Origin of the sequence: Aeromonas sp. S8(2024), from assembly GCF_041403085.1 — a bacterium.
Lineage (GTDB): Bacteria > Pseudomonadota > Gammaproteobacteria > Enterobacterales > Aeromonadaceae > Aeromonas > Aeromonas dhakensis.
On sequence record NZ_JBGLRF010000016.1, the window covers coordinates 1 to 46,108 of the forward strand.

Here is a 46,108-nt window from a genome sequence, read left to right on the forward strand (position 1 = left end):
GGGAGTGAATTCGTTCTGGCAACCCCTCCCCTGCAATAAAATTGCAAAAAACTGCACTTTTTTAGTTATTCATATCCAAGCACAGCTTTTATACAAACTTATCCACAGAAACCGGTGCCGAATTGCTAGAATGGCCGAAAACAAGGAGGCCAAGATGGACTTGCGACTGAGACCTTACAAGGGAAAACGCCCGCAACTGGGCAAACGGGTATATGTAGACCCCTGCGCCACCCTGGTGGGCGATATCCAGCTGGGTGACGATGCCAGCATCTGGCCCATGGTGGCCGCCAGAGGGGACGTCAACCATATCCGCATCGGTGCCCGCAGCAACATTCAGGACGGCACAGTGCTGCACCTGACCCGCAAGAGTGCCAGCAACCCGGCCGGCTATCCGTTGTTGATCGGGGAAGATGTCACGGTCGGCCACAAGGCGATGCTGCATGGCTGCACCATTGGCAACCGGGTGCTGGTCGGCATGGGTGCCATCCTGCTGGACGGGGCCGTGGTCGAAGATGATGTGATGATCGGTGCCGGCAGTCTGGTGCCACCGGGCAAGCGACTCGAGGCCGGCTTTCTTTATATGGGTAATCCCATCAAGCAGGCACGCCCTCTCAAGCCGGCCGAGATCGCCTTCCTCAAGACCTCGGCCGACAACTATGTCCTGCTCAAGGACGAATACCTGCAAGAGGTCTGAATCCAGATAGCCACAAACAGGAAGCCCGGCATGATGCCGGGCTTCGCGTCTTATATAGCTATATAGGTGTCGATGACGACTGCCAGCGATCAGTGGGCCTGATCCCAGTTGTCACCGGTGCCCGCTTCGACCACCAGCGGCACATGCAATTCGGCAGCGGCTGACATCTTCTCCTTGATGATGCCGATGTATTCCTCCAGCTTCTCTTCGCGGATCTCGAACACCAGTTCATCGTGCACCTGCATCAACATGCGGATCGACTGGTCTTCAATGCCCCGGATCCAGCCATCAACGTTGATCATGGCACGCTTGATGATGTCGGCGGCCGTGCCTTGCATGGGGGCGTTGATGGCGGCCCGTTCAGCAGCTTTACGCAGACCGGCATTGCGGGACTTGATGTCCGGCAGATAGAGACGGCGACCAAACAGGGTTTCGACATAGCCCTGGGCTTCCGCCTGCTGGCGGGTGCGCTCCATGTACTCCAGCACGCCTGGGTAGCGCTCGAAGTAGAGATCCATGTACTTCTGCGCCTCGGCACGGCCGATCCCCAGCTGCTTGGCCAGACCGAAGGCGCTCATGCCGTAGATGAGGCCGAAGTTGATCGCCTTGGCACTGCGACGCATGTCGCTGGTCACCGCATCAAGTTCAACCCCGAATACCTCGGCAGCGGTCGCCTTGTGGATGTCCTTGCCCTCGGCAAAGGCGGTCAGCAGCCCCTTGTCACCGGAGAGGTGGGCCATGATGCGCAGCTCGATCTGGGAGTAATCCGCCGCCACCAGCTTGTAACCGGCGCACGGAATGAAGGCCTGCCGAATACGGCGCCCCTGTTCGTTGCGTACCGGGATGTTCTGCAGGTTGGGATCGGTTGACGACAGTCGACCGGTCGCCGCCACCGCCTGATGATAGGAGGTGTGCACCCGCCCGGTCTGCGGCTTGATCATCAGCGGCAGCTTGTCGGTGTAGGTGGACTTGAGCTTGGCCAGCCCACGGTGCTCCATCAGCAGACGCGGCAGCTCATAGGTCTCCGCCAGCTCGGCCAGCACCTCTTCCGCAGTGGATGGCGCTCCCTTGGGGGTCTTTTTGATGATCGGCAGCCCCAGCTTGGTGAAGAGGATCTCCCCCAGCTGCTTGGGCGAGGAGAGGTTGAACTCCTGCCCGGCCAGCTCGTGGGCCTGCTTCTCCAGCTCTGCCAGACGTACTTCAATCTCCTGGCTCTGCTGATGCAGCAGCTTGGGCTCGATGGTGGTACCGAGCCGCTCCATCCGCGCCAGCACTGGCAGCAGCGGCAGTTCGATCTCGCTGAACACCTTGGCGAGACCCGGCTCCGCAGAGAGCTTGCCCCACAGCGCCTGATGCAGACGCAGGGTGATGTCGGCATCTTCCGCCGCGTAAGGGGCCGCCTGCTCCAGTTCGATCTGGTTGAAGGTGAGCTGCTTGACCCCCTTGCCAGCAATGTCCTCGAACGAGATGGTCTCGACGTTCAGATACCTGCGGGCCAGCGAGTCCATGTCGTGGCGGCTGGCAGTGGAGTTGAGCACATAGGACTCGAGCATGGTGTCGTAGGCTATACCCTGCAGCTCGATGCCGTGGTTGAGCAGCACGTTGCGATCGTACTTGAGGTTCTGCCCCACCTTGAGGCGGGCCGGATCTTCCAGCAGCGGCTTGAGCTTGCCGAGTACCACGGCCTCGGTCAGCTGTATCGGCGCCCCCAGATAGTCGTGGCCGAAGGGCACATAGGCCGCCTTGCCCGGTTCGATGGCAAAGGAGACGCCAACGATGCGCGCCTCCATATAGTCGAGACTGGTGGTCTCGGTGTCGAAGGCAAACAGCGGCACCGCCTGCAAACGGGCCAGCCACTCATCGAATTCGGCCTCGTCCAGAATGCAGCGGTAGTCGGTCTCGATGGCGGCTGCCGGGGCGGAGCCTTCCTCATCACCCTCGGCGCCGCTCTCCTCGCCACCGGACTCCAGCTCTTTGATCAGGTTGCGCAGCTCATACTCGCGATAGACCGCCAGCAGGGCTTCCTTGTCGATGGGGCCGAGCTCCAGCTCTTCCAGGCTCTGCTCCAGCGCCACATCGGTCTTGATGGTGGCCAGCACATAGGAGAGGCGCACCTGCTCCTCCTGCTCGCGAAACTTGTCGGCGAACGCCTTGGAGCCACGGAAACCGAGCGCAGCCACCTTGTCCAGGTTGGCTGCGATCTCGTCGATGCTGCCGATCCCCTGCAACAGTGCCAGTGCAGTCTTCTCGCCGACACCGGTCATGCCGGGAATGTTGTCCACCTTGTCCCCCATCAGGGCCAGGTAATCGATGATGAGCTCGGGCGGTACGCCGAACTTCTCGATCACCCCTTCCCGATCGGTCTTCACGTCCTTCATGGTGTCGATCAGGGTGACATGGTCGGAGACCAGCTGCGCCATGTCCTTGTCGCCGGTACTGATCAGCACCGGCAGCTGTTTCTCGGTCGCCTGACGGGCCAGGGTGCCGATCACGTCGTCGGCCTCGACCCCTTCGACCATCAGAAAGGGGAAGCCCATCGCCTTGATCATCTGGTGGATGGGGGCGACCTGGCTGCGCAGATCGTCCGGCATGCTGGCCCGGTTGGCCTTGTATTCGGGATAGATGTCGTCGCGGAAGGTCTTGCCCTTGGCATCGAACACCACGGCCACATGGCAGTCGGGGTACTGCTTGCGCAGGCTGCGCATCATGTTGGCCATGACACGGACGGCGCCGCTCGGCAAACCGGTCGAGGTGCGCAGATCGGCCTGCTGAGAGGCAAAGAAGGCGCGGTAAAGATAAGAGGAGCCGTCGACCAGAATAAGGGGATTGCTAGGGGCCATGAAATCGTCCTGCCAGAGATAAACAGCCGCTAGGATGCCACAGGGCCCCCCTCACACCAAGAGGGGGGGCGACCCGGCCGAGGGATCCTCATCAACCACCACGCTGTGGATAACTCTGTGCTCAAAAATGGAGTGATTGATGAAGCCCAGTGAAACCACTGTGGATAAAAAATGAAAAACGAATATATAACAATTATTTGAGATCATTAAAACCGATCGCCAGACCGTTGAAATGATCTCGATCAATGTGGAAAAAGATTTAAGGGAGTAAACGCGGCAGGATCCGAAACGAAACAATCCTAGCACAGCAAGATGACTTGACCAGCGGAGGACGAACGATAACCATACAAAAGTACAACAATCCATCCTGGCTCACATTTTCAACAACGAGGAGTCTGTCATGAAAAAAGTGGCCGTGATCTTGAGTGGCTGTGGCGTCTTAGACGGGGCCGAAATCCACGAGGCCGTGATCAGTTTGCTGGCGCTGGCCAGGCAGGGCGCCGCCGTGCAGTGCTTCGCGCCCAATGTTCCGCAGCTCCATGTCGTCAACCACCTGAGCGGGGAAGTGAGCGAGGGAGAGAGCCGCAACGTGCTGGTCGAAGCAGCCCGCATCTGCCGCGGCCAGATCAAGGACGTGGCCGAGCTGGATGCAGCCAACTACGATGCCCTGCTGGTGCCCGGGGGCTTCGGCGCCGCCAAGAACCTGTGCGACTTCGCCATCAAGGGAGCCGAGTGCCAAATCCAGCCGGACGTGTTGAAGGCTTGCCAGAGCTTTGCCAAGGCCAACAAGCCGGCGGCCTATATCTGCATCGCACCAGCCATGATCCCGCTCATCTACGGCGCCGGCACCTTGGCTACCATAGGCCATGACGAGGGCACCGCCAACGCCATCGAGGCGATGGGGGGCAGCCATCTCAACTGCCCGGTCAACGAGTTCGTGGTGGATCAGGAGCGCAAGGTGATCTCCACCCCCGCCTATATGCTGGCCAGCAATATAGTGGAGGCCGCGGACGGCATCGAGAAGACCGTCAAGCAGCTGCTGGCGCTCTGACTGCCAGATTGACCCAAACAAACGGGCCGCTCATGGAGCGGCCCGTTTTCAATGCTCGCGGATAGCGACGGATTAGATGCTTTCGCCCATCTGATCCATCTTGCCCAGCAGGGCACGCAGACGCTCTTGCCAGGCAACGTGCTCGTTGCGCAGCTGATGGTTCTCGTCTTGCAGCTTGCTGTTCTGCTCTTTCAGCTCGTCCAGCTCCATCTTCAGCAGGGAGATGTTGTCGACGGCGGATTGTACTTTGGATTCGAGTTGCTCAAGGACTTCTAGTGACATATGCATACCTGTATGTTCAATTGCGATGCCCCACAGAGGGCGATTCAAGCGCGTGAAGCCAGCATACCCTGATGGCATCGGCACAAACAAGCCGGTGCGCTGTAAAATGCGCCTTCCATGGATGTATTGACTAAATATGCGTCTATTTTTCTCGCATCCTGCGCCGGGGCCACGGCAGGGCCCGCACAAGCCGCCATTGCGCCCGATCTGCTCCCTCTTTCACATCAACCGGACGCCTCAGCTGTGCAGGGCGATATAGGCCCCCAGCAGCAGACAGGCAACCCCGTACATCAGCAGGCCGTAGAGCAGGTTGCCGCGCAAAATGGCCCCGGCACTCAGGTTGTAACGGGAGGCCAGCGCCAGGTTGGAGCCGGAGAGCGGGCTGGTGCCGGTGGCCAGCCCCCACCCCAGCAAAAAGGTCATGCCAAGCAGGCTGGGATCCGGCGCCAGTGGCCACAGCAGCGGCGCCAGCCCGGAGATGCTGATGAGCGGGTGCACCCCGACGATGGCCACCAGCAGGATCAGCAGCAGGGTGAGCGAGGCCTCCAGCCAGCCGAAGTGATGGAAGAAGGGCAAGCCGTGGCCACCGCCCAGCTCGAGCACCGACAAGGCGCTGTTGATGCCGGCAGCCAGCAGACCGGCCCCCAGAAACAGCACAATCTGACCGCCGATGGCGGGAAAGCGCTCCACCACCTGCCGCTTGAGGGCAGGCCCTCGCCCCGTGCTCGGCATAAAGGCAAACGCCAGCAGCGGCGCCACCAGGGCGATCACCGCCAGGATGCCGAGATCCGGCCAGATCTGCTTGATCAGCAGCACCAGCCCGGCCAGGGCCACCGGCAGCCCCAGGGTCTGCAGCCGCAGCGGGTAGCCGGCAAAATCCACCACCCCCAGCCGCTCCACCTGCCAGGCGGTCAATCCCATCGCCAGCAGGGTCGCCACCAGCCCGAACGGCAGGATCTGCGACAGTTGCAGACCGGGGGCATAGGTAAGCGCCACCGCCATGGCGACGAAGAAGGGGGACCAGAAGGCCGCGGCGCAGAAGATCCGGCTCAGCACCAGTACCTGACGCCGCTCCAGGGTGCCGCTCCGTTCCAGCCGATCGCCGATGATGAACAGCACCGAGAGGTTGATGACCGCCCCCAGCAGGTTGAGGCTGGCCATGGTGCTCCACAGCCCCTTGCGCCCTTGCCATGAGGTGGTGCCGGTCAGCAGGCCCGAGGTGGCGAGATTGAGGGTGCTTACCGCCGCAAACATGGTGAGCATGTTGATGTTGGGCAGCAGCCAGTCCGCCGGCTGGAGGCTAGCGCCTTGCCAGCAGGAGAAGATCAGCAGGGCCAGTGCCGCCCCGTACAGGGCCAGCGCCTGACGGCGCGCCGCCCCAACCAGCCAGGGCCAGGTGAGCAGGGAGGCTCCCCAGGCGGCGATGGCCGCCGGCCAGGGGGAGAACCCCAGATAGAGGTGCAGCAGGTTGAGCAGCCACATCCCCAGGATCAGATAACCCGACCAGCGCTTGGCCATCGACTCGCCTCGGTCAGGGGATCAGAGACACTGATCCATGTCCAGCGACGGCTTCTCGCACTCCGGACGGCCCACGATCTTGGCGGGCACGCCCGCCACGGTGGTGTGCGGCGGCACCGGGTTGATCACCACGCTGCCGGCGCCGATCTTGGCGCCCATGCCCACTTCGATGTTGCCGAGCACCTTGGCGCCCGCCCCTATCATCACCCCTTCCCGGATCTTGGGATGACGATCGCCGCTCTCCTTGCCGGTACCACCCAGGGTGACGCTCTGCAGGATGGAGACATCGTCCTCGATCACCGCCGTCTCGCCGACCACTATGCCGGTGGCGTGGTCAAACATGATGCCCTTGCCAATGCGGGCGGCCGGGTGCACGTCCACCCCGAATACCACGGAGATCTGGTTCTGCAGGTAGAGCGCCAGCGAACGACGCCCCTGGCGCCACAGCCAGTTGGCGACCCGGTAGCCCTGCAGGGCGTGGAACCCCTTGAGGTAGAGCAGCGGGGTGGAGAAGAGATCGACCGCCGGGTCGCGCTCCTGCACCGCGCAGATGTCGGCGGCGACCATGGTCAGCAGCTCGGGCTCGCTGCGCAGGGCCAGCTCGATCACTTCGCGCAGGGCGATGGCGGGCATGGTGGCGCTGTCGAGCTTGTTGGCCAGCTGGAAGCTGAGGGCCGAACGCAGGTTCTTGTGATTGAGAATGGTGGAGTGGAAGAAGCTGGCCAGCATGGGCTCTTCGGTCGCCATGCTCGCCGCTTCTTGCTGAATTTTTTGCCAGGTTCTGGCAACCAGATCATCCATGTTGCAGCCTACTGTTGTTCTGAGGGAGTGCCTTGCTGTTCCTTGTGCACCACGGAGATGGGGTCCATGTGGATGATGACATCCATGCGCTCGAATGCCTGACGAACCGCCAGTTCGGCTTCATCGGCAATCTGATGGGCCTTGACCAGAGGGAGCTGATCGTCCAGTTCCAGATGCAACTGCACGAAGCGGGTCGGACCGGACTGGCGGGTGCGCAGATCATGCACCCCGTGTACACCTTCGACGGCACAGCAGAGGGCCATTATTCTCGCTTGTTCCTCGGCTGGCAACTGACGATCGAGCAGCGCCTGTACCGATTCATAACCGATGTGCAGCGCCCCCCACAGCAGGAACAGCCCGATCAGGATGGCAAACAGGCCGTCGGCCCAGTACCAGCCCTGCCCCGCCAGCACCAGTGCCAGCAGCACACCGCCGTTGAGCAGCAGATCGGAGCGGTAGTGCAGCATGTCGGCCTTGATGGCCACGCTGTTGGTCTTGCGGATGACGAAACTCTGGAAACTGACCAGCAGCAGGGTCAGCACGATGGAGCCGCCACTGACCCACAAACCCGCCTCGAGCCGCTCCAGCGGTGCCTGCTTGAGCAGGGAGGAGATGCCGTGCATCACCAGCAGCAGCGCGGAGCCCGAGATGAAGGCTGACTGGATCAGCCCGGCCAGCGACTCCGCCTTGCCATGGCCGAAGCGATGCTCGTCGTCGGCCGGTGAGAGGGCGTAGCGAATGGCCAGCAGGTTGATGATGGAGGCGCTCACGTCCATGAAGGAGTCGGTGAGGGAGGCCAGCAGGCTCGAGGAGTCGGTCATCAGCCAGGCGATCAGCTTGCCGGTGATCAGCAGGGTAGCGGTGGTGACGGCGGCCATGCTGGCCAGCGTCACCCAGCGGGAATATTGTTGATGGCTCAAAACCGGCTTTCCTCTTGCGGTTAAAAATCTATTATACCCTGACCCCTGCGCCAGTCTGGCGCGAAAAATCAGCGGAATGACTTCAGATGCACAAAATACTCCTGGTCGATGACGATCTCGAGCTGACCCAGTTGCTCACCGAAATTCTGACCCTGGAAGGCTTCCAGGTGACCGTCGCCGAGGATGGCGAAGAGGGGTTGCAGCGGCTGGCCGAACAGCACTTCAACCTGGTCCTGCTGGACGTGATGATGCCCAAGCTCAATGGCTTCGCCATGCTGACCCGGCTGCGCAAGACCCACGACACCCCGGTGCTGATGCTGACCGCCCGCGGCGACAGTCAGGATCGGGTCAACGGTCTGGAGGCGGGGGCCGACGACTACCTGGCCAAGCCGTTCGATGACAGGGAGCTGCTGGCCCGGGTGCGCGCCATCCTGCGCCGCACCCAGGGCAGCCAGCCCCAGCGCGGCGGCAGTTCGGACGAGGTGCGCTTCATGGATCTGGTGCTGCAGCCCGGCCTGCAGCAGGCCAGCTGCCACGGCGATCTGCTGGAGCTGACCGCCACCGAATTCGGCCTGCTGGAGTGCCTGTTGCGCAATCCAGGCCAGATCGTCAGCAAGAGCCAGCTCTCCGAGCTGGTGCTGGGCAAGAAGCTGGAGCCCTTCGATCGCGCCATCGACATGCACCTGAGCAACCTGCGCAAGAAGCTGCCTGAGCGCACCGACGGCCAGCCCCGCTTCAAGACGGTGCGCGGCCGTGGCTACCTGTGGCTGGAACAGGCATGAGAACGGCCCGCACCTTCAACGGTCTCTCCACCCAGATCTTCCTCTGGTTCTGGTTCATGCTGTTGCTGGTGGTGGCCGCCGTGGTGATCCTGCCGACCCTGGATCCCCGCAACATCATCCCGCTGCCGGCCCACGAGATCGCCCGTCTCAACAACAATCTGAAGGCGCTGCAGAAAGGGGCGGATCCTACTCAGGATTTCGATCTGGCCCAGGCCATCGACGCCGCCGGCCTGCTGCCGGTGGACAACATCTACCTGCGCGATGCCAAGGGACAGATGCAGTCCAGCACCCGCCTGAGCAAGTTCGTGGTCCGTTTCATGCTCGATTCGGACAACCCGGCCAAGCCCATGCTGGGCAGCGAGCACAAGCGGGCCATCGCCGGCCCCTTCCAGATGGAGCATCGCGGCCAGATCTACCACGTCTACTTCGGCCTCAACGTCGAGAACTCCTATCTGTTCCTGTTCATCCAGATCCTGGATCACCCGATCCAGATCCTCGGCATCGCCATGCTGGTCAGCACCCCGCTCTGCCTGCTGCTGGCCTGGCGGCTGACCCGCCCCATCCTGCAACTGCAGCAGTCGGTCTCCCAGCTGGCGGAGGGCAATCTGGAGGCGCAGATCCCCAACCTGGGGCGGCGGGACGAGATAGGCCAGCTGGCGGATCACGTCAGCCACATGGTCGATACCCTCAAGAACATGATCCAGAAGCAGAAACAGCTGCTCTCCGACATCTCCCACGAGCTGCGCAGCCCGCTCACCCGCATCCAGCTGGCGCAGGCGCTGATCCGCCGCAAGCAGGGTGACAGCAACGAGCTGGCCCGGATCGAATCGGAGATCGGCCGGCTCGACAAGCTGATCGGTGACCTGCTCGATCTGTCGCGGGTGCAGCAACATGTGGAGGCGCCGGTGGTGATGCCGCTGGCCGATCTGCTGGAGCCCATCCTGGACGACGCCATGTTCGAGGCAAACCAGAGCGGCAAGCAGCTCAGGTTGCCGCCGCTGCCCACCGACTCCCTGCGGATGTGGCCCGATCTGCTGGCCCGGGCGCTGGAAAACCCGCTGCGCAACGCGCTCAAATATGCCCGCGAGTTCATCAAGGTGGACTGGTATCGGGAGGGACGGGAGTGGGTGATGACCATCCGCGACGACGGCCCCGGCGTACCGGTGGAGCAGCAACCGCAGCTGTTCCTGCCCTTCTTCCGGGTGGATGACGCCCGCAACGCCAAGACCGGCGGCACCGGGCTGGGGCTGGCCATCGCCGCGGAGGCCATCCTGCGCCACGGCGGCACCATCCGCGCCAGCAGCAACCACCCGGCCGGGCTGACCATCACCATCCGCCTGCCCATCGGCTGAGCAGGCCCTTTTCATCCGCCCGGGCGCTGGGTATGCTGGCGCCCTTTTCGCCCCATCAGGACGCCGTCATGCTCGACATCGTGCTCTACCAACCGGAAATTCCGCCCAACACCGGCAACATCATCCGCCTCTGTGCCAACACCGGCTATCGGCTGCACCTGATAGAGCCGCTGGGGTTCGAGTGGGATGACAAGCGGGTGAAACGGGCGGGGCTCGACTATCACGAGTTCGCCGAGGTGAAGCGCTGGCCGAACTTCGAGGCCTTCCTGGCGGCGGTAGCGCCGACGCGGGTATTTGCCTGTACCACCAAGGGGCGCACCGCCCATTCGGCAGTGCAGTTTGCCGCCGGGGACGCCCTGTTGTTCGGGCCCGAGAGCCGCGGCCTGCCCATCGAGATCATCGAGAGCCTGCCGTTCGAGCAGCGGCTGCGCATTCCCATGCTGCCCCAGAGCCGCAGCATCAATCTCTCCAACGCGGTGGCGGTATTCGTCTACGAAAGCTGGCGCCAGCTGGGCTACCCGGGCTCGCTGCAGGTCTGAACCGGATCAGCCTGGCTAGATAGCGGGCTCAGGAGGAGGCCTGCTGCGCCTCCCCCGCCCCATGGGGTGAGTGGAGCAGCCGACCATCGCGCTCCAGCTGCCAGCAGAGCCAGCCCAGCGTCAGTCCCCGCCCCGCCATCAGGGCCGCCATCGCGGCCCACAAGGCCGCCACGCCCCAGCCCTGACAGAGCCACCAGACCGGGAAGAAGCCGCCGAGGGCCGCCACCAGCATGCTGTTGCGCATCTCCCGGGCCCGGGTCGCCCCGATGAAGACCCCATCCAGCAGGAAACACCAGACCGCCAGCAACGGCATGGCGATGAGCCAGGGCAGCTGCGCGTTGGCCGCGGTGATCACCGCCGGCAGATCAGTGATGTACCCAATCAGCCGGCTACCTCCCAGCGCAAACAGCAGGCTGAAGCCCAGCGCAATCAGCAGCGCCCAGCCGAGGTTGAGGCCGATGGCCTCCCGCAGTCCCTGCCGATCCCGCCGTCCGATGGCGCGGCCCACCATGGCCTCCACCGCATAGGCAAAGCCGTCCAGCCCGTAGGAGATGAGCATCAGGAAATTGAGCAGCACCGCATTGGCGGCCACCGCCACGTCTCCCAGCCTGGCCCCCTGCAGGGTCATGAAGGCGAAACAGAGCTGCAGACAGAGAGAGCGGATGAAGATGTCCCGGTTCAGGGCCAACAGTCGCAGCAACGCGGGCCACTGGCGCCAGCGCTGCCAGGCCCCCTGCCACGCCACCGGCGCCAGCCTGCGCAGGTGACGGCTCACCAGCCAGAGCCCCAACCCGAGCGCGCTGTAGTCCGCCAGCAGCGAGGCGCCAGCGACCCCCTTCACCTGCCAGCCCAGCCCCAGCACGAACCAGGCATCGAGCCCCATGTTGACCAGGTTGGTGAAGATCAGCAGCAGCATGGGGCTGCGCGCATCCTGCATGCCCAGCAACCAGCCCATGATCACCAGGTTGCAGAGCGCCGCCGGGGCGCTCCAGATCCGTACCGAAACGTACTCGGCGGCATAGTGCTGCACCTCGGCGGAGCCGCCGCTAAGGGCGATGAGAGTGGGGAGCAACGGCAGCAACAGCAGCAACAACGCCAGCCCCAGTGCGATGGCGAGCCCCAGCGCCCTTGTCAGGGTGTCGAGCTGGCCGGCCGGGCTGCTCGCGCCATGGGCCTGGGCGGTCAGGCCGGTGGTGGACATCCGCAAAAAGCCGAGCAGCCAGAACAGCAGGTTGATGAGGGTGGCCCCAACCGACACGCCGCCGAGGAACCAGGCCTGGCCGAGATGACCGATCACCCAGGTGTCCACCAGCCCCAGCAGCGGAGTGGTGACATTGGAGAAGACCATGGGCAGGGCCAGGGCAAACACGGCGCGATGGCGGCGCCCGTCTCGCCACCAGGCGGGGGTCAGCATGCCGGAGGACGTCCGTTGCTCATCACTATTCGCCATCCAGCCGCACTATCCTGGCAAAGTCCGACACCATGCTCGCCATCACCACCCTGGGCACCCCGTCCTCGCTCAGACGGGGGCGAAACACGGCCTCCAGCTTGCCGGCCGGATTGATGAGCACGATGGAGGCGGAGTGGTCGATCAGGTAATCCTTCTCCCCCTGATCGGCGATGGAGTAGATGAGCCCCAGATTGCGCACGAAGGGAAACAGCTTGTCGTGAGGGCCGGTTGCCGCCTTGAACTCCGGGTTGAAGAAGGCGGTGTAGGTCTTGAGGCGGGCCACGTCGTCCCGCTGGGGATCCGCCGAGATGAACACCACCTGGCTGCTCGGAGCTATCTTTTTCAGCTCGGGATAGACGGAACGCAGATCCGCCAGGGTGGTCGGGCAGATGTCGGGGCAGAAGGTGTAGCCGACGAACAGGAAGGTCCAGTGGCCGGTCAGGCTGGCCGGCACGAAGGGCTGACCATCCTGATCGGTGAAGGCAAACGGATTGATGTCCCGCCCCGCCGGGTAGTAGTCGGCATGCTCGGGCAGGGAGGGCTGGCTCCAGTAAAAACCGCCCATCATGCCCCCGACCAGCAGCAGAAACAGCAAGGGGTAACGTGGTTTCACCATAAAAAACAAACCCTTTACGTCGACACGCCCGCCAGCCGGGCCAGAATGAAAGGGCTATTGTAACCCAGTGAGCACCGGGCCGGTCACTCCCTTGTCACGGTTGCCCGTTCGCTGGCCAACTTTGGTCAGAAGATGACGCCAGGGTCTGCAAAGCGACGCCGAATCGCCCAAAACGACAGCCCCACCGAGAGGTGGGGCTGTTGCAACGGGGTCAGGGTTGTTGTCGGCGCCGCTCGTGCAGGCGGCGGCTCGAGGCGCGCAGCGGAATGACAGGGGCGGTCCAGAGATCATCGGCCAACCCCTGCTCGTGATGGCTGTGAAACAGGCGCACCAGGCGGACGATCTTGTCCTTCGGGCATCCCAGCCAGATGGTCCAGCAGGCGCCCTTGTGGTGCACCCAGAGCGCGTAGAAACGGGTCATCCGGTTACCCTTGATGAAACGGGTGATGGAAGAAACGGGCGATGCCAGACCCGGATCCCATGGCGAGCTTGAAGCCATACCTGTCCTCCTTGATCAACAGGTCACGTCGACCGGCACCGTCCACCACCGCAAGGGGCGACCCGATGACTGCCGCGTGTCGACTGCGCGAGTGTGCCGCTGTTGTGCCGACTGCCGGCGCCCTGCTGGCCACTCTCCCTTCTATCCCGCTGACGCCTCTGCCCCCGGGCGAGGCACACATGCTGCCTGCACCGGGCGCGAAGCGCTTGTTATTCCCTGCTGCCCTCGGGGTTCCTGCCACCAGCGACGCGAAGCTGCGCGTCTTGCCGAGCATCGGGGGGCGGCTCACGCCAGTGAGCCAGCCTTACCAAATGATATATCTGAAATGAATCGCCTGCGGCGAGCGCCCGCAGACAAAAGTGCCGGGTATCAGGATCTGATTGAAATCACGGGGAAAGGAGCGCAGAAACAACAGGGCCTCCCATGGGAGGCCCTGTTGGCACGGATTACATCCAGTCGGCGTTGCGAATGACACCGACCGCCAGCCCTTCTATGGTAAGGTGCTGGCTGGCGAGATCCACCTCGATGGGGGAGAGCTCTTCATTCTCCGGCAGCAGCCACACCTGGCTGCCCTTGCGCTGGAAGCGTTTGACGGTGACATCTTCGTCGAGCCGCGCCACCACCACCTGACCGTTGCGTACCTCCTGAGTCTTGTGCACCGCCAGCAGGTCGCCATCCAGAATGCCGATGTTCTTCATGCTCATGCCCTGTACCCGCAGCAGGAAGTCTGCCCGCGGGTGGAACAGGGCGGGATCCACCTGGTAGTGGCTCTCGATGTGTTCCTGGGCCAGGATGGGCTCGCCGGCAGCCACCTTGCCGATCAGCGGCAGACCGCTCTCTTCCAGCTGCTCTTCCTCTTCAAGCAGCAGGCGGATGCCGCGGGACGTGCCCGGCATGATCTCGATGACCCCCTTTTTGGCCAGGGCCTTCAGATGTTCCTCGGCCGCGTTGGCCGACTTGAAACCAAGCTTCTGGGCAATCTCGGCGCGAGTCGGCGGCATGCCGGTCTCGTTCATGTTCGCCTTGATCAACTCCAGCACTTCGGCCTGGCGGGGAGTAAGGGGTTTCATAGCATGGGCACCTGTCTTTTTATACAGCACACTGGCAGTATATACAGTACAGTGGCCAAGGCAAGCCGCAGCTGACATTTGTCGCGGCCCTCTGTTCATTTGCCATGGTTTTGATCCCGCGCAGCCGACTCATCGTACCTCTCGGCGACAAGCAGTCGGTGATTTGCTATGCTCACGCCGCATTTTTTTGGAGAGCAGACGCACATGTCCCTTGGACAGAAGATTTCCAGAGCCATCTTGCAATGGCCGGTCAGCGGCTTGGTCAATCACAAGAGCCTGCCGGAAAACCCCATCACGGAACTCAAGCTGGATCCGGCCAGACCCATCGTCTATGCCCTGAAGACCAGCTCGATCACCGACCTGATGACCCTGCAGCAGTGCTGCGAGGATCTCGGTCTGCCCGGCCCCTTCACGCCGCTGGAGCTGAACGGCCAGCTGCTGCCGCGCTATGTCTGTCTGGATCGTCCGCCTCCCCTGTTCGGCAAACGCAGCAAGCCGCTCCCCTTCCTGCAGGAGTTCCACCAGTTGCTGGATTTGCACAAGCAGGATCCGGCGCTGGACATCCAGGTGGTGCCCGTCACCCTGTTCTGGGGCCGTGCCCCGGGTCGGGAAGGCGAGGAGGCCTCCGGCTGGAACATCATCAGCAGCCTGGCACCGAACCGCCTCAAGAAGGCGCTGATCGTGATCCTGAAAGGGCGCGAGAACCTGGTGCGCTTCTCTCCGCCGCTCTCCCTGCGCTACATGGCGGACAAGCACGGCACCGACGAGGCCATCGCCCACAAGCTGGCGCGGGTGGCCCGCACCCACTTCAGCCGCCAGCAGCTGGCCGCCACCGGGCCCAAGCTGCCCAACCGCAACCTGCTGTTCAAGCAGTTGCTCGACTCTGGCGTGATCCAGCAGGCCATCGAGGAGGAGGCCCAGCGCGAGGGTATCAGCCTCGATAAAGCCCAGAAACGGGCTCATGGCTACATGGACGAGATCGCCTCCAACTTCTCCTACCGGTTGATCCGGCTCGGCGAGAGCTTCCTCGGCTGGCTGTGGAACAAGCTCTATCGCGGCCTGTCGGTCAACGGCGCCGAGAAGGTGCGCCAGCTGGCCCAGGAGGGCCACGAGATCGTCTACGTGCCCTGCCATCGCAGCCACATGGACTACCTGCTGCTCTCCTACGTCATCTATCACCAAGGCATGGTGCCGCCCCACATCGCGGCCGGCATCAACCTCAACTTCTGGCCGGCGGGCCCGATCTTCCGCCACGGCGGCGCCTTCTTCATCCGCCGCACCTTCAAGGGCAACCCGCTCTACAGCACGGTATTTCGGGAATACCTGAACCTGCTGTTTGCCAAAGGCTACTCGGTGGAGTTCTTCACCGAGGGCGGTCGTTCCCGTACCGGTCGCCTGCTGCCACCCAAGACCGGCATGCTGGCGATGACCCTGCAGGCCATGATGCGCGGACTGGATCGGCCGCTCACCTTCGTCCCCGTCTACCTGGGTTATGAGCACGTGATGGAGGTGAACACCTACCACAACGAGCTCAAGGGCAGCCGCAAGGAGAAGGAGAGCTTCCTGCAGGTGCTCGGCATCCTGCGCAAGCTGCGCAACTACGGCCGCGGCTTCGTCAACTTCGGCGAGCCGCTGACCCTCAACAGCTACCTCAACGAACACGTGCCGACCTGGAAGGAGCACATCGGCGAGGAGGAGCGCCCCGAGTGGATGGCGGGCACCGTCAACCAGCTGGCCGAGCTGCTGATGACCCGCATCAACGGCGCCGCCGCCGTCAACGGCCTGACCCTGAGCGCGCTGGCGCTGCTGGCCGCCGAACGCCACGCCCTCACCCGCGACGAACTGCAGGCCCAGCTCAACACCTATCTGGACCTGCTCAAGCAGGTGCCCTACAGCCCGCACAGCACCATGCCGGCCGAGGATGCCAAGACCCTGCTGGATCAGGCGATGGAGCTCAACAAGTTCGAGGTGAGCGAGGACAAGCTGGGGCAGATCATCAGCCTGGACCGCTATCAGGCGATCCTGCTGACCTACTACCGCAACAACATACTGCACCTGTTCGCCATGCCCTCGCTGGTGGCGGCCCTGATCGAGCGTTGCGAGGGGATCTCCCGCAGCGAGATCGTCGCCCGCTGCATCGACATCTACCCGCTGCTCAAGACCGAGCTGTTCCTGCGCTACGAAGAGGATGAGCTGCCAGAGCTGATCGATGCCCTGCTGGCCGAACTGCAGCGCCAGCAGCTGATCGAGGCCCGCGACGGCGGCTTCTGGGTCAATCCGGTCAACCAGACCCGCCTGTTGCTCCTGGCCGAGAGCATCCAGGAGACCCTGCAGCGCTACGCCATCGTGCTGACCCGGGTGCTGGCCCAGCCCCGTATCGAGGCGGAGCAGCTGGAAGCGGACGGCCTGATGATGGCGGAGCGCCTCGGCACCCTGCACGGCATCAACGCCCCCGAGTTCTTCGACCAGAAGCTGTTCAGCACCCTGATCCACACCCTGCGCAGCGAAGGCTATCTGGATCCGGGCTGCAAGCCGGATCTAGGCCGCTTCCAGGCGCTGGCCGACAACATAGTGCCACTGCTCAGCACCAAGATCCGCCGTACCATTCAGGCGGGCAACCGGACCTGAGCAGGTACACACCAATGAAAAAGGCCGCATGTCGCGGCCTTTTTCATTGGGGAAAACGAGTTCACAGGTAGCTGATCACCACCCCGGCGAAGATCAGCGCCCCCACGTAGTTGTTGTTGAGGAACGCCTGGAAGCATCCTTCCCGCGCCCGCTCCCGGATCAGCCGCTGCTGATAGACGAACAGCGCCGCCGCCGCCAGCAGCGACCAGTAGTAGCTGGATCCCAGCTCGCTCAGCTGGCCCACCAGCAGCAGGATCAGCAGGGTCAGCAGCTGAAGCGCGCCGATGATCCGCTTGTCGTGGCGGCCGAACAGGATGGCACTCGACTTGAGACCGAGCTTGAGGTCGTCGTCCCGGTCCACCATGGCGTACTCGGTGTCGTAGGCGATGGTCCACAGCAGGTTGGCGAGAAACACCAGCCAGGCCACGGCCGGCAGGGCGTTGGCCTGGGCCGCGTAGGCCATGGGAATGGACCAGGAGAAGGCCATGCCGAGCACCAGCTGGGGGATCTGGATGTAGCGCTTCATAAAGGGGTAGCAGACCGCCAGCAGCAGGGCCGCAAACGACAGGCCTATGGTGAGCGGGTTCATGGTCAGCACCAGGGCGAACGAGATGAGCGCCAGCACGGCGAACAGCGCCAGTACCTCCCGTGGCTTGACCTTGCCCATGGGCAGCGGTCGGCCGGCGGTACGCTTCACGTGACCGTCGAAGTTGCGATCCGCATAGTCATTGATGACGCAACCGGCGGAGCGCATCAGAAACACCCCCACCACGAACACCAGCAGGGTCCAGAGATCCGGCAGGCCATCGGCCGCCAGCCAGAGCGCCCACAGGGTCGGCCACAGCAGCAGCAGGGTACCGATGGGCTTGTCGATGCGAGCCAACTGCACGTAGGCGAGTCCCCGCTCCTTGGTTAACAGATTCACTCCAGCTCCTTGTTGCATGACAGAGAGGGCAAGAAGAGTTCATGGACCAGCAGTGGCCATTGCCCCAGAAACAGACGGGAACGGCGTCCCCAGACGATGCCGGCCGGGCACCAGGGATTGCTCGCAATCTCGAAACAGGCCAGTTGCAGGTGATCGCGCCGGGCAGGCTCGTCACCGAAGATACGCTCACCCAGAGGCTGCTCGCCCAGCTCGCGCAAGCCGCTGTCAGGCAAGGCGGCCTCGGCGAACAGGGTCCAGCCCAGCAGGGCCGGCCCCCGATCACCGTGCAGGATCACCTCGCGGCACAGACCTGCCGGGTGATCGGCGGCCACCAGCTGCTGCTCGTCGGCATCGAGGGGGACGCTGCGGTTGCCGAGCAGTTGCACCGAAAAGTGGTGATTGTGGCGGCGCAGGCGCCGGGTCATGGAGTCCGCCTCCAGCAACCAGGGCAGCAAGGCCTCGGGCGGCTCGCACTGCGCGGGAGTCCGCCAGGGCTCCAGCCGGACAAGGGGAACAGTCAACTCGGACTTCACAGCTTCACCATCCGGAGATTTCCGTTATCAGGTTAAAATCCGGTTTATTATCCGTAAATCAATCGAGAATTGTAAGAACATCCGTGCTTGACGGCCCCGATGGCAACATCAAAAATGGGGTATCTCTTGCTGATGAGCCATCCATATGAAGCTATTCAAATTTCTGCTGGTGTTGTTGCTGAGCTGCGGTGCACTCCAGGCCTATGCCTCCGAAGGGGGGGAAGCACCCGCAGAAGGAGAAGCGGCGGCGGCCAAGCCGGGATTCCTCTACCACCTGCTGGATCCCGACATCATCACCAACTACCTGAGCGACGGTAAAACCCTCGGCTACGTCCGGGTGACGGTGGAGCTGATGGCCGAGAACGAGGCCGACCTCAAGCTGCTGGAGCAGCATGACCCCCTGATCCGTGACGCCATCATCCGCCTGATGGGCAGCAAGACCGCCGATCAGATCAAGTCCCTGGTCAGCCGTGAAGACCTGCGCAAGGAGTGCGAGACCCGGGCCAACGAGCTGCTGGTGAAAGAGAGCGGCAAGAAGGCGATACGCGAGCTCATCTTCACCAAATTCCTCTATCAGTAATGTCCCCTCATCACGAGCGGGCCATGCGATCATCCGGGCCCGCTCGCTGTTTTAGAAATGAAAATTGATTACACTAGGGCCCACTGAGTTGTCGAGGTAGTCGGAATGGGCAACAAGACCCTGTGTGAATGGCGTCGCAGCGAGATCCCGGCCGATCTCAAGACCCTGCGCAAAATCGTGCGCAAACCCAAGTTCGTCTGTGGCAAGTGTGCCCGCAGCGCCAACGACAAGAGCTATCTGTGTCAGCCGCTGCGGTTGAAAGAGAAAGAAGCCTGACCGGCTATTGATCGGTCCAGCCCTGGCGCCCCTGCTCGAACAGCCGGCGCGCCTGGACGTCGTTGGGGCAGACCCCGCGGTACTCCTCGCCGGAACGGCCGGCCAGATAGAGATGTTCCGGCCGGCAGTACCAGGCCAGCCCCTTCTGGTGTCCCTGTTTCCACAGCTCGGCATTCACCTTCTCGCCGCACTGGGCCTGATGGAACTCGACCCGCTCGGCGGTCAGGCCCAGCTTGCCATCCGCCTCCCCCACCTCGCTCCACACCTTCTCGCACGGATCATCCGAGTGGGAGGCACAGCCCCCAAGCAGGGCGGCAAACACTATCACCGAGAGTCGCATAATCATCCTTGAGTGTCGTTTGGGCAGTTCATTCTAGCCAGCCCGCCGCCGGCCTCCAAGTGCCCGTCCCCATTCCTGTGAGCCGCCCAAAAAAACAGGCGGGCCCGAGGCCCGCCTGTGTATTCAATACGCGGATTACTGGTCGTCGAGAGGGTCATCGTCCTGCCAGCTCTCGTCTTCCCATTCATCCAGCTCGTCCTCCCAGGATTCCGGTTCCCACTCGTCGTCGAGGTCGTAATCCGGCTTGTGTCCACCCATGCTCATTCTCCTTGGATAGTGCACCCGCACTCAAAGTCTATCCAGAAAAATGGGGCTCGCCAGTCAGCGGAAGTTCAAAGTTTGACCAGGGTGCGGCCAGCAATCTTGCCCTGGGTGATGGCCTCGGCGGCCTCCACCACCTGCTCCAGTCCAATCTCGGTCACCGCCTGCGCGAAGAAGCTGGCGGGCAGATCCCGGGCCAGTCGCTGCCAGGCCAGCTGGCGACGTGCCAGCGGGCACATCACCGAGTCGACCCCTTGCAACCGCACGTTGCGCAGGATGAAAGGCATCACGCTGGTGGGCAGATCGAAACCGCCCGCCAGACCGCAGGCCGCTACGGCGCCGCCGTAGTTCATCTGGGCCAGCAGCTTGGCCAGCACCTGACTGCCGACACTGTCGATCGCCCCGGCCCACAGCTGCTTCTCGAGCGGCTTGGCAGGCTCCAGCAGCTCGCTGCGCGGCACGATGCGGCTGGCACCGAGCGCGGTCAGCAGCTCGCCCTGCTCCTCGGGACGACCGGTCAGCGCCGCCACCTGATAACCCAGCGCGGACAGCAGTGCGACGGCAGTGGAGCCTACCCCGCCGGCGGCGCCGGTCACCAGGATCTCGCCGCTGTGCGGGGTCACTCCCGCCTCTTCCAGCGCCAGCACGCAGAGCATGGCGGTCAGGCCGGCGGTGCCGATGCACATGGCCTGGCGCTCATCCAGCCCGGCCGGCAGCGGCACCAGCCAGTCGGCCTTGACCCGCGCCTGTTCGGCCATGCCGCCCCAGTGCCCTTCCCCCACACCCCAGCCGGTCAACACTACCTTGTCGCCCGGCTGATAACGCTCGTCGGCAGACTCGAGCACGGTACCGGCGAAGTCGATGCCGGGCACCAGCGGCCACTGGCGCACTATCTTGCCCTTGCCGGTGATGGCCAGCCCGTCCTTGTAGTTGATGGAGCTGTAACTCACCGCCACCCGCACTTCGCCTTCCGGCAGCTGGCTCTCGCCCAGCCGGGTGAGGGTCGGTACCGTCTTGCCTTCTTGGTTTTCCAGTAACAGAGCCTTGAACATGGTTGCCTCTTTGATGAGTGTGAAAAGGATCAGCTGCTTTGCCGCTTCTGCAGCTGGAAGTCGAGGGTCAGCGCCGAGCCCATGACGGGTTCACCGGCCAGCTGACGCAAGATGAGATCGGCTGCCTCCTGCCCCATCCGCTGATAGGGGATGCGGACCGAGGTGAGGGCCGGGTAGCAGGCGCGCGCCACGTCCAGATCGTCGAAACCGGCGATGGCGAGCTTGCCCGGCACGTTCAGATGGCGACGCTGGCATTCGAACAGTACCCCGGCCGCCAGCTCGTCGTTGACGCAGACCAGCGCATCCAGCTCGGGCCAGCGCAGCAGGAACTCCCCCAGCATGGCCGCCCCGGTACTGAAGCTGGGTCGCTCCGAGGTGTTGATGATGGCGTCGGGGGAGAGGTAGTTGTCCAGCAGTGCCTTCTGCCAGCCCTGCATGCGCTGCTGCAGCATCCACTGCTCCTGGCGGGCGCAGAGAAAGCCGATGTTGCGGTAGCCGCGCTCGATGAGGTGGCGGGTCAGCTGATAGCCGGCATCGAAGTTGGAGACCCCGACGTTCATGTCGATGGGGCTGCGGGCCATGGCCCCCACCTCCACCACCGGCAGGCGAGCCGCCTTCAGCCGCTGGCGGATGGTCTCGCCGGGATCGCTGCCAAACAGCACCACGGCCGCCGGATTATGCTGCAGAAAGCTGGTCAGCAGGCTCTCCTCCTGCTGCTTAAGGTGCTGGGCATCCCCCAGCATGATCTGGTAACCCTCCCGGCGCAGGCTCTGCTGCAGTCCGGCAATTACCTCGCCGCAGCCGCAGTCGGTCAGGCTGGGCACGATCACCACTATGGTCTGGGAGGTGGCGGAAGCCAGCGCCCCCGCCGCCCGGTTGGGGATATAGCCGAGTTCGTCCACCGCCGCCTCGATGCGCTCGCGCATCTTGTCGGATACCAGCTCGGGGGTGCGCAGGGCGCGCGACACCGTCATGGCCCCCACGCCGGCCAGCTGGGCCACATCGTTGAGGGTCACCCGACCCGTGCTACGGCGTTTCTTCGCTTCTGACATCCTTTCCCTTCCTCGGCATACGGGTACTCACTTTAAGGCAAAAGTGGGGCACTGACTATTTGCTCAAACCGGATTTTACCCCCTTTGAGGCCGACAAGGGGCAGGATGAATCCCTTCTGTGAGAGAAATGATAGCGCTATCACAATTCGATGTTAGCGCTACCTGGTAGCGCTAACTTTCGCGATCAGGCTCACAGTTATCAGCTGGCAAGATCGCTAGATTGGCGCCATCTTATCCAGCCCGGACACTGCCATGCTGACCCAATTGCTGACCGAAGAGGTCATTTCCATCGAAGCGGGCGCCCGCGACTGGCGCCACGCCATCGAGCTGTCCACCGCCCCCCTGCTGGCCAACGGCACCATAGAACCCTCCTATGTGGCGGCGCTCTACCGCTCCCACGAGGAGCTCGGCCCCTACTACGTGCTGGGCCCGGGCCTGGCCATGCCTCACGCCCGCCCGGAAGACGGCGTCAACCGGCTGGGACTGGCGCTGACCGTGCTGAAGGAGGGGGTCAACTTCGGCTCCGAGGGCAACGACCCGGTCCGGCTGCTGGTCACCCTGGCCGCCAGCGACAGCAACTCCCACGTGGAGACCATCGCCCAGCTGGCCGAGCTGTTCATGAATGAAGAAGACGTGGCGGCCATCATGGCGGCCACCAGCAAAGACGACATCCTGCGCATCCTGGCGCGTTATTGAGTGGCGCCCTGCGCCCGACAGAGGAAGAGCACATGAAGATTCTGGTTGTATGCGGACACGGCCTGGGCACCAGCCTGATGATGGAGATGAGCATCAAGAGCATTCTCAAGGAGCTGGCCGTGACGGCCGAGGTGGATCACCGGGATCTCGCTTCCGCCGGCAGCGAGAGCGCCGAGATCTTTGTCGCCACCCGCGACATCGCCGAACAGCTGGTCAGCATGGGCGTCGACGGCCGGCTGGTGTCCTTGGACAACATGGTCGACAAGGCCGCCATGAAAGAAAAACTCGCCATCGCCCTGCGCGAGCTGGGCGCACTCTAACCCCTTTGCGACTGTCTGGGCGGCCCATGAGCCGCCACTTCCATCTGCTTGGAGCTGACCATGGAATTTTTCAATTTTCTGATGTTTGACGTGCTGTCGGAGCCAGCCGTGCTGGTTGGCCTGATCGCCCTCATCGGCCTGATCGCCCAGAAGAAACCGGTGACCGAGTGCATCAAGGGCACGGTCAAGACCATCATGGGCTTCGTCATCCTGGGGGCCGGCGCCACCCTGGTGGTGAACTCGCTGGGCGACTTCGCCACCATCTTCCAGCACGCCTTCGGCATCAAGGGGGTGGTGCCCAACAACGAGGCTATCGTCTCCATCGCCCAGCAGTCGTTCGGCAAGGAGATGGCGATGATCATGTTCTTCGCCATGCTGGTGAACATCCTGATCGCCCGGCTCACCCCGTGGAAGTTCATCTTCCTGACCGGTCACCACACCCTGTTCATGTCGATGATGGTGGCGGCCATCCTCTCCGCCGGCGGCATGAGCGGCATCCCGCTCATCGCGGTGGGCAGCCTGGTGGTCGGCGTGACCATGGTGCTGTTCCCGGCCCTCGCCCACCCCTACATGAAGCAGATCACCGGCTCAGACGACGTGGCGCTCGGCCACTTCTCCACCTGCTCCTACGTGCTGGCCGGCTGGATCGGCGCCAAGTTCGGCAACAAGGCCCACAGCAGCGAAGAGGTGCAGGTGCCCAAGAGCCTGCTGTTCCTGCGCGATACCCCGGTGGCCATCTCCTTCACCATGGGGATCATCTTCCTTATCACCTCTCTGTTTGCCGGTGCGGATTACGTATCGGAAGTCGCCAAGGGCAAGCACTGGTTCATGTTCTCCCTGATGCAGTCCATCACCTTCGCCGCCGGGGTCTACGTGATCCTGCAGGGGGTACGGATGGTCATCGCCGAAATCGTGCCGGCCTTCAAGGGGATCTCCGACAAGCTGGTACCCAACGCCAAGCCGGCGCTGGACTGCCCCATCGTCTTCCCCTATGCCCCCAATGCGGTGTTGATCGGCTTCCTGTCGAGCTTTGCCGCCGGGCTGGTGGGCATGGTGCTGCTCTACCTGCTGGGGCTCACCGTCATCATTCCGGGCGTCGTGCCACACTTCTTCGTCGGCGCGGCGGCCGGGGTGTTCGGCAATGCCACCGGCGGCCGTCGCGGCGCCATGCTCGGGGCCTTCGCCAATGGCCTGCTGATCACCTTCCTGCCGGTGTTCCTGCTGCCGGTGCTGGGGGATCTCGGCTTTGCCAACACCACCTTCAGCGATGCCGATTTCGGCGTGGTGGGGATCCTGCTTGGCCTGATCATGCGCTGAGCCGGTCTCTGAAATGCAAAACGGAGCGCGAAGCGCTCCGTTTTTTTATGCCCACCACTCCCGACTCAGTCGTTCTCCAGGCTGGCGAGGCAGTGAGACAGGGTGCGCGCCAGCGCTCCCTGGTTGCGCAGCACCACGGCGCGAGCCTGCTCGCCCATCTCCCGGCGCCGGCCCTCGTCGGCCAGCAGCGCGCTCACCTGCTCCCCCAGCTCGGCGGCATCGGCCACCACGGCCGCGCCACCCTGAGCCACCAGCTGGCGGGTGATGTCGCTGAAGTTGAAGTAGGCGGGGCCGCTCAGGCAGGGTTTGCCGAGCGCAGCAGGCTCCAGCAGGTTGTGGCCGCCCACCTTGACCAGGCTGCCGCCGACGAAGGCCACATCGGCCGCCGCCAGCATCAGCGGCAGCTCGCCCATGGTATCCCCCAGGTAGACCTTGTCGCGCTCGCCCACCGCACTGCCCGCCGTGCGCCGCACGCAGCCGTAGGGGGCGCACAGCGCTGCCACCCGCTCGAACCGCTCGGGGTGGCGCGGCACCAGAATGAGCAGCGCAGCGGGATGACGTTTGAGCAACAGATCAAAGGCGGCCAGCACCTGTTCGTCCTCTCCCTGATGGGTGCTGGCGGCAATCCAGACCGGCCGCTCCGCCCCCAGCAGCTGGCGCAGGGCACGACCTTTGGTCTGTACCTGCTCATCGAGCTGGATGTCGAACTTGATGGAGCCGGTCACCGCCAGCCGCTCGCGTCCCACTCCCAGCCGATGAAAGCGGTCCGCGTCGTCCTGGTGCTGGCAGAGCAGGTGGGTCAGCGGCCGGCTGAGAGCATCGAAGGCGCCCTGAAAACGGGCGTAACGCCGGCAGGATCGCTCCGAGAGGCGGGCATTGATGATGGTTACCGGCAGGTGACGCGCCTCGCAGGCCGCCAGCCAGTTTGGCCACAGTTCGGTTTCCATCACCCAGAGCGCGCGCGGTTTGATGGCCTTGAGGAACGCCGCCACCGCCCAGGGGTAATCGAGCGGCGCGTAGCGGTGCTCCACCAGATCCCCCAGCCTGGCAGCCTGTTCGGCGCCGGTGCGGGTGGTGGTGGTGAGCAGGATCGGCAAGAAGGGCCGCTCGGCCTTGAGGGCGCGGATAAAGGGGCTGATGGCCAGCGTCTCCCCCACGCTCACCGCATGGATCCAGAGCGGCGCCTCCTGCCCGGTGGCGGGCGTTAGCCCCAGGTGCTCGCTCCAGCGCTTGCCAAAACCGGGTTTGCCCCTCTTCGGCTTGTAGAGCGCCAGCAATGCCAGCGGCAACCCCAGGTGGATCAGCAGGTTGTAGAGCAGCCGATAGCCCATGCTAGTGCGGCTCCCCGCGCTTGCCCGGCTCGGCGACAAAACGGGGAGGTTCGCCGGGCGCCAGCGGCGGGGCCGGCGTCTCGCTGCACTCCAGCCGGCGGCCGGCCTCGATGACCTGCTCCGGCATCAGCTCGATCAGGCACTTGAGGTGACCGAACTTGCAGGTGCGCTTGAAGCAGGGGCGGCACTCTATGTCGGTGTGGACGATCTCGACCCGGTCCGCCAGCGGTGGGGTGTAGAGCGGAGAGGTGGAGCCATAGACCCCGATCAGCGGCCGGTTGAGAGCGGCGGCGACGTGCATCAGGCCGGAGTCGTTGGCGATCACCCGCCCGGCCAGCGCCATCAGGTCGATCGCCTCGTACAGGCTGGTCTTGCCCGCCAGCACGTGGCAGTTGGGGCGCGACAGCGGATTGATCCGGTCGCGGATGGTATTGGCCACCGCCGCGTCCTTGCCGGAGCCGAAGATCCACACCTGCCAGCCCTCGTCGAGGTGCTTTTGCGCCACCACGGCGTAGTGGCCCTCCGGCCAGCGCTTGGCCGGGCCGAACTCGGCCCCCGGGCAGAGCACCAGCACCGGGCGGGCGCGATCCAGCCCGAGTCGCGCCAGCGCCTTCTCCTGGTTGACGAGATCGACGTTGAGGGCCGGCTGGGGGATGGTCGGGATGTCGGCCCGGCTCTTCATCTGCGCCTTGGGATAGGCCAGTGCCAGGTAGGCCTCCACCATCAGCGGAAAGGCGGACTTGTTGCTGCGCATGTCGTTGAGCAGGCCGAAGCGATGCTCGCCTTTCCAGCCGGTGCGCACCGGGATGCGGGCAAACCAGGGGATCAGCGCCGACTTCATGGAGTTGGGCTGGATGATGGCCTGATCGTACTTTTCGGCCGCCAGCTGCTTGCCGAGCCGACGGCGGGCTCCCAGCTTGAAGTCGCCGTGACCGAGCGGCATCGGGATGGCCTTGTCCACCTCCGGCATCCGCTCCAGCAGGGCACCACACCAGGCGGGCGCCATCACGTGCAGCTCGCTGTCGGGGTGGTTGGCCTTGATCGCCTTGTAGAGGCTCTGGGACATCACCATGTCGCCGACCCAGGAGGGGCCGATCACCAATATTTTCATCTCGCACTTCTCCAGGGCCACGCCCTGCGGTTAATCGTTGCTGGCCGAGATTATGCCCGAAGAATGGCCCGAGAAATAACAGAAGATCCCGCTGCCATGCATCCTGGCGCCAAAAAACAACTCATTTGAAACCAACACTCATCCCGCCGCCGGAACCATGCTCCGCCTGCCGTTTTAGGCTAGAATGGGCGCCAATTTGAGCATGGCCCGCCAGTCGGGCGCCAACAAGAGCCTTTAATCCGTGAACAAACCGACTCTGGCGGCTGTCCTTATCGTCAAGAATGAAGCCGAAAACCTGCGCCCCTGCCTCGCCTCCCTCGACGGACTGGTCGACGAGATCGTCATCATGGACTCCGGCAGCCAGGACGAGACCCCGGCCATCGCCGCCGAATTCGGCGCCCGCTTCTTCGTCAACCCGGTGTGGCCGGGCTTCGGCCGCCAGCGCCGGCTCGCCCAGTCCCACGTGCAATCCGACTGGGTGCTGTGGCTGGATGCGGACGAGCGGCTCACCCCCGAGCTGAAAGCCGCCATCGCCGCCGTCATGGCCAACCCGGCCAGCGACACCATCTACTCGATCCCGCGCCTCTCCTGGGTGTTCGGCCGCTTCATCCGCCACAGCGGCTGGTACCCGGACCGGGTGCTGCGCCTCTATCCCAAGGATCTCACCAGCTACAACGAGGTGCTGGTGCACGAGAAGGTGGAGGTGCGCGCCAACATGAAGATCGTCAACCTGCACGGCGACCTGCTCCACTTCACCTATCGGGATCTGGAGCACTACCTGGTCAAATCCGCCGGCTATGCCCGCGCCTGGGCCGATCAGCGCACCGCCCGCGGCAAGAAGGGCTCCCTCGGCCAGGGGCTGGTGCACGCGCTGGGTTGCTTCCTCAAGATGTACCTGCTCAAGGCCGGCTTCCTCGACGGCAAGCAGGGGCTCCTGCTGGCCATACTGTCGGCCCACTCCACCTTTGTGAAGTACGCCGACCTCTGGATCCGCCAGCAGCCGCAGGCACCGGATCAGGCGAACAAGTAAGCCGCAGCACTCCCTCTCATACGAGACAGGGCCCTTGAAGGGCCCTGTCTGCATTTGCGCTATCCGCTATCACTGCTCGCTGCGCCAGAACGGCGGTGCCCAGCGGGCGATCGCCGCCGCCATGGTCTTGGGATCGAGCTGGCTCATGTCTTCCGGGTGATCGCTGTCTTCCGGCGGGCTGAACGCCAGGTGGCGCCCCTCGCTGTTGAGCGGACGCCAGCGCAGCGGCGTCGCCGAGCGGTGCGCCGGGAAGAAGCCGATGGTGGGCACATCCAGCGCCGCGGCGATGTGCAGCGGCCCGGTACTGCCCGCCACGAACAGGGCGGCGTTGGCCATCACCTGGCAGAACTTGGGCAGCCCCTCCTCGGAGCGGTAGATCCAGCCGTTGCCGCCGTGGGCCAGCAGCTCGGCCGCCAGCTGTTCGGCGATCTTCTCCTCCCCCGGCCCTGCAGTCAGGATGCACTGCAGCTCGGGACAGGCCTGGTTGAGCTTGATGATGAGGCGGGCGTACTGCTCGATGGAGAGGTTGTTGGCCGAGCCGCCGCTGCCGGCATGCACCATCAGCCAGGGGCGACCGGCATCGAGCCGCAGGCGGGCGGCAACCTGCTCGCGCACCTGTTGCAGGCTCTCGGCATCGAAGCTGAGGTAGGGGCCCTGCGGCTCCACCGCGCTCACCTGCTGGTCGGCAAGGAAACGGCGCACCAGATCCAGGTTGTATTCGTACTCCGGCTTCTGGGAGCGGGAGCGGCGCTGGATCAGGCGCTGGTTGTAGAGCACCTGGGCCAGCTTGGTGGCCGGCGCCAGCCGGTAGGGAATGTGCGCCTTCCACACCAGCATGGCGTTGCGGGAGTTGGAGAAGAGGCAGATGGAGGCATCGAAGGCGGCCGCCTTGATGCGTGCCTGCAAGGCACGTTGTTGTTCCTTGTCGGCCCGCGAACCCGGATCCAGAATGATCTCGTCAATCCAGGGGCAGAGGCGGGCCAGCGGCGCCGTGTAGGCGGGAACCAGGGCAGTCACATGACACTCCATGGAACGCTTGAGCATGGCAAAACTCGGCCAGGCCAGCATGAAGTCACCAATCTTGTCATTGCGGACTACCAGAATACGTTTCATAAAAAATCCCTTTGCTCCCTGTCACCAACGCAAGGAGGCTTGATGCGCGATGCGGTATTCTTGCCTGATGTATCGCTATTCTCAAGCGAAGACGCCCGTCGGTGCTGATTTGACGCGGCAAAGCCACCATCGGGGCGCCAAAACTCGCCCCATTGCGGTCGCGCCAATCCCCCAACAGACCCTATAATGCGACCAAATTTCCCGGTTGCAGGAATCAACAGCATGACCAACAAGGTAATCTATCCCGGCACCTTCGATCCCGTCACCAACGGCCACACCGACCTCATCGGCCGGGCCGCCAGACTGTTTGACCAGGTGGTGGTCGGGGTGGCCAACAGCCCGAGCAAGCGGCCGCTGTTCGATCTGGACGAGCGGGTTCAGCTGGCCCGCCAGGTAACCGCCCACCTGCCCAACGTCAAGGTGGTCGGCTTCTCCGGCCTGCTGGTGGACTTTGCCAAGGAGCAGCAGGCCAACGTGCTGATCCGCGGTCTGCGCGCCGTCTCCGACTTCGAATACGAGTTTCAGCTGGCCAACATGAACCGCCGCCTGATGCCGGAGCTGGAGAGCGTGTTCCTCACCCCGGCCGAGGAGAACTCCTTCATCTCCTCCACCCTGGTGAAGGAGGTCGCCCTGCACGGCGGCGACATTCGTCAATTCGTCGACCCCATAGTGGCGGCCGCCATCAAGGCCAAACAGACCAGATAACAACGAAACAGGCTACCCGAGGGTAGCCTGTTTGCTGTTGGCAGCTGCCTCAGCCCGCCAGACGCGGGCCCAGCAGCTGCTGGCCTGCCAGGGTCAGCTGATCGAGCCACTCGTAGCGGCGCCGGTACATGGCCCGCTTCTTGGAGGCGATCTCCTCCAGCGGTTTGCGCTGGGCGGGCTGCAGCCGCACGAAGTTGGCGTCCAGATCGGTGGCGCCGAACTCCTGCCACAGCTCGTCATAGTCCGCCTGCAGACAGGCCTTCTTCTTCTTGCTGTAGCGCCGGGCCTGATAGATGTGGGCCTTCATCCGCACCGCCGAGATATGCTCGGCCTGCATCGCCTCGGCCAGCTGCATCACCAGCATCACCACCAGCGACTTGGGCCGCACACCGTGGCCCTCCTTGGTCAGCGCACGCACCTTGTCCTGTGCCTGCTCGATGCAGGGCTCCGGGCCCTGTACCGAACCGATCACCACCGCCAGCTGGTTGGGGGTGCCGGCCAGCGAGAAGGCGCAGCTGTAGAGCCGCTTGCCCTGCGGGTCGACGATGGAGAGGGCCAGCTCAGCCTCGCGGCGGAAGGTGCCGTCGTGGCGCAGCACGATGCGGCAGCCGCTCTCGGGATAACGGCCAAGCTCGATGCCATCCCCCAGATAGAGCGGGTCGATCAGATCCGGGTAGCGAGCCAGCATCAGCCGATAGTGGTTTTCCAGCATCTCGGCCCGCTCGGTCGCGGTGGAGCCGGCGAAGCGATAGGGTCGCATCGGCTTGTCGAGCAGCTCGGGATAGTGGGCAGGCAGGGCCTTGAGCGGTTCGGCCTGGAACAGCTCGAACACCCGGCTCAGCTGTTGCCGATAGAGCAGGCTGCGCAGCACAAACTTGGCGCGATTGAAGGTCTTGCGGGCGCTGTCATCGGGATAGAGGAAGCGCGCCATTTTTTGGGCACAATAGTGCCCCTGCCGGGACAAATGGTCCCAGTCTATTGATTTAGCTGTCATTTTATTGTCTCAAACCGCCTGAACGGCCGAGATAGTAGTGACGGGCGAGCAAATATTCAACAGACTGGAAATACTCTCTTACAACTTGGCCGTTTCAGGCCGAAAAAACCGCAATTCAGCGCTGGCAGTGGGAGCAGAACACGGTCGTACGCTGCCCCAGCCGGATTTCGCTGAGCAGGGTGTGGCAGTGAAAACAGGGCTGGCCACCCCGCCCGTACACCTGCAGCTGCTGCACGAAATAACCCGGTTTGCCGTCCGCACTGGTGAAATCCTTGAGGGTGGTGCCCCCCTGCCGAATCGCCTCGGCCAGCACCCGCTTTATCTCCCCTACCAGGGTGCCCAGCCGCTCGGCGCTGATATTGCCCGCCGCCCGCTTGGGGTGAATGCCGGCGGCATAGAGCGCCTCGTTGGCGTAGATGTTGCCCACCCCGACCACCACCTGGTTGTCCATCAGGAAGGTCTTGATGGCGGTGCTGCGCCCCTTGGCGCGCTCACGCAGGTAATCGGCGTTGAAGGCGTCGGTGAGCGGCTCAGGCCCCAGCTTGGCCAGCAGCGCATGCGCCTCGGCCGGCTCGCGGGTCCACAGCAGGGCGCCGAAGCGGCGCGGATCGTTGAGCCGCAGCAGCTTGCCGTTCTCGAGCTCGATATCCACGTGATCGTGCTTCTCGGCCGGGGTGCCGATGTCCAGCACCCGCAGGCTGCCCGACATGCCCAGATGGAGGATGGCGGTACCGAAGTCGGTCTCCAGCAGCAGGTACTTGGCGCGGCGGCCGACCCGGTGGATGGTGAGGTCCACCAGCTCCTGGATCTCCCCCGGCACCGGCCAGCGCAGACGGCCGTCCCGCACCACCACCCTAGTGACCTTGATGCCGGTAAGCCAGGGCGATATGCCCTGGCGGCTGACTTCGACTTCCGGTAATTCAGGCATGGGATCCTCGTGCTGACGCTGAAAAATGGGTTAGGGAGCGGGACGCAGCAGGCTGCGATACTGCTCCTGGCTCAGGCTGAGCCAGGTCGAGGGGGGCAGCAGGGCGGCAAACTTGCCGTCATCCTGATAGAGCCCCACCTCGATGGGGTCGCTCTGGCCAGCGACCCAGATCTTGAGGGTAACCGGATTGCCGCGCACGGCTTCGCCGGGCGGCAGCAACCAGCCCTGCCAGGCCTCGATGTGCGCCGCCAGCTGGGCACTGCTGAGCCCCAGATCCGGCCCGCTGCGCCAGCCCTGTCCGATGCGCTCTATCTGCCAGCTCGGCCCCTGCCAGGTGAGCACCACGGCGCTCTCTGGCAACAGTGGACGCGCCCGCTTGGCGCTGTTTTCCTGCTGGGCGATCTCCAGCCGGTGCAACAGGGTGATCACGATCAGCACCACCACTATGATCACGTTGTTCCAGCCTCTGCGGCTCAATTTGAACATGACAAGCCTCCCTTCGAACCGGCAGTGTACTGAATTCCAGCCATAAAAAAACCCGGCACTAGGCCGGGTTTTTGGGAATGCAGCATCAAGCAATTACTTGATTTTGCCTTCCTTGTAGATCACATGCTGACGAACAACGGGATCAAACTTTTTGATTTCCATTTTTTCGGGCATGGTGCGCTTGTTTTTGGTAGTGGTATAGAAGTGACCAGTACCGGCGCTGGAGTTCAGGCGAATCTTCTCGCGAATACCTTTAGCCATGATCTAATTCCTTATACCTTAACACCGCTGGCGCGCAGTTCAGCCAGAACCACTTCAACGCCACGCTTGTCGATGATACGCATGCCTTTTGCGGATACGCGCAGGCTTACGAAGCGTTTTTCACTCTCAACCCAGAAACGGTGAGTGTGCAGGTTCGGCAGGAAACGACGCTTGGTAGCGTTGTTAGCGTGCGAACGGTTGTTACCAACTGCCGGGCGCTTGCCGGTTACTTGGCATACTCTAGACATGTCAGTCTCTCCAAATCTTACTTCATTGCTCGAGCAAATATCTGCCCCGCTGGCCTTCGATTGCGGGGCAAACAGAAGGCGGCATTTTATACAGCATCCGTGATCAAAGATCAACTAATACGGAGCCAGAGCACAGTCATAACCAACCGCGCTCGGCGAAAGAAACCGTGATGCCATCACCGATCACCAAGTGATCCAGCACTCTGATATCGATCAGGGCCAGGGCGGCCGTGATCCGATCCGTGATCTGGCGGTCGGCCCTACTGGGCTCGGCGACGCCGGACGGGTGATTATGCGCCAGAATCACGGCGGCTGCATTATGTTTGAGTGCGATCTGCACGATTTCTCTGGGCCAGACGCTCGCCGAGTCGAGGGTGCCGTAAAAAAGTTCAACGAATTGAATCACTCTGTGCTGATTGTCGAGCAGCAGCAGGGCAAACACCTCTCGCGGTCGATCCCGCAGCTGGGCCTGCAGATAGTCCCGGGTCAGCTGGGGCGAGGTGAGCGCATCCCCCCGTTGCAGCTGCTGCGCCAGATGGCGTTTACCCATCTCCAGCACCGCCTGCAGCTGGGCATATTTGGCCGGGCCCAGGCCATGCGCCTCGCAGAAGGCACGCCGGTCCGCCCCCAGCAGATTGCGCAGCGATCCGAACTGATTCAACAGGTTGCGGGAGAGATCGACCGCACTCAAGCCACTGACCCCGGTGCGCAGGAAGATCGCCAGCAGCTCGGCATCGGACAAGCCGCCCGGGCCGTGACGCAGCAGCTTCTCACGGGGTCGTTCATCCTCTGGCCACTCCTTGATGCTCATTTGTCTCTCCTTCGCGCTATTGAGAGAAAACATAGCAAAGAAATCACGGGAGCCCGGCCACAAGACCCCCATGTCAGCCTCTGTCGTCGACTGCTGCCTGTGGTATCTTAGCCGACCAGTCAGAGTGAGCCGGAAGAGAAACAGCAGATGAGATTGGCCGATAAACGCATCCTGTTGGGTGTCAGTGGCGGGATCGCCGCCTACAAGAGTGCCGAGCTGGTACGCCGCCTGAAAGATCAGGGCGCCGAGGTACGGGTGGTGATGACCCGCTCCGCCAAGGAGTTCATCACCCCGCTGACCCTGCAGGCCGTCTCCGGTCACCCGGTGGCCGACAGTCTGCTGGACCCGGCCGCCGAGGCGGGCATGGGCCACATCGAGCTGGCCAAATGGGCCGATCTGGTGCTGATCGCCCCCGCCAGCGCCAATCTGATGGCCCGCATGGCCGCCGGCATGGCCGACGAGCTGCTCACCACCCTCTGCCTGGCCACCCCGGCACCGGTGGCGCTGGCGCCGGCCATGAATCAGCAGATGTATCTCAACGCCGCCACTCAGGCCAACCTCAAGACCCTCGCCAGCCGCGGCATCCTGCTATGGGGGCCGGATTCCGGTAGCCAGGCATGCGGTGACGTGGGCCCGGGCCGGATGCTGGATCCCCTCGAGCTGGTTGAACGCTGCTGCCAGCAGCTCGCCGCCGAGCCGCTGCTGGCCGGCGTCAGGCTGCTGCTGACTGCCGGGCCGACCCGTGAAGCGCTCGATCCGGTGCGCTATATCAGCAACCACAGCTCAGGCAAGATGGGCTATGCCATCGCCCGCGCCGCCCGTGAAGCGGGTGCCGAGGTGACACTGGTGAGCGGCCCGGTGGCACTGGCCACCCCGGCCGGCGTCACCCGCGTCGACGTCGAGAGCGCCGAGCAGATGCACCAGGCGGTCATGAGCCGGGTCGGCGAGAGCGACCTCTTCATCGGCTGCGCCGCCGTCGCCGATTACCGCCCCGCCCAGGTGGCCGAGCAGAAGATCAAGAAGACCGGCGACAACGACCAGATGCAGCTGATCCTGGTCAAAAACCCCGACATCATCGCCGCCGTGGGGGCCTTGTCAGACAAACCCTTCACCGTCGGATTTGCCGCAGAAACCGTGGATGTGGAACAATACGCTCTCGACAAACTGCAGCGTAAGCGGCTGGACATGATCGCCGCCAACGACGTATCCCGTGCGGGCCAGGGCTTCAACGCCGATGACAACGCCCTGACCGTGTTCTGGCAAGGGGGTCAAGCACCCCTGCCACTGGCCGATAAGCTGACGCTGGCTCGTCATCTCATCGCCCTGATTGCAGACCACTACCGGCACTGAGCCAGTCAATCGACCACCTCCACTCCATTAAAAACGATTTATGACAACACAAATTGAACTGAAGATTCTGGATGCCCGCATCGGCACCGAGTACCCGCTGCCTGCCTACGCCACACCGGGCTCCGCCGGCATGGATCTGCGCGCCCTGCTGGATGCCCCGCTGACCCTGGCCCCGGGTGATACCACCCTGGTACCAACCGGGCTGGCCATCCACATTCAGGATCCGGGCCTGTGCGCCACCATCCTGCCCCGCTCCGGCCTCGGTCATAAGCACGGCATCGTGCTGGGCAACCTGGTCGGCCTCATCGATTCCGACTACCAGGGCCAGCTGATGGTCTCGGTGTGGAACCGTGGCAATGACAGCTTCACCATGCAGCCCGGCGAGCGCATCGCCCAGCTGGTGATCATGCCGGTAGTTCAGGCCAGCTTCCAACTGGTCGATGAGTTCAATCAGAGCGAACGGGGTGAAGGCGGTTTTGGTTCTTCTGGTCGCCAATAACAGACCACACCAGCCCGAGTGGCGGTGCCTAATAACAGAATCAGGCCATTGTTTTTTTAGGGGAATCCATGGCAAGCAGTAATCAGAAACAGAGTCGGCGCGATCAGATCCTGCAGGCGCTCGCCCACATGCTGGAGACCAGCCCAGGCCAGCGCATCACCACGGCCCGTCTGGCGGCCGAGGTGGGGGTCTCCGAGGCAGCCCTCTATCGACATTTTCCCAGCAAGGCGCGGATGTTCGAGGGGCTGATCGACTTTATCGAAGATTCCCTGCTGTCACGGGTCAACCTGATCATGGCCGAAGAGAAGGACACCATGAGCCGCTGTCACCACATACTGCAGCTGCTGCTGGTGTTCGCCGAGCGCAATCCCGGTATCACCCGCATCCTCAACGGCGACGCCCTGCTGGGCGAGCACGACCGGCTGCGGGATCGCATCAGCATCCTGTTTGACAAGCTGGAGACCCAGATCAAGCAGGTGCTGCGGGAAAAACGGCTGCGCGAAGGCCAGGGCTTCCAGCTCGACGAAACCATGCTGGCCAACCTGCTGCTGGCCTATACCGAGGGGCGGATCAGCCAGTTCGTGCGCTCCGAGTTCAAAATCAAACCCACCGCTGGCTTTGAAGATCAGTGGCAGTTTATCCGCAGCCAGCTGCTGCAGAGCTGAGCAGTACGCCCGGCGACAATGCATTCGCAATCAGCCGCGGCCACGCCGCTCCAGATGGATTGCAGTAAAGAGGGAGGCCTTGGCCTCCCTTGTTTTTTGTGGCACAAAAGAGGCGGTGAGCACCAGATGCGACCCGGACTGTCGCATGCCAATGTTAGATTCATGCGTCATAAACCTTTTATCGCCTGACAGGACACCCTATGGAACCCGAAATCATTACCGAAGCGCAGACCTGGCTGGTCAACAACCAAGGCCTGCTGATCGAGTATGCCGTCAACATCGCGGCCGCCCTGCTCACCCTGCTGGTCGGCTACATCGCCGCCAACCTCATCAGCGGCGCCGTGGTCAAGGTGATGCAGTCCCGCAAGCTGGACACCACTGTCACCCACTTCGTCGGCAGCATCCTCAAGTACGCCATCCTGGTGTTCGTGGTGATCGCCGCGTTGGGCCGGGTCGGGGTGCAGACCGCCTCCTTCGTCGCCATTATCGGTGCCGCCGGTCTGGCCATCGGTCTGGCGCTGCAGGGCTCGCTCTCCAACTTCGCCGCCGGCTTCCTGCTGATCATCTTCCGCCCCATCAAGGCAGGCGAGTTCATCGAGGTGGCAGGCACCAATGGCGTGGTGCAATCCGTTCAGCTGTTCACCACCACCCTCACCTCAGGTGACAACAAGATGGTGGTGGTGCCCAACTCCGCCATCCTCAACGGCACTATCGTCAACTACTCGCGCATGGATACCCGCCGCGTCGACATGACCTTCGGCATCGGCTACGGCTCGGATCTCCGCAAGGCCAAGCAGATCCTGGAGCGGCTGGTGAACGAAGAGCCGCGCATCCTCAAGGAGCCGGCCACCACCATCGCCGTCGCCGCGCTGGCCGACTCCTCGGTCAACATAGTCGTGCGCCCCTGGGTCAAGACCGGCGACTACTGGGGAGTCTGGTTCGACTTCCACGAGAAGGTGAAGCTCACCTTCGATGCCGAAGGCATCGAGATCCCCTTCCCGCAGATGGTCATGCACATGCAAAAGCCGCAGGCGTAAATGCGGTTTTGCAGCCACCCACAATGCCAGCCTTCGGGCTGGCATTGTCGTCTCTGGCCTCGACAGGGGTGAACACGGCCATAAAAAAAGCCGGCCACAATGGGCCGGACTTTGTTTTCAGCATTCCGGGGCGTCGGCTTACACCAGCCGACGTGCCACCCGGTTGAGCAGCGGTTGCACCAGCACATATCCCCCCAGCACGGCACCGATCACCGCCAGTACCCGCAGCGGCAAGGTAGGGGCTGCACTGGTCAGCACCAGGGTCAACAGGCCGATGAGGCCGGTGGCGATCAGGCTAAGGGCAAACAGGGACAACACAGCTTTCATAGCGATCTCCTCATTCCAGACAGTAGCCATCCCTGGGAGATCTCGTCCATGCGACACCCATGCTAGCCATCTTGGGCCACCGACAATTTGCGCCTGCGCATGAAATGAGCGAAAAGGCGCCTATCGAATACTCTTTTGGCTGCCATGCCAGGTTGCCACCCCGTCCACAGCATGCCTCGCCCTGAAAGCCCTTTCAACGGCGGCAAGCCCGACCAAGTATGCGCAAACGCAAGATCCGGCAGCCATGAGTGACTCATAATCGCAGCGTTTTGGTTGTAAACTCGGTCGATGGCAGACAATTGGTAAAGCTCTGTTACACGGGCCGCACCATGGGCTCGGTATAATGGGCCCGGTATAGTGCTCGAATAATAAGGTTTGGCGGGAGCCTTGCCTGCAAGGTTCATACACAACTTGGAAGACTGATAATCCTATGAAAAACATCAATCCAACCCAGACCCAGGCCTGGCAGGCACTGGAAGCCCACTTTGCAGCGAACAAAGAGACCCGGCTCAAGGATCTGTTCGCCCAGGATCCCCAGCGTTTCGACAAATTCTCCCTCACCTTCGGCGGCGACATCCTGGTCGATTACTCCAAGAACCTGATCACCGAGGAAACCCTCAAGTTGCTGGTTGATCTGGCCAAAGAGACCGATCTTCGCAGCGCGATCGATGCCATGTTCAATGGCGACAAGATCAACATGACCGAAGGCCGCTCCGTACTGCACGTGGCCCTGCGCAACCGCTCCGACCGCCCCATCGAGTGTGACGGCAAGGATGTGATGCCGGAAGTGAACGCCGTACTGGCCAAGATGAAAGGCTTCTGCGAGAAGATCATCAGCGGCGAATGGAAAGGCTACACCGGCAAGGCGATCCAGCACGTGGTCAACATCGGCATCGGTGGCTCCGATCTGGGCCCCGTGATGATCACCGAGGCGCTGCGTCCCTACAAAAACCACCTGCAGATGCACTTCGTCTCCAACGTCGATGGCACCCACATCGCCGAGACCCTGAAGAAGATCGATCCGGAAACCACCCTGTTCCTGGTGGCCTCCAAGACCTTCACTACCCAGGAGACCATGACCAACGCCCTGACCGCCCGCGACTGGTTCATCAAGATCGCCGGTGACAAGGCCCACGTTGCCAAGCACTTCGCTGCGCTCTCCACCAACGGCAAGGCCGTGGCCGAGTTCGGCATCGACACCAACAACATGTTCGAGTTCTGGGACTGGGTTGGCGGCCGCTACTCCTCCTGGTCTGCCATCGGCATGCCCATCGCCCTGTCCGTCGGTTTCGAGAACTTCGAAGCCCTGCTGCAAGGCGCCTTCGAGATGGACATGCACTTTGCCACTGCCTCCTATGAGCAGAACGTGCCGGTGCTGCTGGCGCTGATCGGCCTGTGGTACAACAACTTCCATGGTGCCGAGTCCGAAGCCATTCTGCCGTACGATCAGTACATGCACCGCTTCCCTGCCTACTTCCAGCAGGGCAACATGGAGTCCAACGGCAAGTACGTGGATCGCAACGGCAAGCCGGTTGACTACCAGACTGGCCCCATTATCTGGGGTGAGCCGGGTACCAATGGCCAGCACGCCTTCTACCAGCTGATCCATCAGGGCACCAAGCTGATCCCCTGTGACTTCCTGGCACCGGCCATCAGCCACAATCCGATCGGTGACCACCACCCGAAACTGCTGGCCAACTTCTTCGCCCAGACCGAGGCGCTGGCCTTCGGCAAGAGCAAGGAAGAGGTTGAAGCCGAGTTCCTGGCGGCTGGCAAAACCCTGGAGCAGGTCAAGGATCTGGTGCCGTTCAAGGTGTTCGAAGGCAACCGCCCGACCAACTCCATCCTGTTCAAGAGCCTGACCCCGAAAACCCTGGGTGCCCTGATCGCCATGTACGAGCACAAGATTTTCGTACAGGGCGCAATCTGGAACATCTTCTCCTTCGACCAGTGGGGCGTGGAGCTGGGCAAACAGCTGGCCAACAAGATCCTGCCTGAGCTGGGCAACAACGAGGCTGTCACCAGCCACGACTGCTCCACCAACGGTCTGATCAACACCTGGAAAGCGTGGAAAGCCTGATTTAGCCGGCCTTTCTGAATGCAAAAGCCCCGCTCGATGAGCGGGGCTTTTTTGTGGCCGGGTTTTCTGGCGGGCCGGTCGGGTGTCCAGCCCGACCGGCGACGGGGATCGTCATCCCCGCCCCTTCATCATCCTGCCCGATGCCGGCTTAACCGCCGACGGCGATGCGTTTCATGTCCTTCATGTAACCGCGCAGTACCTGACCGATCGCTTCGATGGGGTGGTTGCGAGTGGCCTCGTTGGCCGCCAGCAGTGCCAGGTTGTCGACGCTCTGCCCTTCCGCCTTGCTGGCACCCAGGTCGCCCGCTTTCAAGGTCGGCATGAAGTGCTCGCGCAGCAAGGGCACGGCGGCGTTGGCGAACAGGTAGTTACCGTACTCGGCGGTGTCGGAGATGACCACGTTCATCTCGTACAGACGCTTGCGGGCAACTGTGTTGGCGATCAGCGGCAGCTCGTGCAGGGATTCGTAGTAGGCAGACTCCTCGTAGATACCGGAAGCCACCATGGTCTCGAACGCCAGCTCGACACCCGCCTTGACCATGGCCACCATCACCACGCCATTGTCGAAGTACTCCTGCTCGGCAATCTTGCCTGCAAAGGCCGGGGCGTTTTCGAAGGCGGACTTGCCGGTCTCTTCGCGCCAGCCGAACAGCTTGGCGTCGTCTTCGGCCCAGTCGGCCATCATGCCGCGGGAGAACTCGCCGGCGATGATGTCGTCCATGTGCTTCTCGAACAGCGGACGCATCAGGGTCTTGAGCTGCTCGGAGAGCTCAAAGGCGCGCAGCTTGGCCGGGTTGGACAGACGGTCCATCATCAGGCTGATGCCGCCCTGCTTGAGGGCTTCGGTAATGGTCTCCCAGCCGAACTGGATCAGCTTGCCGGCGTAGGCCGGGTCTGTGCCCTCGGCAACCAGCTTGTCGTAGCAGAGCAGGGAACCGGCCTGCAGCATGCCGCAGAGGATGGTCTGCTCGCCCATCAGGTCGGATTTCACTTCCGCCACGAAGGAGGATTCCAGCACGCCCGCACGGTCACCGCCGGTGGCAGAGGCCCACGCCTTGGCGATGGCCATGCCTTCACCCTTGGGATCGTTCTCCGGGTGAACGGCGATCAGGGTCGGTACGCCGAAACCGCGCTTGTACTCTTCACGCACTTCGGTACCCGGGCACTTGGGCGCCACCATCACGACCGTGATGTCGGAGCGGATCTGCTGACCCTCTTCCACCACGTTGAAGCCGTGGGAGTAGCCCAGTGCGGCGCCCTGCTTCATCAGCGGCATCACGGTTTTGACGACGTCGGAGTGTTGCTTGTCCGGAGTCAGGTTCAGTACCAGATCGGCGGTCGGGATCAGCTCTTCATAGGTGCCAACCGCGAAGCCGTTGTCGGTGGCCTTCTGCCAGGAGGCACGCTTCTCGGTGATGGCGGCCTTGCGCAGGGCATAGGAGATATCCAGCCCGGAGTCGCGCATGTTCAGGCCCTGGTTCAGACCCTGGGCACCACAGCCCACAATCACCACCTTCTTGCCCTTCAGCACGTTGCAGCCGTCCGCGAACTCTTCGCGCTGCATGAAACGACACTTGCCCAACTGGGCCAACTGCTGACGCAGGTTCAAGGTGTTGAAATAGTTAGCCATGGTGATTGCTCCGTTCGATTGATTCCATGCCGGATGGCGGCGTTGTCGAAACCACTATAGCGCGGGACACTTATTGCCTGAACTGATATATTCGAAACAGTACGTTGCAATAATTGAAACGTTAACCCTTCATGATCACATGGCGGGGCTAACTATCCACAGCTGGATATCGGGCAGACATCCAGCGCCAGGAGCTGAAAGATGGACCTTCGCAATCTCGAACTGTTTCTCCACCTCGCCGACTCCCTCCACTTCGGCAAGAGCGCCGACGCCATGGCGGTCAGTCCCTCCACCCTGAGCCGCGCCATCCAGCGGCTGGAGCAGGAGACCGGCTGCGTGCTGTTCGAACGGGACAACCGCTCGGTGCGGCTCACTGTGGCGGGCGAGAAGCTGCGCGAGTTTGGTGGAGAGCTGCTGCAGGAGTGGCGCCAGCTCAAGCAGGAGCTCAAGCGCAGCGACGAACCGCTACAGGGCCGACTGCGGGTGTTCTGCTCGGTCACCGCCAGCTATTTTCTGCTGCCCGAGGTGCTGGAACGCTTTCGCCGCCGCTATCCCCAGCTGGAGATCAAGCTGGAGACCGGCGACCCGGCGCTGGCGGTGGACAAGATCCTGGCCGACGAGGCCGATCTCGCCATCGCCGCCCGCCCGGATGCCCTCTCGTCCAAGCTGGAGTTTGCCAGCCTGCAGCAGGTGCCGCTGGTGTTCATCGCCCCTCGCACCGCACCGCAGCAGAGCCAGTGGTTCTGCCAGGGGGAGCCTGACTGGGAACAACTGCCGCTGATCCTCTCGGAGCAGGGGCTGGCCCGCAAACGCTGCGATCAGTGGCTACGCAACAAGGGGATCGCCCCCAACATCTATGCGGAGGTGGCGGGCAACGAGGGGATTGTCGCCATGGTGGCACTCGGCTTCGGCGTGGGACTGGTGCCGGCGGCGGTGATCGACCACAGCCCCATGGGTGAGAAGGTACGCATCGTCGAGCCCAAGCCGGCGCTCAAACCATTCGATGTCGGCATCGCGGTGCTCAAGAAGCGGCTGGAGGAGCCGCTGATCCGCGCCTTCTGGGATACGGCGCGGGGACAGGGATCACTGCGCTGACAAGGCGGGCAACACTGGTGCATAGATGAGCGAGGGATCCTGCATCATGGCGCGGCTGCCGGTCGGCAGATCCGGATTGCTCAGCTCCAGCATCACCCGCCGATCGAGCTGCAGCCGCCGGATGGTGCTGCCAAAACCCGCCTCGAATATCCGCTCATAGTCACCGGACTCACGGGCTCGCTGCAGACCCAGCTCGATGCGCTTGGCCAGTTCCGGATACCTGGGTGAGACGAAAAACAGCAGCGCCAGCGGATAGCGAAACACCAGGTGGGGTTCGATGGCCAGATCCGGATGCTGTGTGAGCTCATCCTCGATCTCGATGACCGAGCGCAGGAAGCAATCGAAGCGCCGTTTGCGCAGCATGTTGAACAGGGCCTCATAGAGACCGCCAACCACCACGTCGAGGCCGTTCTCCTTGAGCAGACGGGTATCAGGCCAGGATCTGTGCTGGCCGATGCGAAGCCCGGCCTGCTGCCAGTCGGCCAGCGATCGTATGTTGGCGAACCGCCCCTCGTCCCCTTGCCGAATGAGGCACACCCGCCAGCCCAGCAACCCTTTTGCCAGCGGAACATGGATGGCCAGCAGGGTACGCTCGCGCTCCTCGTCGGGGGCAAACACCCCGATCTGCACCAGCTCGCCGCTTTGCAACTCCTTGACCGCCCGTCCCTGCTCCATCGGCGGGCTGGCAATCAGCCGATAGGGACCGTATTCGGGCACGGTCAGATCGAGCGAGAGTCGCAGCAGACCAGCCACGGCGGGATTGGGGTGATCAAGCAGCAGATTCCAGGCCCTGATGGGAGTCTCGGCCGCCTGCACGCTGCCAGCCAGCAGAATGACGCACCACAGCCAGCTCCTGATCATTGCACTCCTCCCCTTGTCACTTCCTCACTATAACCTCTCCTCCTCTACCGCCGGGCGCATGGCAGCACGGATATGTGAGCGACTCGATGTCAAATATGACAGTAGCTACGGCAAAGGGCAGATCAGAGACTAGACTGAACGTTCAACCTGAATGGAAGAGGGAGTCCCGCCATGATGTCCAATCTGATCGAAATCAACAGCTCGCTGCTGTTCGACGAGTACCTGCAAAGCCTGGGGGTACCCTCAACCTTGCTGGATCAGGAACAGGACATCTATCTGCAGGAGCACCACCTGGCAGCGGTACGCCAGATCCAGGGTGAACTGAGGTTTTACCTCCGCGCCAACGCCCTCACCAAGCAGTGATCCGCAGCCGGTCACAGAACCGGCGCTGAATGCATATTACACTGGCACCATCCGCCACCCACGGGAGTGCCCATGAAACCAAGCGGCCTGGATCGGCTCTTCAAACCCCAGTCAATCGCCGTCATCGGCGCCTCGACCGACCCGCAGAAGGCCGGTCACGTGGTCATAAGGCACCTGCTCGCCGGCCAGTTCAAGGGCCCCATCCTGCCGGTCAGCCCGCATAGCAAGGCCATTGCCGGCGTGCTGGCCTATCCTGACATCGACAGCCTCCCCCTTGCCCCGGACCTCGCCATCGTCTGTACCCGGCGGGAACGGGTACTGACCCTCATCGAGGCGCTCGGCAAGCGTGGAGCGGGTGCCGCCATCATACTGGCGGCCGATTTCACCCCACCTGAGCGCGAACAACTACAGCGACTGAGCCGGCAATACGACATCCGCCTGCTCGGCCCCAACAGCATGGGGATGTTGTTGCCGGGTCAGGGCATCAATGCCAGCTTCTCACCGATTGCCGCCAAGCCCGGTCAGGTCGCCTTTCTCTCCCAGTCGGCCGCCGTCAGCACCACCATTCTGGATTGGGCCAAACAGCATGAGCTCGGCTTCTCGGCCTTCATCTCCCTTGGCGATCACTGCGACATCAACTTCGGCCAGCTGCTGGATCAGCTCTCCCGCGACAGCGTGACCCGCGCCATCCTGCTCTACATGGACAAGCTGCAGGATGCCCGCCATTTTCTCTCGGCCGCCCGTGCCGCCGCGCGCAACAAGCCCATCCTGGTGCTCAAGAGCGGCCGCCATGAACCGGACAACGGGCTCGACAACGTCTATGACGCCGCCATCCGTCGCGCCGGCATGCTGCGGGTACGGGATACCCACGAACTGTTTGCCGCCGTCGAGACCCTGAGTCACTCCCTGACCCTCAAGGGGGAGCGGCTCGCCATCATCTCCAACGGCCGTGGCTTGGCCAACATGGCGATCGACAAGTTGCTGGAGCGTGGCGGCAAGCTGGCGATGCCACCCCGCGACATCGGCAGCGATGCCGACATCAATGACTATCAGCAGACTCTCGACGACCTGCTGCAAGGGGACGAGGCTGACGCCATCCTGCTCATCCATGCCCCTTCGCTCACCGCTCGCGGTGCCGCACTGGCCCGCAGCCTGATCGACTACGTCAAGCAGCATCCCAGGGCCAGACGCTTCAATATCCTGACCAACTGGGCGGGGGAATATTCAGCCCAGGAGGGGCGCAGGCTGTTCAGCGAGGCAGGATTCCCCACCTACCGCACCCCGGAGAGCGCGGTCACCGCCTTCATGCACATGGTGGAGTATCGCCGTAACCAGAAGCAACTGATGGAAACCCCTGCATCGCTGCAAGGTGACAGGCTCAACGTTGACCAGTGCCAACTGCTGATCCGGCAGGCGCTGGAACGCAAACAGCTCACCCTCGACACCCATCTGGCACACCCCATTTTGCAGGCAGCTGGGCTCTCCACCCTGCCGACCTGGATCGTCTCCGATGCCATTGAGGCCACCCTGACTGCGGAGCAGATCGGCTATCCGGTCGCGGTCAAGCTGCGCTCGCCAGACATACTCCACAAGTCGGCCGTGCACGGCGTCATGCTCAACCTGCGCACCTCGGCCGAAGTCGCCCAGGCTGCGGACGCCATTCTGGATCGAGTCAGGCAGCACGACCCCGGTGCCCGCATCGAAGGCCTGCTGGTACAGCGGATGGCACGGCGCAGCGGTGGCCTGGAGCTGCGGATCCGGCTGCAACAAGACCCGGTGTTCGGCCCCGTCATCCTGCTCGGGGAATCAGGTGCCGAGCCGCAGGAGATGATGGCTGCCCTGCCGCCACTCAACCAGGCGCTGGCACGCTACCAGATCATAGGGGCGCTCAAGAGTCGCAAGATCCGCGAACAAGCCAGTCCGGAACGACTCGATATCGATGCCCTCGGCCAGGTGCTGTGCCAGCTGTCGGAGCTGCTGCTCGCCTTCCCCGAGATCCAGCAGCTGGATCTGCACCCGCTGCAGGCCTGCGGCGCCGAGATGGTGGTGCTGGACGCCAGCCTGACCCTGCAACCCCATGAAGAAGGCAGCTGCAGGCTGGCTATCCGTCCCTATCCCACCGAGCTGGAAGAGGGGGCCTGGCTCAAGGATCAGAGCCATGTGCTGCTGCGCCCCATCCGACCGGAGGATGAACCTGCCCACAAGCAATTTGTCCTCAAGGTATCGGATGAAGACAGGTACAAACGCTTCTTCGCCGATGTGGGGGAGCTGGGGCACGAAGAGCTGGCCCGCATGACCCAGATCGATTACGACCGGGAGATGGCCTTTGTCGCCGTGGGACAGGATGGGGAACTAAAAGATCAGATTTTAGGGGTGGTTCGCGCCATTTCGACGCCGGACCTGAGCGATGCCGAGTTTGCCATTCTGGTACGGTCCGACCTGAAAGGGTTGGGGCTTGGCAAACTGATGATGGAGAAGATTGTGCGTTATGCCAGGGAGCGCGGCATTGGCCAGCTGTCGGGCATGACCATGCCCAGCAACCGCGGCATGATCAACCTGGCCAAACGGCTTGGCTTCAAGATCGATATCCAGCTGGAAGATGGGGTAGTCAACATGGAGCTGCCCTGTGCGGAGCGAGCAGAGGGGGAATAGCACGGGAAACTGTGCAGAAATGGCTGAATTTCAGGCAATAAAAAAGCCCGCTCAAATGAGCGGGCTTCTTCAATTGGGTGCCTGGCAGTGTCCTACTCTCGCATGGCGAATGCCACACTACCATCGGCGCTACAGCG

At 63.0% G+C, this 46,108-nt stretch carries 48 protein-coding genes; 21 read left to right on the forward strand and 27 right to left on the reverse strand.

Annotated elements, in window-relative coordinates; genetic code table 11:
- The first annotated feature begins 154 nt into the window (after nt 1-154).
- Nucleotides 155-694: a gamma carbonic anhydrase family protein gene (locus tag ACB031_RS22160; protein WP_010635500.1), complete on the forward strand. Its 540-nt coding sequence runs from the start codon at nt 155-157 to the stop codon at nt 692-694.
- 89 nt (nt 695-783) lie between these two features.
- On the opposite strand, the gene polA is transcribed toward ACB031_RS22160, so the two are convergent.
- On the reverse strand, nt 784-3,534 hold the full coding sequence (gene polA, locus ACB031_RS22165) for a DNA polymerase I (RefSeq protein WP_017766525.1): 2,751 nt from the start codon (nt 3,532-3,534) through the stop codon (nt 784-786).
- Nucleotides 3,535-3,934: 400 nt separating this feature from the next.
- On the opposite strand from polA, the gene elbB reads away from it, so the two are divergent.
- Nucleotides 3,935-4,585: an isoprenoid biosynthesis glyoxalase ElbB gene (gene elbB / locus ACB031_RS22170; protein WP_371140248.1), complete on the forward strand. Its 651-nt coding sequence runs from the start codon at nt 3,935-3,937 to the stop codon at nt 4,583-4,585.
- Nucleotides 4,586-4,657: 72 nt separating this feature from the next.
- On the opposite strand, the gene ACB031_RS22175 is transcribed toward elbB, so the two are convergent.
- The 4 genes from ACB031_RS22175 to ACB031_RS22190 all read right to left on the reverse strand — a co-directional run bounded on the left by ACB031_RS22175 (nt 4,658) and on the right by ACB031_RS22190 (nt 8,106).
- The gene (locus tag ACB031_RS22175) at nt 4,658-4,867 is read right to left on the reverse strand and encodes a cell division protein ZapB (RefSeq protein WP_005307594.1); all 210 of its coding nucleotides are present in this window, start codon (nt 4,865-4,867) and stop codon (nt 4,658-4,660) included.
- A 237-nt stretch (nt 4,868-5,104) separates the two neighbouring features.
- Nucleotides 5,105-6,385, reverse strand: a complete 1,281-nt coding sequence (locus ACB031_RS22180) for a hypothetical protein (RefSeq protein WP_005307590.1) — start codon at nt 6,383-6,385, stop codon at nt 5,105-5,107.
- A 21-nt stretch (nt 6,386-6,406) separates the two neighbouring features.
- Nucleotides 6,407-7,186: a serine O-acetyltransferase gene (gene cysE / locus ACB031_RS22185; protein ID WP_005307587.1), complete on the reverse strand. Its 780-nt coding sequence runs from the start codon at nt 7,184-7,186 to the stop codon at nt 6,407-6,409.
- Nucleotides 7,187-7,194: 8 nt separating this feature from the next.
- The gene (locus tag ACB031_RS22190) at nt 7,195-8,106 is read right to left on the reverse strand and encodes a cation diffusion facilitator family transporter (RefSeq protein ID WP_010635505.1); all 912 of its coding nucleotides are present in this window, start codon (nt 8,104-8,106) and stop codon (nt 7,195-7,197) included.
- Nucleotides 8,107-8,192: 86 nt separating this feature from the next.
- Between ACB031_RS22190 and ACB031_RS22195 the strand changes: the two genes are divergently transcribed.
- The 3 genes from ACB031_RS22195 to trmL all read left to right on the forward strand — a co-directional run bounded on the left by ACB031_RS22195 (nt 8,193) and on the right by trmL (nt 10,779).
- Nucleotides 8,193-8,888 carry a response regulator gene (locus ACB031_RS22195; RefSeq protein WP_010635506.1) on the forward strand — a complete coding sequence of 232 codons (696 nt, stop codon included), beginning with the start codon at nt 8,193-8,195 and terminating at the stop codon, nt 8,886-8,888.
- A complete protein-coding gene (locus ACB031_RS22200) occupies nt 8,885-10,240 on the forward strand; it encodes an ATP-binding protein (protein WP_005307577.1) in 1,356 nt (451 codons plus the stop codon). The genes ACB031_RS22195 and ACB031_RS22200 overlap by 4 nt, the downstream gene beginning before the upstream one ends.
- Nucleotides 10,241-10,308: 68 nt before the next feature.
- Complete coding sequence (trmL, locus tag ACB031_RS22205) at nt 10,309-10,779, forward strand: tRNA (uridine(34)/cytosine(34)/5-carboxymethylaminomethyluridine(34)-2'-O)-methyltransferase TrmL (protein ID WP_005307574.1); 471 nt, start codon at nt 10,309-10,311, stop codon at nt 10,777-10,779.
- Nucleotides 10,780-10,807: 28 nt separating this feature from the next.
- Here the strand turns inward: trmL and dinF are convergent, their stop codons facing one another.
- The 4 genes from dinF to lexA all read right to left on the reverse strand — a co-directional run bounded on the left by dinF (nt 10,808) and on the right by lexA (nt 14,414).
- Nucleotides 10,808-12,229: an MATE family efflux transporter DinF gene (dinF, locus tag ACB031_RS22210; protein ID WP_371140249.1), complete on the reverse strand. Its 1,422-nt coding sequence runs from the start codon at nt 12,227-12,229 to the stop codon at nt 10,808-10,810.
- Nucleotides 12,219-12,845 carry an SCO family protein gene (locus ACB031_RS22215; RefSeq protein ID WP_005307570.1) on the reverse strand — a complete coding sequence of 209 codons (627 nt, stop codon included), beginning with the start codon at nt 12,843-12,845 and terminating at the stop codon, nt 12,219-12,221. The genes dinF and ACB031_RS22215 overlap by 11 nt, the downstream gene beginning before the upstream one ends.
- 211 nt (nt 12,846-13,056) lie before the next feature.
- Nucleotides 13,057-13,344, reverse strand: coding sequence for a hypothetical protein (locus ACB031_RS22220; protein WP_005307567.1), 288 nt, complete (start codon nt 13,342-13,344; stop codon nt 13,057-13,059).
- 446 nt (nt 13,345-13,790) lie between these two features.
- Entirely contained in the window at nt 13,791-14,414 is a 624-nt protein-coding gene (gene lexA, locus ACB031_RS22225; RefSeq protein ID WP_005307564.1) for a transcriptional repressor LexA, read from the reverse strand.
- Nucleotides 14,415-14,618: 204 nt separating this feature from the next.
- Between lexA and plsB the strand changes: the two genes are divergently transcribed.
- Nucleotides 14,619-17,042: a glycerol-3-phosphate 1-O-acyltransferase PlsB gene (gene plsB / locus ACB031_RS22230; RefSeq protein ID WP_017766517.1), complete on the forward strand. Its 2,424-nt coding sequence runs from the start codon at nt 14,619-14,621 to the stop codon at nt 17,040-17,042.
- 61 nt (nt 17,043-17,103) lie between these two features.
- Here plsB and ubiA read toward each other — a convergent pair whose 3' ends face one another.
- Both ubiA and ACB031_RS22240 read right to left on the reverse strand, forming a co-directional pair.
- A complete protein-coding gene (gene ubiA / locus ACB031_RS22235) occupies nt 17,104-17,967 on the reverse strand; it encodes a 4-hydroxybenzoate octaprenyltransferase (RefSeq protein ID WP_017780823.1) in 864 nt (287 codons plus the stop codon).
- Nucleotides 17,964-18,500 (reverse strand): chorismate lyase, encoded by a 537-nt coding sequence (locus ACB031_RS22240; RefSeq protein WP_005307556.1) that lies wholly within the window; start codon nt 18,498-18,500, stop codon nt 17,964-17,966. The genes ubiA and ACB031_RS22240 overlap by 4 nt, the downstream gene beginning before the upstream one ends.
- Nucleotides 18,501-18,645: 145 nt before the next feature.
- Here ACB031_RS22240 and ACB031_RS22245 point away from each other — a divergent pair, with 145 nt between their 5' ends.
- Both ACB031_RS22245 and ACB031_RS22250 read left to right on the forward strand, forming a co-directional pair.
- The gene (locus ACB031_RS22245) at nt 18,646-19,080 is read left to right on the forward strand and encodes a flagellar basal body-associated FliL family protein (RefSeq protein WP_005307553.1); all 435 of its coding nucleotides are present in this window, start codon (nt 18,646-18,648) and stop codon (nt 19,078-19,080) included.
- A 105-nt stretch (nt 19,081-19,185) separates the two neighbouring features.
- Nucleotides 19,186-19,356 carry a hypothetical protein gene (locus tag ACB031_RS22250; RefSeq protein WP_005307551.1) on the forward strand — a complete coding sequence of 57 codons (171 nt, stop codon included), beginning with the start codon at nt 19,186-19,188 and terminating at the stop codon, nt 19,354-19,356.
- 4 nt (nt 19,357-19,360) lie between these two features.
- On the opposite strand, the gene ACB031_RS22255 is transcribed toward ACB031_RS22250, so the two are convergent.
- From ACB031_RS22255 to ACB031_RS22270, 4 genes are all read right to left on the reverse strand, one after another.
- On the reverse strand, nt 19,361-19,696 hold the full coding sequence (locus ACB031_RS22255; protein WP_005307548.1) for a DUF2799 domain-containing protein: 336 nt from the start codon (nt 19,694-19,696) through the stop codon (nt 19,361-19,363).
- 135 nt (nt 19,697-19,831) lie between these two features.
- Nucleotides 19,832-19,954 (reverse strand): hypothetical protein, encoded by a 123-nt coding sequence (locus tag ACB031_RS22260; protein ID WP_005307545.1) that lies wholly within the window; start codon nt 19,952-19,954, stop codon nt 19,832-19,834.
- A 74-nt stretch (nt 19,955-20,028) separates the two neighbouring features.
- Nucleotides 20,029-21,009 (reverse strand): MDR family oxidoreductase, encoded by a 981-nt coding sequence (locus tag ACB031_RS22265; RefSeq protein ID WP_371140250.1) that lies wholly within the window; start codon nt 21,007-21,009, stop codon nt 20,029-20,031.
- 29 nt (nt 21,010-21,038) lie between these two features.
- On the reverse strand, nt 21,039-22,061 hold the full coding sequence (locus tag ACB031_RS22270) for a LacI family DNA-binding transcriptional regulator (protein WP_017766511.1): 1,023 nt from the start codon (nt 22,059-22,061) through the stop codon (nt 21,039-21,041).
- A gap of 252 nt (nt 22,062-22,313) precedes the next feature.
- On the opposite strand from ACB031_RS22270, the gene ACB031_RS22275 reads away from it, so the two are divergent.
- The 3 genes from ACB031_RS22275 to ACB031_RS22285 are packed head-to-tail and all read left to right on the forward strand — an operon-like array spanning nt 22,314 to nt 24,394.
- On the forward strand, nt 22,314-22,757 hold the full coding sequence (locus ACB031_RS22275; protein ID WP_371140251.1) for a PTS sugar transporter subunit IIA: 444 nt from the start codon (nt 22,314-22,316) through the stop codon (nt 22,755-22,757).
- Nucleotides 22,758-22,789: 32 nt separating this feature from the next.
- Nucleotides 22,790-23,077, forward strand: coding sequence for a PTS sugar transporter subunit IIB (locus tag ACB031_RS22280; RefSeq protein ID WP_016349013.1), 288 nt, complete (start codon nt 22,790-22,792; stop codon nt 23,075-23,077).
- A 60-nt stretch (nt 23,078-23,137) separates the two neighbouring features.
- A complete protein-coding gene (locus ACB031_RS22285; protein ID WP_005307528.1) occupies nt 23,138-24,394 on the forward strand; it encodes a PTS ascorbate transporter subunit IIC in 1,257 nt (418 codons plus the stop codon).
- Between the two features lie 65 nt (nt 24,395-24,459).
- Here ACB031_RS22285 and waaA read toward each other — a convergent pair whose 3' ends face one another.
- On the reverse strand, nt 24,460-25,725 hold the full coding sequence (waaA, locus tag ACB031_RS22290) for a lipid IV(A) 3-deoxy-D-manno-octulosonic acid transferase (RefSeq protein WP_043171449.1): 1,266 nt from the start codon (nt 25,723-25,725) through the stop codon (nt 24,460-24,462).
- Nucleotide 25,726: 1 nt separating this feature from the next.
- A complete protein-coding gene (gene waaF / locus ACB031_RS22295; RefSeq protein ID WP_005307522.1) occupies nt 25,727-26,836 on the reverse strand; it encodes a lipopolysaccharide heptosyltransferase II in 1,110 nt (369 codons plus the stop codon).
- Nucleotides 26,837-27,077: 241 nt separating this feature from the next.
- Here waaF and ACB031_RS22300 point away from each other — a divergent pair, with 241 nt between their 5' ends.
- Entirely contained in the window at nt 27,078-27,866 is a 789-nt protein-coding gene (locus ACB031_RS22300) for a glycosyltransferase family 2 protein (RefSeq protein WP_010635521.1), read from the forward strand.
- A gap of 69 nt (nt 27,867-27,935) precedes the next feature.
- Here the strand turns inward: ACB031_RS22300 and ACB031_RS22305 are convergent, their stop codons facing one another.
- Nucleotides 27,936-28,979: a glycosyltransferase family 9 protein gene (locus ACB031_RS22305; protein WP_005307516.1), complete on the reverse strand. Its 1,044-nt coding sequence runs from the start codon at nt 28,977-28,979 to the stop codon at nt 27,936-27,938.
- 222 nt (nt 28,980-29,201) lie between these two features.
- Between ACB031_RS22305 and coaD the strand changes: the two genes are divergently transcribed.
- Entirely contained in the window at nt 29,202-29,684 is a 483-nt protein-coding gene (gene coaD / locus ACB031_RS22310) for a pantetheine-phosphate adenylyltransferase (protein ID WP_042007869.1), read from the forward strand.
- 49 nt (nt 29,685-29,733) lie between these two features.
- On the opposite strand, the gene ACB031_RS22315 is transcribed toward coaD, so the two are convergent.
- The 6 genes from ACB031_RS22315 to radC all read right to left on the reverse strand — a co-directional run bounded on the left by ACB031_RS22315 (nt 29,734) and on the right by radC (nt 33,412).
- A complete protein-coding gene (locus tag ACB031_RS22315; RefSeq protein ID WP_043171445.1) occupies nt 29,734-30,615 on the reverse strand; it encodes a VirK/YbjX family protein in 882 nt (293 codons plus the stop codon).
- Nucleotides 30,616-30,793: 178 nt separating this feature from the next.
- Nucleotides 30,794-31,606 carry a bifunctional DNA-formamidopyrimidine glycosylase/DNA-(apurinic or apyrimidinic site) lyase gene (gene mutM / locus ACB031_RS22320; RefSeq protein WP_371140252.1) on the reverse strand — a complete coding sequence of 271 codons (813 nt, stop codon included), beginning with the start codon at nt 31,604-31,606 and terminating at the stop codon, nt 30,794-30,796.
- Nucleotides 31,607-31,636: 30 nt separating this feature from the next.
- Nucleotides 31,637-32,092: a hypothetical protein gene (locus ACB031_RS22325; protein ID WP_019840084.1), complete on the reverse strand. Its 456-nt coding sequence runs from the start codon at nt 32,090-32,092 to the stop codon at nt 31,637-31,639.
- A 93-nt stretch (nt 32,093-32,185) separates the two neighbouring features.
- Complete coding sequence (gene rpmG / locus ACB031_RS22330) at nt 32,186-32,353, reverse strand: 50S ribosomal protein L33 (protein WP_005307500.1); 168 nt, start codon at nt 32,351-32,353, stop codon at nt 32,186-32,188.
- 11 nt (nt 32,354-32,364) lie between these two features.
- Nucleotides 32,365-32,601: a 50S ribosomal protein L28 gene (rpmB, locus tag ACB031_RS22335; protein WP_005307492.1), complete on the reverse strand. Its 237-nt coding sequence runs from the start codon at nt 32,599-32,601 to the stop codon at nt 32,365-32,367.
- A gap of 136 nt (nt 32,602-32,737) precedes the next feature.
- Nucleotides 32,738-33,412, reverse strand: a complete 675-nt coding sequence (gene radC / locus ACB031_RS22340; protein WP_005307485.1) for a DNA repair protein RadC — start codon at nt 33,410-33,412, stop codon at nt 32,738-32,740.
- 147 nt (nt 33,413-33,559) lie between these two features.
- Here radC and coaBC point away from each other — a divergent pair, with 147 nt between their 5' ends.
- The 4 genes from coaBC (at nt 33,560) to ACB031_RS22360 (ending at nt 36,963) form a co-directional block, all read left to right on the forward strand.
- A complete protein-coding gene (gene coaBC / locus ACB031_RS22345) occupies nt 33,560-34,762 on the forward strand; it encodes a bifunctional phosphopantothenoylcysteine decarboxylase/phosphopantothenate--cysteine ligase CoaBC (RefSeq protein ID WP_371140253.1) in 1,203 nt (400 codons plus the stop codon).
- 40 nt (nt 34,763-34,802) lie between these two features.
- Nucleotides 34,803-35,261: a dUTP diphosphatase gene (gene dut, locus ACB031_RS22350; protein ID WP_016349004.1), complete on the forward strand. Its 459-nt coding sequence runs from the start codon at nt 34,803-34,805 to the stop codon at nt 35,259-35,261.
- Between the two features lie 68 nt (nt 35,262-35,329).
- Nucleotides 35,330-35,926, forward strand: a complete 597-nt coding sequence (gene slmA, locus ACB031_RS22355) for a nucleoid occlusion factor SlmA (RefSeq protein WP_005307475.1) — start codon at nt 35,330-35,332, stop codon at nt 35,924-35,926.
- Between the two features lie 200 nt (nt 35,927-36,126).
- Nucleotides 36,127-36,963: a mechanosensitive ion channel domain-containing protein gene (locus ACB031_RS22360; protein WP_005307473.1), complete on the forward strand. Its 837-nt coding sequence runs from the start codon at nt 36,127-36,129 to the stop codon at nt 36,961-36,963.
- A gap of 138 nt (nt 36,964-37,101) precedes the next feature.
- On the opposite strand, the gene ACB031_RS22365 is transcribed toward ACB031_RS22360, so the two are convergent.
- On the reverse strand, nt 37,102-37,290 hold the full coding sequence (locus ACB031_RS22365; protein ID WP_005307469.1) for a holin: 189 nt from the start codon (nt 37,288-37,290) through the stop codon (nt 37,102-37,104).
- A 430-nt stretch (nt 37,291-37,720) separates the two neighbouring features.
- Here ACB031_RS22365 and pgi point away from each other — a divergent pair, with 430 nt between their 5' ends.
- The gene (pgi, locus tag ACB031_RS22370) at nt 37,721-39,370 is read left to right on the forward strand and encodes a glucose-6-phosphate isomerase (RefSeq protein ID WP_371140254.1); all 1,650 of its coding nucleotides are present in this window, start codon (nt 37,721-37,723) and stop codon (nt 39,368-39,370) included.
- 148 nt (nt 39,371-39,518) lie between these two features.
- Here pgi and ilvC read toward each other — a convergent pair whose 3' ends face one another.
- Entirely contained in the window at nt 39,519-41,000 is a 1,482-nt protein-coding gene (gene ilvC / locus ACB031_RS22375) for a ketol-acid reductoisomerase (RefSeq protein WP_019840082.1), read from the reverse strand.
- 201 nt (nt 41,001-41,201) lie between these two features.
- Here ilvC and ilvY point away from each other — a divergent pair, with 201 nt between their 5' ends.
- Nucleotides 41,202-42,095 carry an HTH-type transcriptional activator IlvY gene (ilvY, locus tag ACB031_RS22380; RefSeq protein WP_371140255.1) on the forward strand — a complete coding sequence of 298 codons (894 nt, stop codon included), beginning with the start codon at nt 41,202-41,204 and terminating at the stop codon, nt 42,093-42,095.
- On the opposite strand, the gene ACB031_RS22385 is transcribed toward ilvY, so the two are convergent.
- Nucleotides 42,084-42,956: a substrate-binding periplasmic protein gene (locus ACB031_RS22385; protein WP_371140256.1), complete on the reverse strand. Its 873-nt coding sequence runs from the start codon at nt 42,954-42,956 to the stop codon at nt 42,084-42,086. The genes ilvY and ACB031_RS22385 overlap by 12 nt on opposite strands.
- A 171-nt stretch (nt 42,957-43,127) precedes the next feature.
- Between ACB031_RS22385 and ACB031_RS22390 the strand changes: the two genes are divergently transcribed.
- Both ACB031_RS22390 and ACB031_RS22395 read left to right on the forward strand, forming a co-directional pair.
- On the forward strand, nt 43,128-43,319 hold the full coding sequence (locus ACB031_RS22390) for a hypothetical protein (RefSeq protein WP_005307455.1): 192 nt from the start codon (nt 43,128-43,130) through the stop codon (nt 43,317-43,319).
- A 72-nt stretch (nt 43,320-43,391) separates the two neighbouring features.
- On the forward strand, nt 43,392-45,971 hold the full coding sequence (locus ACB031_RS22395) for a GNAT family N-acetyltransferase (protein ID WP_371140257.1): 2,580 nt from the start codon (nt 43,392-43,394) through the stop codon (nt 45,969-45,971).
- The last annotated feature ends 137 nt before the right edge of the window (nt 45,972-46,108 follow it).

What these genes read in the sequence shown, in the direction of transcription:
- ACB031_RS22160 (WP_010635500.1), top strand. Translation starts at nt 155, where the DNA reads ATGGACTTGCGACTGAGACCTTACAAGGGAAAACGCCCGCAACTGGGC.
- polA (WP_017766525.1), bottom strand. Translation starts at nt 3,534, where the DNA reads ATGGCCCCTAGCAATCCCCTTATTCTGGTCGACGGCTCCTCTTATCTT.
- elbB (WP_371140248.1), top strand. Translation starts at nt 3,935, where the DNA reads ATGAAAAAAGTGGCCGTGATCTTGAGTGGCTGTGGCGTCTTAGACGGG.
- ACB031_RS22175 (WP_005307594.1), bottom strand. Translation starts at nt 4,867, where the DNA reads ATGTCACTAGAAGTCCTTGAGCAACTCGAATCCAAAGTACAATCCGCC.
- ACB031_RS22180 (WP_005307590.1), bottom strand. Translation starts at nt 6,385, where the DNA reads ATGGCCAAGCGCTGGTCGGGTTATCTGATCCTGGGGATGTGGCTGCTC.
- cysE (WP_005307587.1), bottom strand. Translation starts at nt 7,186, where the DNA reads ATGGATGATCTGGTTGCCAGAACCTGGCAAAAAATTCAGCAAGAAGCG.
- ACB031_RS22195 (WP_010635506.1), top strand. Translation starts at nt 8,193, where the DNA reads ATGCACAAAATACTCCTGGTCGATGACGATCTCGAGCTGACCCAGTTG.
- ACB031_RS22200 (WP_005307577.1), top strand. Translation starts at nt 8,885, where the DNA reads ATGAGAACGGCCCGCACCTTCAACGGTCTCTCCACCCAGATCTTCCTC.
- trmL (WP_005307574.1), top strand. Translation starts at nt 10,309, where the DNA reads ATGCTCGACATCGTGCTCTACCAACCGGAAATTCCGCCCAACACCGGC.
- dinF (WP_371140249.1), bottom strand. Translation starts at nt 12,229, where the DNA reads ATGGCGAATAGTGATGAGCAACGGACGTCCTCCGGCATGCTGACCCCC.
- ACB031_RS22215 (WP_005307570.1), bottom strand. Translation starts at nt 12,845, where the DNA reads ATGGTGAAACCACGTTACCCCTTGCTGTTTCTGCTGCTGGTCGGGGGC.
- ACB031_RS22220 (WP_005307567.1), bottom strand. Translation starts at nt 13,344, where the DNA reads ATGGCTTCAAGCTCGCCATGGGATCCGGGTCTGGCATCGCCCGTTTCT.
- lexA (WP_005307564.1), bottom strand. Translation starts at nt 14,414, where the DNA reads ATGAAACCCCTTACTCCCCGCCAGGCCGAAGTGCTGGAGTTGATCAAG.
- plsB (WP_017766517.1), top strand. Translation starts at nt 14,619, where the DNA reads ATGTCCCTTGGACAGAAGATTTCCAGAGCCATCTTGCAATGGCCGGTC.
- ACB031_RS22245 (WP_005307553.1), top strand. Translation starts at nt 18,646, where the DNA reads ATGAAGCTATTCAAATTTCTGCTGGTGTTGTTGCTGAGCTGCGGTGCA.
- ACB031_RS22250 (WP_005307551.1), top strand. Translation starts at nt 19,186, where the DNA reads ATGGGCAACAAGACCCTGTGTGAATGGCGTCGCAGCGAGATCCCGGCC.
- ACB031_RS22255 (WP_005307548.1), bottom strand. Translation starts at nt 19,696, where the DNA reads ATGCGACTCTCGGTGATAGTGTTTGCCGCCCTGCTTGGGGGCTGTGCC.
- ACB031_RS22260 (WP_005307545.1), bottom strand. Translation starts at nt 19,954, where the DNA reads ATGGGTGGACACAAGCCGGATTACGACCTCGACGACGAGTGGGAACCG.
- ACB031_RS22265 (WP_371140250.1), bottom strand. Translation starts at nt 21,009, where the DNA reads ATGTTCAAGGCTCTGTTACTGGAAAACCAAGAAGGCAAGACGGTACCG.
- ACB031_RS22270 (WP_017766511.1), bottom strand. Translation starts at nt 22,061, where the DNA reads ATGTCAGAAGCGAAGAAACGCCGTAGCACGGGTCGGGTGACCCTCAAC.
- ACB031_RS22275 (WP_371140251.1), top strand. Translation starts at nt 22,314, where the DNA reads ATGCTGACCCAATTGCTGACCGAAGAGGTCATTTCCATCGAAGCGGGC.
- ACB031_RS22280 (WP_016349013.1), top strand. Translation starts at nt 22,790, where the DNA reads ATGAAGATTCTGGTTGTATGCGGACACGGCCTGGGCACCAGCCTGATG.
- ACB031_RS22285 (WP_005307528.1), top strand. Translation starts at nt 23,138, where the DNA reads ATGGAATTTTTCAATTTTCTGATGTTTGACGTGCTGTCGGAGCCAGCC.
- waaA (WP_043171449.1), bottom strand. Translation starts at nt 25,725, where the DNA reads ATGGGCTATCGGCTGCTCTACAACCTGCTGATCCACCTGGGGTTGCCG.
- waaF (WP_005307522.1), bottom strand. Translation starts at nt 26,836, where the DNA reads ATGAAAATATTGGTGATCGGCCCCTCCTGGGTCGGCGACATGGTGATG.
- ACB031_RS22305 (WP_005307516.1), bottom strand. Translation starts at nt 28,979, where the DNA reads ATGAAACGTATTCTGGTAGTCCGCAATGACAAGATTGGTGACTTCATG.
- coaD (WP_042007869.1), top strand. Translation starts at nt 29,202, where the DNA reads ATGACCAACAAGGTAATCTATCCCGGCACCTTCGATCCCGTCACCAAC.
- ACB031_RS22315 (WP_043171445.1), bottom strand. Translation starts at nt 30,615, where the DNA reads ATGGCGCGCTTCCTCTATCCCGATGACAGCGCCCGCAAGACCTTCAAT.
- mutM (WP_371140252.1), bottom strand. Translation starts at nt 31,606, where the DNA reads ATGCCTGAATTACCGGAAGTCGAAGTCAGCCGCCAGGGCATATCGCCC.
- ACB031_RS22325 (WP_019840084.1), bottom strand. Translation starts at nt 32,092, where the DNA reads ATGTTCAAATTGAGCCGCAGAGGCTGGAACAACGTGATCATAGTGGTG.
- rpmG (WP_005307500.1), bottom strand. Translation starts at nt 32,353, where the DNA reads ATGGCTAAAGGTATTCGCGAGAAGATTCGCCTGAACTCCAGCGCCGGT.
- rpmB (WP_005307492.1), bottom strand. Translation starts at nt 32,601, where the DNA reads ATGTCTAGAGTATGCCAAGTAACCGGCAAGCGCCCGGCAGTTGGTAAC.
- radC (WP_005307485.1), bottom strand. Translation starts at nt 33,412, where the DNA reads ATGAGCATCAAGGAGTGGCCAGAGGATGAACGACCCCGTGAGAAGCTG.
- coaBC (WP_371140253.1), top strand. Translation starts at nt 33,560, where the DNA reads ATGAGATTGGCCGATAAACGCATCCTGTTGGGTGTCAGTGGCGGGATC.
- dut (WP_016349004.1), top strand. Translation starts at nt 34,803, where the DNA reads ATGACAACACAAATTGAACTGAAGATTCTGGATGCCCGCATCGGCACC.
- slmA (WP_005307475.1), top strand. Translation starts at nt 35,330, where the DNA reads ATGGCAAGCAGTAATCAGAAACAGAGTCGGCGCGATCAGATCCTGCAG.
- ACB031_RS22360 (WP_005307473.1), top strand. Translation starts at nt 36,127, where the DNA reads ATGGAACCCGAAATCATTACCGAAGCGCAGACCTGGCTGGTCAACAAC.
- ACB031_RS22365 (WP_005307469.1), bottom strand. Translation starts at nt 37,290, where the DNA reads ATGAAAGCTGTGTTGTCCCTGTTTGCCCTTAGCCTGATCGCCACCGGC.
- pgi (WP_371140254.1), top strand. Translation starts at nt 37,721, where the DNA reads ATGAAAAACATCAATCCAACCCAGACCCAGGCCTGGCAGGCACTGGAA.
- ilvC (WP_019840082.1), bottom strand. Translation starts at nt 41,000, where the DNA reads ATGGCTAACTATTTCAACACCTTGAACCTGCGTCAGCAGTTGGCCCAG.
- ilvY (WP_371140255.1), top strand. Translation starts at nt 41,202, where the DNA reads ATGGACCTTCGCAATCTCGAACTGTTTCTCCACCTCGCCGACTCCCTC.
- ACB031_RS22385 (WP_371140256.1), bottom strand. Translation starts at nt 42,956, where the DNA reads ATGATCAGGAGCTGGCTGTGGTGCGTCATTCTGCTGGCTGGCAGCGTG.
- ACB031_RS22390 (WP_005307455.1), top strand. Translation starts at nt 43,128, where the DNA reads ATGATGTCCAATCTGATCGAAATCAACAGCTCGCTGCTGTTCGACGAG.
- ACB031_RS22395 (WP_371140257.1), top strand. Translation starts at nt 43,392, where the DNA reads ATGAAACCAAGCGGCCTGGATCGGCTCTTCAAACCCCAGTCAATCGCC.